Origin of the sequence: Micromonospora sp. NPDC005194 (assembly GCF_040608335.1) — a bacterium.
Classification (GTDB): domain Bacteria; phylum Actinomycetota; class Actinomycetes; order Mycobacteriales; family Micromonosporaceae; genus Micromonospora.
Genome location: NZ_JBEXIA010000005.1, coordinates 114,057 through 169,355, shown reverse-complemented (window position 1 = coordinate 169,355; position 55,299 = coordinate 114,057). Strand labels below are relative to the sequence as shown.

At 71.9% G+C, this 55,299-nt stretch carries 56 protein-coding genes, 1 tRNA gene and 1 riboswitch (1 of these 58 cut by a window edge); of the genes, 34 read left to right on the top strand and 23 right to left on the bottom strand.

Annotated features, from left to right (window positions below):
* The first annotated feature begins 78 nt into the window (after window positions 1-78).
* A complete protein-coding gene (locus tag ABZU53_RS06340; RefSeq protein ID WP_354856680.1) occupies window positions 79-168 on the top strand; it encodes an SDR family oxidoreductase in 90 nt (29 codons plus the stop codon).
* Window positions 169-187: 19 nt separating this feature from the next.
* On the opposite strand, the gene ABZU53_RS06335 is transcribed toward ABZU53_RS06340, so the two are convergent.
* Window positions 188-736 (bottom strand): hypothetical protein, encoded by a 549-nt coding sequence (locus ABZU53_RS06335; protein WP_355064250.1) that lies wholly within the window; start codon window positions 734-736, stop codon window positions 188-190.
* 47 nt (window positions 737-783) lie between these two features.
* Window positions 784-1,335 (bottom strand): DinB family protein, encoded by a 552-nt coding sequence (locus ABZU53_RS06330; protein ID WP_354856567.1) that lies wholly within the window; start codon window positions 1,333-1,335, stop codon window positions 784-786.
* A gap of 261 nt (window positions 1,336-1,596) precedes the next feature.
* On the opposite strand from ABZU53_RS06330, the gene ABZU53_RS06325 reads away from it, so the two are divergent.
* On the top strand, window positions 1,597-2,466 hold the full coding sequence (locus ABZU53_RS06325; RefSeq protein ID WP_355064248.1) for a class I SAM-dependent methyltransferase: 870 nt from the start codon (window positions 1,597-1,599) through the stop codon (window positions 2,464-2,466).
* A 157-nt stretch (window positions 2,467-2,623) separates the two neighbouring features.
* Window positions 2,624-4,069: an RICIN domain-containing protein gene (locus tag ABZU53_RS06320; protein WP_355064246.1), complete on the top strand. Its 1,446-nt coding sequence runs from the start codon at window positions 2,624-2,626 to the stop codon at window positions 4,067-4,069.
* A gap of 100 nt (window positions 4,070-4,169) precedes the next feature.
* Here ABZU53_RS06320 and ABZU53_RS06315 read toward each other — a convergent pair whose 3' ends face one another.
* Window positions 4,170-4,343: a hypothetical protein gene (locus ABZU53_RS06315; protein WP_355064244.1), complete on the bottom strand. Its 174-nt coding sequence runs from the start codon at window positions 4,341-4,343 to the stop codon at window positions 4,170-4,172.
* Complete coding sequence (locus ABZU53_RS06310; protein ID WP_355064243.1) at window positions 4,340-4,558, bottom strand: hypothetical protein; 219 nt, start codon at window positions 4,556-4,558, stop codon at window positions 4,340-4,342. The genes ABZU53_RS06315 and ABZU53_RS06310 overlap by 4 nt, the downstream gene beginning before the upstream one ends.
* 582 nt (window positions 4,559-5,140) lie before the next feature.
* Between ABZU53_RS06310 and ABZU53_RS06305 the strand changes: the two genes are divergently transcribed.
* The 5 genes from ABZU53_RS06305 (at window position 5,141) to ABZU53_RS06285 (ending at window position 9,908) form a co-directional block, all read left to right on the top strand.
* Entirely contained in the window at window positions 5,141-6,268 is a 1,128-nt protein-coding gene (locus ABZU53_RS06305) for a helix-turn-helix transcriptional regulator (protein ID WP_355064241.1), read from the top strand.
* Window positions 6,265-6,843, top strand: a complete 579-nt coding sequence (locus ABZU53_RS06300) for an HD domain-containing protein (RefSeq protein ID WP_355064239.1) — start codon at window positions 6,265-6,267, stop codon at window positions 6,841-6,843. The genes ABZU53_RS06305 and ABZU53_RS06300 overlap by 4 nt, the downstream gene beginning before the upstream one ends.
* A 445-nt stretch (window positions 6,844-7,288) precedes the next feature.
* Window positions 7,289-8,452, top strand: a complete 1,164-nt coding sequence (locus ABZU53_RS06295) for a hypothetical protein (protein WP_355064237.1) — start codon at window positions 7,289-7,291, stop codon at window positions 8,450-8,452.
* A 535-nt stretch (window positions 8,453-8,987) separates the two neighbouring features.
* Window positions 8,988-9,524, top strand: coding sequence for a hypothetical protein (locus ABZU53_RS06290; RefSeq protein WP_355064235.1), 537 nt, complete (start codon window positions 8,988-8,990; stop codon window positions 9,522-9,524).
* Between the two features lie 126 nt (window positions 9,525-9,650).
* Entirely contained in the window at window positions 9,651-9,908 is a 258-nt protein-coding gene (locus ABZU53_RS06285; RefSeq protein ID WP_355064233.1) for a hypothetical protein, read from the top strand.
* Between the two features lie 243 nt (window positions 9,909-10,151).
* Here ABZU53_RS06285 and ABZU53_RS06280 read toward each other — a convergent pair.
* From ABZU53_RS06280 to ABZU53_RS06255, 6 genes are all read right to left on the bottom strand, one after another.
* Window positions 10,152-10,223 (bottom strand) — tRNA-Val (locus ABZU53_RS06280).
* Between the two features lie 75 nt (window positions 10,224-10,298).
* The gene (locus ABZU53_RS06275; RefSeq protein WP_354856558.1) at window positions 10,299-10,766 is read right to left on the bottom strand and encodes a peroxiredoxin; all 468 of its coding nucleotides are present in this window, start codon (window positions 10,764-10,766) and stop codon (window positions 10,299-10,301) included.
* Window positions 10,767-10,854: 88 nt separating this feature from the next.
* Complete coding sequence (locus tag ABZU53_RS06270) at window positions 10,855-11,292, bottom strand: DUF3052 domain-containing protein (protein ID WP_007463483.1); 438 nt, start codon at window positions 11,290-11,292, stop codon at window positions 10,855-10,857.
* A 112-nt stretch (window positions 11,293-11,404) separates the two neighbouring features.
* Window positions 11,405-13,867 (bottom strand): thiamine pyrophosphate-dependent enzyme, encoded by a 2,463-nt coding sequence (locus tag ABZU53_RS06265; RefSeq protein WP_355064231.1) that lies wholly within the window; start codon window positions 13,865-13,867, stop codon window positions 11,405-11,407.
* Window positions 13,868-13,918: 51 nt separating this feature from the next.
* A complete protein-coding gene (locus ABZU53_RS06260) occupies window positions 13,919-14,374 on the bottom strand; it encodes a MarR family transcriptional regulator (protein WP_355064348.1) in 456 nt (151 codons plus the stop codon).
* A gap of 78 nt (window positions 14,375-14,452) precedes the next feature.
* Complete coding sequence (locus ABZU53_RS06255; protein ID WP_355064229.1) at window positions 14,453-15,409, bottom strand: EamA family transporter; 957 nt, start codon at window positions 15,407-15,409, stop codon at window positions 14,453-14,455.
* Between the two features lie 72 nt (window positions 15,410-15,481).
* On the opposite strand from ABZU53_RS06255, the gene ABZU53_RS06250 reads away from it, so the two are divergent.
* The gene (locus ABZU53_RS06250; RefSeq protein ID WP_355064227.1) at window positions 15,482-16,426 is read left to right on the top strand and encodes a LysR family transcriptional regulator; all 945 of its coding nucleotides are present in this window, start codon (window positions 15,482-15,484) and stop codon (window positions 16,424-16,426) included.
* A 24-nt stretch (window positions 16,427-16,450) separates the two neighbouring features.
* On the opposite strand, the gene ABZU53_RS06245 is transcribed toward ABZU53_RS06250, so the two are convergent.
* Window positions 16,451-16,855: a YjbQ family protein gene (locus ABZU53_RS06245; protein ID WP_355064225.1), complete on the bottom strand. Its 405-nt coding sequence runs from the start codon at window positions 16,853-16,855 to the stop codon at window positions 16,451-16,453.
* Window positions 16,856-17,041: 186 nt separating this feature from the next.
* Here ABZU53_RS06245 and aceE point away from each other — a divergent pair, with 186 nt between their 5' ends.
* Window positions 17,042-19,780 (top strand): pyruvate dehydrogenase (acetyl-transferring), homodimeric type, encoded by a 2,739-nt coding sequence (gene aceE, locus ABZU53_RS06240; RefSeq protein WP_354859492.1) that lies wholly within the window; start codon window positions 17,042-17,044, stop codon window positions 19,778-19,780.
* 188 nt (window positions 19,781-19,968) lie between these two features.
* Here aceE and ABZU53_RS06235 read toward each other — a convergent pair whose 3' ends face one another.
* Entirely contained in the window at window positions 19,969-20,418 is a 450-nt protein-coding gene (locus tag ABZU53_RS06235) for an SRPBCC family protein (protein ID WP_354859490.1), read from the bottom strand.
* Between the two features lie 188 nt (window positions 20,419-20,606).
* Between ABZU53_RS06235 and ABZU53_RS06230 the strand changes: the two genes are divergently transcribed.
* Genes ABZU53_RS06230 through gltX form a run of 3 tightly spaced genes read left to right on the top strand, consistent with a single transcriptional unit; the run spans window position 20,607 to window position 24,691 of the window.
* Window positions 20,607-21,956: a GH1 family beta-glucosidase gene (locus tag ABZU53_RS06230; RefSeq protein ID WP_355064223.1), complete on the top strand. Its 1,350-nt coding sequence runs from the start codon at window positions 20,607-20,609 to the stop codon at window positions 21,954-21,956.
* A complete protein-coding gene (locus tag ABZU53_RS06225; RefSeq protein ID WP_354859485.1) occupies window positions 21,953-23,230 on the top strand; it encodes an MFS transporter in 1,278 nt (425 codons plus the stop codon). Before ABZU53_RS06230 ends, ABZU53_RS06225 begins: the two co-directional genes overlap by 4 nt.
* 51 nt (window positions 23,231-23,281) lie before the next feature.
* Window positions 23,282-24,691, top strand: a complete 1,410-nt coding sequence (gene gltX, locus ABZU53_RS06220) for a glutamate--tRNA ligase (RefSeq protein ID WP_355064221.1) — start codon at window positions 23,282-23,284, stop codon at window positions 24,689-24,691.
* A 171-nt stretch (window positions 24,692-24,862) separates the two neighbouring features.
* On the opposite strand, the gene ABZU53_RS06215 is transcribed toward gltX, so the two are convergent.
* A complete protein-coding gene (locus tag ABZU53_RS06215) occupies window positions 24,863-25,501 on the bottom strand; it encodes a copper resistance CopC family protein (RefSeq protein WP_355064219.1) in 639 nt (212 codons plus the stop codon).
* Between the two features lie 242 nt (window positions 25,502-25,743).
* Between ABZU53_RS06215 and ABZU53_RS06210 the strand changes: the two genes are divergently transcribed.
* Window positions 25,744-26,394: a hypothetical protein gene (locus ABZU53_RS06210; RefSeq protein WP_354859478.1), complete on the top strand. Its 651-nt coding sequence runs from the start codon at window positions 25,744-25,746 to the stop codon at window positions 26,392-26,394.
* Between the two features lie 34 nt (window positions 26,395-26,428).
* Here ABZU53_RS06210 and ABZU53_RS06205 read toward each other — a convergent pair whose 3' ends face one another.
* Both ABZU53_RS06205 and ABZU53_RS06200 read right to left on the bottom strand, forming a co-directional pair.
* Window positions 26,429-26,761, bottom strand: a complete 333-nt coding sequence (locus tag ABZU53_RS06205) for a hypothetical protein (protein WP_354859476.1) — start codon at window positions 26,759-26,761, stop codon at window positions 26,429-26,431.
* Between the two features lie 105 nt (window positions 26,762-26,866).
* Window positions 26,867-27,406, bottom strand: coding sequence for a hypothetical protein (locus ABZU53_RS06200; RefSeq protein ID WP_355064217.1), 540 nt, complete (start codon window positions 27,404-27,406; stop codon window positions 26,867-26,869).
* Between the two features lie 203 nt (window positions 27,407-27,609).
* Between ABZU53_RS06200 and ABZU53_RS06195 the strand changes: the two genes are divergently transcribed.
* The 7 genes from ABZU53_RS06195 (at window position 27,610) to fabF (ending at window position 34,376) form a co-directional block, all read left to right on the top strand.
* Window positions 27,610-28,812, top strand: a complete 1,203-nt coding sequence (locus tag ABZU53_RS06195; protein ID WP_354859473.1) for a histidine kinase — start codon at window positions 27,610-27,612, stop codon at window positions 28,810-28,812.
* On the top strand, window positions 28,809-29,498 hold the full coding sequence (locus ABZU53_RS06190; protein ID WP_355064215.1) for a response regulator transcription factor: 690 nt from the start codon (window positions 28,809-28,811) through the stop codon (window positions 29,496-29,498). The genes ABZU53_RS06195 and ABZU53_RS06190 overlap by 4 nt, the downstream gene beginning before the upstream one ends.
* 46 nt (window positions 29,499-29,544) lie before the next feature.
* On the top strand, window positions 29,545-30,846 hold the full coding sequence (locus ABZU53_RS06185; RefSeq protein ID WP_354859469.1) for a helix-turn-helix domain-containing protein: 1,302 nt from the start codon (window positions 29,545-29,547) through the stop codon (window positions 30,844-30,846).
* Between the two features lie 78 nt (window positions 30,847-30,924).
* Window positions 30,925-31,881: an ACP S-malonyltransferase gene (locus ABZU53_RS06180; protein WP_354859468.1), complete on the top strand. Its 957-nt coding sequence runs from the start codon at window positions 30,925-30,927 to the stop codon at window positions 31,879-31,881.
* Window positions 31,878-32,822: a beta-ketoacyl-ACP synthase III gene (locus ABZU53_RS06175; RefSeq protein WP_354859465.1), complete on the top strand. Its 945-nt coding sequence runs from the start codon at window positions 31,878-31,880 to the stop codon at window positions 32,820-32,822. The genes ABZU53_RS06180 and ABZU53_RS06175 overlap by 4 nt, the downstream gene beginning before the upstream one ends.
* A gap of 85 nt (window positions 32,823-32,907) precedes the next feature.
* A complete protein-coding gene (locus tag ABZU53_RS06170; RefSeq protein WP_007463517.1) occupies window positions 32,908-33,147 on the top strand; it encodes an acyl carrier protein in 240 nt (79 codons plus the stop codon).
* Between the two features lie 2 nt (window positions 33,148-33,149).
* Window positions 33,150-34,376 carry a beta-ketoacyl-ACP synthase II gene (gene fabF / locus ABZU53_RS06165; protein ID WP_355064213.1) on the top strand — a complete coding sequence of 409 codons (1,227 nt, stop codon included), beginning with the start codon at window positions 33,150-33,152 and terminating at the stop codon, window positions 34,374-34,376.
* Window positions 34,377-34,451: 75 nt separating this feature from the next.
* On the opposite strand, the gene ABZU53_RS06160 is transcribed toward fabF, so the two are convergent.
* From ABZU53_RS06160 to ABZU53_RS06150, 3 genes are all read right to left on the bottom strand, one after another.
* On the bottom strand, window positions 34,452-34,670 hold the full coding sequence (locus tag ABZU53_RS06160; RefSeq protein WP_354859460.1) for a hypothetical protein: 219 nt from the start codon (window positions 34,668-34,670) through the stop codon (window positions 34,452-34,454).
* Window positions 34,671-34,738: 68 nt separating this feature from the next.
* Window positions 34,739-36,463 carry a glycoside hydrolase family 3 N-terminal domain-containing protein gene (locus tag ABZU53_RS06155; protein ID WP_354859457.1) on the bottom strand — a complete coding sequence of 575 codons (1,725 nt, stop codon included), beginning with the start codon at window positions 36,461-36,463 and terminating at the stop codon, window positions 34,739-34,741.
* A 94-nt stretch (window positions 36,464-36,557) separates the two neighbouring features.
* Complete coding sequence (locus tag ABZU53_RS06150) at window positions 36,558-37,049, bottom strand: DUF3145 domain-containing protein (protein ID WP_007463525.1); 492 nt, start codon at window positions 37,047-37,049, stop codon at window positions 36,558-36,560.
* A 307-nt stretch (window positions 37,050-37,356) separates the two neighbouring features.
* Between ABZU53_RS06150 and ABZU53_RS06145 the strand changes: the two genes are divergently transcribed.
* Window positions 37,357-37,686: a hypothetical protein gene (locus tag ABZU53_RS06145; RefSeq protein ID WP_007463527.1), complete on the top strand. Its 330-nt coding sequence runs from the start codon at window positions 37,357-37,359 to the stop codon at window positions 37,684-37,686.
* Between the two features lie 72 nt (window positions 37,687-37,758).
* On the opposite strand, the gene ABZU53_RS06140 is transcribed toward ABZU53_RS06145, so the two are convergent.
* Window positions 37,759-38,382 (bottom strand): carbonic anhydrase, encoded by a 624-nt coding sequence (locus ABZU53_RS06140; RefSeq protein WP_355064212.1) that lies wholly within the window; start codon window positions 38,380-38,382, stop codon window positions 37,759-37,761.
* Between the two features lie 147 nt (window positions 38,383-38,529).
* Here ABZU53_RS06140 and ABZU53_RS06135 point away from each other — a divergent pair, with 147 nt between their 5' ends.
* From ABZU53_RS06135 to ABZU53_RS06115, 5 genes are all read left to right on the top strand, one after another.
* On the top strand, window positions 38,530-39,474 hold the full coding sequence (locus tag ABZU53_RS06135) for an alpha/beta hydrolase (RefSeq protein WP_355064210.1): 945 nt from the start codon (window positions 38,530-38,532) through the stop codon (window positions 39,472-39,474).
* A gap of 107 nt (window positions 39,475-39,581) precedes the next feature.
* Complete coding sequence (locus tag ABZU53_RS06130) at window positions 39,582-41,699, top strand: AAA family ATPase (protein ID WP_355064208.1); 2,118 nt, start codon at window positions 39,582-39,584, stop codon at window positions 41,697-41,699.
* Window positions 41,700-41,805: 106 nt separating this feature from the next.
* On the top strand, window positions 41,806-42,723 hold the full coding sequence (locus ABZU53_RS06125; RefSeq protein WP_355064206.1) for a cation diffusion facilitator family transporter: 918 nt from the start codon (window positions 41,806-41,808) through the stop codon (window positions 42,721-42,723).
* A 141-nt stretch (window positions 42,724-42,864) separates the two neighbouring features.
* A riboswitch (cyclic di-AMP (ydaO/yuaA leader) is annotated at window positions 42,865-42,996 on the top strand.
* Between the two features lie 53 nt (window positions 42,997-43,049).
* On the top strand, window positions 43,050-44,069 hold the full coding sequence (locus ABZU53_RS06120) for a hypothetical protein (RefSeq protein ID WP_355064346.1): 1,020 nt from the start codon (window positions 43,050-43,052) through the stop codon (window positions 44,067-44,069).
* A gap of 122 nt (window positions 44,070-44,191) precedes the next feature.
* On the top strand, window positions 44,192-44,752 hold the full coding sequence (locus ABZU53_RS06115; RefSeq protein WP_355064204.1) for a hypothetical protein: 561 nt from the start codon (window positions 44,192-44,194) through the stop codon (window positions 44,750-44,752).
* A gap of 117 nt (window positions 44,753-44,869) precedes the next feature.
* Here ABZU53_RS06115 and ABZU53_RS06110 read toward each other — a convergent pair whose 3' ends face one another.
* Entirely contained in the window at window positions 44,870-45,322 is a 453-nt protein-coding gene (locus tag ABZU53_RS06110) for an SRPBCC family protein (protein WP_354859442.1), read from the bottom strand.
* 171 nt (window positions 45,323-45,493) lie between these two features.
* Between ABZU53_RS06110 and ABZU53_RS06105 the strand changes: the two genes are divergently transcribed.
* Window positions 45,494-46,471, top strand: coding sequence for a PfkB family carbohydrate kinase (locus tag ABZU53_RS06105; RefSeq protein ID WP_355064202.1), 978 nt, complete (start codon window positions 45,494-45,496; stop codon window positions 46,469-46,471).
* Entirely contained in the window at window positions 46,468-47,295 is an 828-nt protein-coding gene (locus ABZU53_RS06100) for a 5'/3'-nucleotidase SurE (RefSeq protein ID WP_355064200.1), read from the top strand. Before ABZU53_RS06105 ends, ABZU53_RS06100 begins: the two co-directional genes overlap by 4 nt.
* A 10-nt stretch (window positions 47,296-47,305) precedes the next feature.
* Here ABZU53_RS06100 and ABZU53_RS06095 read toward each other — a convergent pair whose 3' ends face one another.
* Entirely contained in the window at window positions 47,306-47,668 is a 363-nt protein-coding gene (locus tag ABZU53_RS06095; RefSeq protein WP_354859435.1) for an STAS domain-containing protein, read from the bottom strand.
* A 401-nt stretch (window positions 47,669-48,069) separates the two neighbouring features.
* On the opposite strand from ABZU53_RS06095, the gene ABZU53_RS06090 reads away from it, so the two are divergent.
* Together ABZU53_RS06090 and ABZU53_RS06085 are read left to right on the top strand one after the other, a co-directional pair.
* Window positions 48,070-48,210, top strand: a complete 141-nt coding sequence (locus tag ABZU53_RS06090) for a hypothetical protein (protein WP_234589220.1) — start codon at window positions 48,070-48,072, stop codon at window positions 48,208-48,210.
* Between the two features lie 139 nt (window positions 48,211-48,349).
* Entirely contained in the window at window positions 48,350-48,757 is a 408-nt protein-coding gene (locus tag ABZU53_RS06085) for a hypothetical protein (RefSeq protein ID WP_234589221.1), read from the top strand.
* A gap of 165 nt (window positions 48,758-48,922) precedes the next feature.
* On the opposite strand, the gene ABZU53_RS06080 is transcribed toward ABZU53_RS06085, so the two are convergent.
* A complete protein-coding gene (locus ABZU53_RS06080; protein WP_355064197.1) occupies window positions 48,923-51,673 on the bottom strand; it encodes a cellulose binding domain-containing protein in 2,751 nt (916 codons plus the stop codon).
* Between the two features lie 417 nt (window positions 51,674-52,090).
* On the opposite strand from ABZU53_RS06080, the gene ABZU53_RS06075 reads away from it, so the two are divergent.
* From ABZU53_RS06075 to ABZU53_RS06065, 3 genes are read left to right on the top strand one after another with little or no spacing between them, the layout of a single operon-like run.
* Window positions 52,091-52,777 carry a BON domain-containing protein gene (locus tag ABZU53_RS06075; protein ID WP_355064195.1) on the top strand — a complete coding sequence of 229 codons (687 nt, stop codon included), beginning with the start codon at window positions 52,091-52,093 and terminating at the stop codon, window positions 52,775-52,777.
* A 60-nt stretch (window positions 52,778-52,837) separates the two neighbouring features.
* Window positions 52,838-53,335, top strand: coding sequence for a redoxin domain-containing protein (locus ABZU53_RS06070; protein ID WP_355064193.1), 498 nt, complete (start codon window positions 52,838-52,840; stop codon window positions 53,333-53,335).
* Complete coding sequence (locus ABZU53_RS06065; protein WP_355064191.1) at window positions 53,332-53,880, top strand: thioredoxin domain-containing protein; 549 nt, start codon at window positions 53,332-53,334, stop codon at window positions 53,878-53,880. The genes ABZU53_RS06070 and ABZU53_RS06065 overlap by 4 nt, the downstream gene beginning before the upstream one ends.
* A gap of 21 nt (window positions 53,881-53,901) precedes the next feature.
* Here ABZU53_RS06065 and ABZU53_RS06060 read toward each other — a convergent pair whose 3' ends face one another.
* Window positions 53,902-55,299, bottom strand: partial view of a LuxR C-terminal-related transcriptional regulator gene (locus ABZU53_RS06060; RefSeq protein WP_355064344.1) — the end only. 1,446 nt of this gene lie beyond the right edge of the window; the window shows 1,398 of its 2,844 coding nt (coding positions 1,447-2,844); the start codon falls outside the window, past its right edge; the stop codon is at window positions 53,902-53,904.

The following is a 55,299-nucleotide window of genomic DNA, read 5'->3' as shown; positions in this document are numbered from 1 at the left end:
GCGCTGGGAACGAGTGGTCCGATGGCCGCCAGACTCGAAGACGAGCCGTCGACATGATCGTTTGCATGACCCGCCGACATCGCGGCGACCGTCGCGCACCTGGCCAGCCCCGAGGCGGGCTACGTGACCGGGGCGGTGGTCAACGTCGACGGGGGTTTCACCAGCTGAGATACCCCACCCAGCTGCGTCACTCCTCCCGGCCCAACACGGAACGCACGACGTCGACGAACGCGACGCGCCGGTTGGTCCGTACCTCGATGGCCGCGAGCCAGCGCTCCCGGTGCCGGTCGCGAAGCGGCACTGCCGCGTCGCCCGGCTCGTCGGCGAGGCGGCGCTGCTCGGCGTACTCCGTCGTGAGGCTGGCCAGCACCGACCGGCCCGCCGCCGCGACGTCCGCCGGGCCTTCCAACAACACCAGGTTGTACGCCTCGTCCACGGCGCGCATCGCCGCGTACGTCTCGTCGTAGCCGGGCGTGGCCCTGTCCACGCCCGGCTCGACCCACCGGCGGTCCAGCCGCCGGTACGCCGCGTCGCAGGCGCTGAGGAACCCGACGTACGCGTCGCGCCGCAGCTCGTCACGCCGGGTCGCCCATCGGTCGGCGCTCTCCTGCCCGGCGACGGTGAGCTGGTGGGCGAGTTGCCGGCGGGTGCTGAACGCGCCGACCAGCCCGGTCAGGGCCGCGGCGGCCAACGTGGACAGTGAGGTGATCAGCGCGACGGCGACGGTGTCCTGCACGCGCCCATTCTGGCGGTGCCCCGCGGCCCTGTCGCAGTGGGCCACGTTCAGCGGGGCGGGTCCTCGCCGGTGAGCCCGTCCACCGACTCCCGGATCAGGTCGGCGTGCCCGACGTGCCGCGCGTACTCCTCGATGAGGTCGACCAGGACCCGGCGCAGGCTCGGCACCCGACCGTCGGGCCACTCGCCCCGGGCCAACTGCTCCGGGCCGCCGTCGGCCAGCAACTCGGTGACCGTGGCCCGGGAGCGCGCCACGGCCTCCCGCCACAGCGTGTAGAGCTGCTCGGGGGTGTCCTCGGCGGCCGAGCGCCACTCCCAGCCGGGGTTGGCGTCCCAGTCGACGGTGTCCCACGGTGGCCCGGGTGAACGTCCGGCCAGCTTGAGCGAGAAGTAGAGGTCCTCGACCAGCGCCAGGTGCTTGAGCAGCCCACCCAGGGTGATCGACGACGGGCCGAGCGTCGCCCGCAGGCCGGCCGCGTCGAGCCCGCCGGTCTTCCAGGCCAGGGTGGCGCGCTGGCGGTCCAGGGAGCCCAGCAGTGTGGCGGTCTCGTCGCCCGCGACGGGCGGCTCGGGATGACCGTGCTCGTCCGCGTTGGTCATGCGTGTCGCCTCGACTCAGCGCCGGGTGCGGTTGCGGCGTACGGCCCAGACTCCACCGGCGATCGCCACCACCGTCGGCAGCAGACAACAGATGCTGAGGACCGCGAGGTGCCACGGTTTGATCGCGCCCATAGCCGCGAAGGCTATCCGGTGCGGTCAAGTGACGGTCGTGGAGACCGAGACCAACGGGCCGACCGGCTTCGCGCGACGGTAGCGTCGGCACCCAGAGCCCATGCCGCGACACGGACAGGAGCGCGAGCTATGCCGACGACGCCATCCGCGAGCCGTACGGCGGTGCTCGTCTGCCAGGGCCGCGCGGCGGCGGACGGCCTGATCGCTCCCGGCCGTTTCGCGGACCCGACGGCCATGCGCCTGCTCCGCGCCGACGAACGGGAGGCCGTCGACTGGGTACGCGCCGCTTCCGCGCCCAAGCCGTGGCGGCAACGGGTCGACTACGAGACCGTACGGGCCTGCGCCGAGATGATGGTGCCCCGCACGGTGGCGATCGACGACGCCGTACGCGACCACCACAGCACGCAGGTGGTGATCCTGGGGGCAGGGCTGGACGGTCGCGCCTGGCGGATGCCGGAACTCGCCGACAAGACGGTCTTCGAGGTCGACCAGCCGAGCAGCCAGCGGGACAAACGCGAACGCGCCGAGGGCCTGCCCGGCACTTCACCGACGTTCGTGCCGGTGGACTTCGGCCGCGACCGCCTCGCCGAGGCGTTGGCAGCCGCCGGGCATCGCCCCGGCGAGCCGACGACGTGGATCTGGGAGGGGGTCGTGCCGTACCTGACGGCTGCCGAGGTGTCCACGACGGTTGCCGCGATCGCCGCGTGCTCTGCGCCGACGAGCCGCCTCATCGTCAACTTCCAGCTCCCCGGGAAATCCCTGACGCTGGGCCGGCTCGTCGCACGGCTGCTGATGGCGTCCACCGGCCGGCGGAGTGTCTGGGCTACCGAGCCGTGGCGCTCGACCTGGACGCCCGCCGCCATGGCCGCCCTGCTCGCCCGACACGGCTTCACCGTCACCGGCGACCACGACCTGCTCGACACGGCGCGGGCACTCGCCCTGCCGATCCGCCGTGCGTCACTCGCCCACAGTCGGGTGATGGTCGCGGATCGCGCCTGACCCCGGTGGGACTCACTGGCTCCCACAACGGCACCAGCCGGCGGATGAGGTCGTCGACGACAACAGATGTACATTCATGAATGGATTGGTTCGGACGGTGGCGCCGTCGTCCGCAGTCGGCGGCGGGTCGCCGCCCGCCCACGGAAGGACGAACGTAGTGAGACGCAACAGACGGCTTGCATCCCTGATGGCGGCGCTCACCCTGGTCGGAACGGCGATCGTGGCGGTAACCACCATGGCCGCAGCCCCGGCCCAGGCCGCGCCGGTCACGATCTCCAACGGCACACAGTTCACCGACACCGCCGGCAACCTGCTGCACGCGCACGGCGGTGGGGTGCTCAAGGTCGGCGACTACTACTACTGGTTCGGTGAGAACCGCAACGCCAACAACACGTTCCGGGCCGTCTCCGTCTACCGCTCCACCAACCTGCGCGACTGGGAGTTCCGCAACAACGTGCTGACCCAGTCGTCGGCGGCGGAGCTGCAGTCGGCCAACATCGAGCGGCCGAAGGTCATCTACAACGCCAGCACCAACCGGTACGTGATGTGGATGCACAAGGAGAACGGCAGCGACTACGGCGAGGCCAGGGCCGCCGTCGCCTCCTCGGCCACCGTGGACGGCACCTACACGTACCACGGCAGCTTCCGGCCGCTGGGAAACATGTCGCGAGACATCACGCTCTACAACGACGGCGGTACCGCCTACATGGCCTCCGCCGGCGACGAGAACCGCGACCTGCTCATCTATCGCCTCACCGCCGACTATCTCTCCGTGGCCACGCTGGTCGGCAACTTCTGGAACGACGGCAACCGTGAGGCACCGGCTCTGTTCAAGCGCGGTGGCACGTACTTCCTGCTCACCTCGGGCCTGACCGGTTGGAGCCCGAACCAGGCCAGGTACGCCACGGCGTCCAGCATTTCCGGCCCGTGGACCGGCATGACCAACGTCGGGGACTCGACCACTTTCCGCTCCCAGTCGGCCTTCGTGCTCCCCATCCAGGGCACGTCGTCGACGAGCTACCTCTACCTCGGCGACCGCTGGGCCGGCGCCTGGGGCGGGCCGGCCAACGACTCCCAGTACGTGTGGTTGCCGATCGCCTTCCCTTCGGCCACGACCATGAGCCTGACCTGGTATCCCACCATCACCATCGACGCCGCCGCGGGCACCGTCACCGGGCAGGCGCCGCTCTACTACCGCATCACCAACCGCAACAGCGGCAAGGTGGTCGACGTGCTGGACCAGGCCGTCACCGACAACGCCGAAGTCAAACAGTGGTCCTGGAACGGCGGTGCGAACCAGAAGTGGGAGTTCCGCGACGCCGGTAGCGGCTACTTCCGGATCGTCAACCAGAACAGCGGCAAATGCCTCGACGTCGCCGACGCCTCCACCGCCAACAACGCCAACGTCATCCAGTACAGCTGTGGCGGGGGCACCAACCAGCAGTGGCAGTGGGTCGCCACCGGCAACTACTACCAACTGCGGGCCCGACACAGCGGCAAGTGCCTGGACGTGGTGAGCAGCGGCACCGCGGACGGCACCGACATCACCCAGTACACCTGCGGAAGCGGCACCAACCAGCAGTGGACCCGCACCCAGTCCTGACATCGCCGTCACATCAAGACGGCCTTGACGCACGTACGGACGGCTTGCTGACACGCTTCTGTGCTCGGTTCGGCTGGCCGGTTGCTGTACTTCGCTGCCGTCAGACGAGGCGCTGGATGCGGACCGTCGGGCGCTCGTTCCTGAGGTGGCCCTGCTTGTGTTGGCGGATCTGCTCATTCCAGACCTCCTCGTCGTAGTCCGGGTCCGGTGGGATCCACTTGTGCGAGCCGTCGCTGTAGTGGAACTTCTCGTCGCCAGGCCGCAGGATGCTCACCGAAGCCAGCCGAGGAAACGTCTGTGCAGCGCATCCGCCGGCACCCAGGTCAGGTCCTCGGAGGCCCGCACCAGCTGGGCACCTAGGTAGAGCGCCAGGGAGATCGGAGCGTCGTCGAACTCGGCGCGTAGCTCGCGCTGCCGTGGGCGGCAGGGCCAGGGCGCCTCGCAGCCGCCGCAGCTCCAGATCGGCAGCACCGGGCCGTGCGTGGTCATGCGCGGCCTCCGAGCAGCGCCGCCGTCATCGACCGCAGCTGCCGGCTGGTCGCCCAGTCCACCCTCCGGCATGGGTACGGCGTGAGCCGCGACCACCACGCCCGACAGCCGGTGCATAGGCTGTCTTTCCCGAACACAGGTACGACCAGGATTTGCCGCTCGGCCTCGTTGCTCACTGCTCCTCCTCGGCGGGCCAGTGCCCCCGGTTAATCGGAATGCGATGGCGGCTGCGACAGGGCAGCTCCGTCCCACAGCGGCAGATCCAGCTCCACTTCCGCCACGACCAAACCGGGCGGTGTCGCCGTGCCAGGGTCATCGCGACGGCGATCAGGTACTGGTCGTAAGTGACTCGTCGCCATGGTGGTGTCCTGTCCCGCATCACTGGGCCCCCTCCACCGAGCAGCGCTCCATGGCCGAGCCCGAAACGACGGGACCGGATTTGGAACGTTCGGTAACTGCGACGCTACGATCACGACGACGGCGGTTGGACTCACCCGCAGTACGAGTGAGCAGGCCAGATGAGCTGCTGCAGCATCGGTTTCACGGCGGAACGCCGACCACGGGTCAACGTAGGGATGACGGATGACAGGTCGCGGACGATCAGTACCACATCGTGGCCAGGTGACCGGCTACCTGTTCAAGCTGATCCGGGAGTCCATCCCGCTCACCCAGGAGCAGCTCGCCGTCGACCTGGACGTCGATCGCGTGACCGTGCAGAGCTGGGAATCCGGGCGCCGGCCATTCACCGCGGTCCCGCTCGGGCAAGCGATCGCCGTCCGACGCCGACTCGGACGGCTCGGCGCGAACACACTCCTGCTCGCAGCACTTGACGACGCCGCCGAGGCGGATCTCATCCTCGCCGCCGTCCTCAACGAGCATGTGGGTCGCTGCGACATCGCCGAACAGCCGCTGGGCTGGTCCGTACTCACCCACCGTCTGACCGACTTGATCCTCTGGGCCGTCCTCGGGCAGACACCGACCTTCGCCAGAGGGCTATCCAGCGCTCATCCCCGGCGGGGTCCAGTCGCGTCCGGGCCGACCCTGCACGTTGATGAGCAACGTACGTTCTTCGCTCACCTTCACGGACTTGCCGAACGCGCCGCTACCGGACGGCACAGGAACGTGTTGCTGCACCGGCAAGCCTGCTTCCTCGCCGGCATGGACCCCACCAAGTCAGCAGCAGGATGGCTCGCCCAGACCACCCCCCGAGCACACCGCACGACCACCTTCCGCACCTGGTCACCGCTGTGGCCCGACGCCCGCTCCGTCGTCACGTCCCTCGCCAACCAGGGCGACCCGGAACCGTTACGAGACTTCATCGCTCGCGCACACCCCGATGACGCCTGCGAGCGAGCGACCCTCAACTACTCGGCCTATTGGGTGGGCGAGATCCCGTACCGCCACCGTGACGACTCCTTCATGCCCGACGCGCTCGCTGACTGGCATGGCTCCATCCTCCTTCGGCACCTGGTCAATCGCCTCGATCCAGGGCACCCCTTCATCGACCTCAACATCCACAACATCTGGGCTCTGCTGGCCGCACGACGCGGTCTCGCTCTCGACAACCCCACCGCGACTCGCGCACTGCTCGACCGCAGTGTCCCGCTCCTGGACAGTGACCGGATCTCCGCGCAGTCACGGCAGGAACTAACCTCAATCGTCTACAGCCTGCGGGCGGACGGACACACCGGCACAGGGACGGGCAGATGACCGACGATCACGACGCCGCCGGAGCGATGACCTTCATCTTCGAAGCCGGCGTCCTCAAACGCGCCGCCCGGACCGGCTGGTGGTTCGCCGGCGTCAAGCAACCCGAGTCCATCGCAGAGCACTCCTTCCGAACGACGCTCATCGGAATGATGCTCGCCGCCATGGAGGGCGCCGACCCAGCCCGAGTGTCGATGCTCTGCACCCTGCACGACACTCAGGAAACCCGAATCACCGACATTCCACACATCGCCAAGCGCTATCTCACCGCCGTACCCAACACCGCCGTCACCGCCGACCAGGTCGCCGCCTGCCCACCGGCCGTCGCCGAAGTCATCACCGCCGCGGTCGCCGAATATGAAGCTGGCGAGACACTGGAGGCGGTCGTCGCTCGTGATGCTGACAAGCTGGAATGCCTCGTCCAAGCCGTCGAGTACCGTCACCAAGGCGTCGACAACGTGCAGCGCTGGATCGACAGTTCACGAGCCGCTTTGAAGACCGCCAGCGCCCACCGCCTTGCCGACGCCGCCCTCAGCGGACAACCCCTGGCCTGGCTCACTCCTCCGCCGCAGGAGTAAGCGTTCCAAACGTGGCGTTGTATTGATCGTGAGCCCGGGCGTTATCGCGCAAACCGGGCGAGGCCCACTGTGACCTGGGGCGAGACGCGTCATAGATGGTCGCCAGTAGTCGATGCTGGTTGACCTCTGACGGCCTGGAGACGGCCTGATCTTGATGGGTGCACGTCCACCGGCGGGGACAGCTTCCGGTCATTGGCTCCACTGCCTCCACTGCCACGCACGGTGGGAAAAGCGGCATAGCGTACGCGCACCATGCCCGCAAACATGTAGTCGAGGAGTGAAGCGTCGCGCTTCCGTGCTCGGCAGAGGGCGGTAACAAGCAGCCCTCTTGCTCATGGCTGTGCAACTTCTGCCGGTGTCGGCTGACCGACAGCCCCAAGGGCTGCAGGTAGGACCTCGTGACCCGTATTCTTGTCGACCGCGGAGCGGGTGGGAGGAAGCGTTGGTGGATCAGGCAACGAGCTTGCCGACGATGGTGGGTCGGGTCGGAATATGCATCTTGGTGATGGGTGCGAATCGCGATAGGGAAGCCAGCTATTCGAAACTGATCAAGAGCCTTGAAAAAGATGCCCGCGTGAAGTCGATCGACGCTCCGTCGCCTATGACGGCGACACTGCAGGATGCCCGCTATGTTGTACCGCCATCCAGGCCAGCCAACCCAAGGACCCGGATGCGAACCGAAGGGGCAACACACACCCACAACCACGCACTCCGCATCCGGCCGGCGATTTCGCTGCATGTCCAAGTGCCGCGCCGGCTACAAGTTGAGGGTGCCAAAGAGTCCACCGTCCCCGCGGATGAATACTGGGTTGCATGGGACGGCGTGACCGCGCTGGTCACTTGGATGTACGACGCTTCCCCGCGCCCATTCGGGATACCTGGCGGGACGGTAGTGTTGGACATCCTTGAAAAGGCGGCCGAGGATAGCGGGCTGAAGGCCAAAAAGCTATCGTGCGGATCCAATTGTGGCTACCCATTCGCGCACTCCGACTTGCTAGTACGGCCGGTTGCAGAGAGGGTTGAGCCAACGTTCTCCACCCAGGACAGACATCTTGTTGAGGTTAAGGTTACAACTGCTGATAATCCCTTGAACTTAACCCGTGCACTGCTCGCAAATATCTACTTCATTTGCCATATTTACACAAAGCTTCGGAGTCACGGACGGGTAATTTCGGTCGCCGAGAAGGACGCCCGGGCAAGCGCGGCTGATCTTCTCGCCTTGCAATATAACAGAGCCTTGTCCGGAACGCTTCCGGCGCACAAAAGAGCGCAGTCTTTATGGCGTGACAGGAAGTGGAGAAAGGAGTCGACCCGATTCATCGCCGGCGTGTGGCTTGGATTGGTTTCGATCGAAGAAAATAAAAGGGAATGGAATAATGCCCGTCTAATCTTCGACGAAAGCTCATCCAAAGGAAATGCGGGGCTGATTTTTAGTCACGAGTATCCGCAAGAGGTTAATCTGATTACATCTTTGGACGTAAGCAACATTCGCGCTTCTGTGGAGCAGACCGCGGCGCGGCTAGACACCCGCTTCACCGTCTCTACTACGACTGTAGTCGCGCTTGCCGGTGCCGTGATTGGCGCAATTGCTGCCCATTTTACTGGTTAAGAGAAGCCCTTGAGGACACGATGCTTGCCCTCCCGATGCTCCTACGGAGGTCAAGGGGTGACCGCAACCACCCACGGACCGCAAGCCGCCGACGGACCCCCGGCCATCCTGGAGCCGGAGCGCCCCGCCGGAGGCGCAGTAACCGCAACCCCGCCCACCGCCCGCGGACCCGGCGTGCGCTCTCCCCTGCCGCGCGGCCCGGCCGGCTGCCGGCCCCACCACCCCACCGGACAACGGCCTGTCGTCATTCGGCGGCTCACCGGGCTACCCGCCCTCCGCGCCAGCCGCCGGGCGTGCTGCGTGGTCGGAGTGAGTGCGTCAGCGGAGCGACCGGACGCGCGCCCAGGCGGCGGCGTGTGCGGCCCGTCTAGGCCCGCCTTGAAGACGTACAGAAATTTCAACCACTTCGCCGGCAGTGGCCTGTGTCCCGTCACGGGAGATGCTTGACAGTCGCGTCCCACCACATGCTTGACACCGCTGGCTGTGAGCATGTGAAGTCGGCCGCGGCTCGTCGGTTGCGAACCGGAGGTGACGCATGGATTCTGGCCAGCTGGTGATCTGGCGCGAGGATCTGCGAGAGGCGGTCGCCTCTGCGATGCTCGACTTCGAAGACCGTTACAGATACCCGCCTGGGGAGAATGCCGTCAGTGGTCCGGACACGACCGCTGCTGCGCGAATCGCTGCTGCCCGTCCCGCCATTCCCGCTGTCCTCGTCGACCTGTACGCGGCGGTCGGTGCCGTCGAGCTACCGGACATCGGTAACGGGTTCTTCCTGCACACGGCCTCCCACGTGACCGACGCCCACGAGGCACGGGACCTCTGCCACGTAAGCGGCCGCCACCACGCCGACGTTGTCGTATTCGCCAGCGACGGCGGCGGCACCCAGTACGCGCTAGCGACGCCTGCCGGATCGCCCGTCTACCGACTCCCACCCGACCTCGTCCTCGCCGGCATCTACTCCTCAGACGACCCGCACTTCAACGTGGCCGCCCCAGCCCTGTCCAACTTCCTCGACCGCTTGCTCCAGGCCGTGAAAACGTTCGCCGCATCGAGCACACCGCCGAGCTTGTGATCGATCCTCTAGGCCAAGTGTCAAGCACGTGTTGGGACGGATCTGTCAAGCATGTGGTGGGACTAGGCAGCCGGCAGTCGCCTGTCGTACTCCGGTTGACCCCGCGACAGTTCGACTCTCCACATGATGGGTGACATGATCAGTTGGCGTCGTCGCCTGCCGGACCCCAGTGTCTCGACCGTACAACGCGCCATGTGTCGACGCTTCGCGGTCGAGCCAGCGCCGCCGGGACAGCGAACGATGGTCGGCCTCGCACTGTCGCGCCCGCGCCACCTGGAACCGCTTAACGCCCTACGGCACCCGATCGCAGCCAACAGCAACGGCTGGTTCGTGTGGCGCGGCCCCGCGATCCCCCAGGAAGACAACAACTTCTTCGACGTCTGACCTCGGTGGGGGTGACAGGCCGACAGGTAGGTCAGCCCTAGCCGATCATATAACGGATCATCCGGCACGAATCCGTCACGCATCAAGTGGAGCCCGACATCGCCGGCAGTCGTCGGCAGTCCGGCCGCTGGCTTCACTCGGGTGGTTGCGTGGCCGCGCACGGGAGTGATCACGCCAGGGACCCACTGCTGTCACCGCCCCGGAACTGCTCTCCGCGGGACGGCTTTTACTGCTGGTTAAGGGTGGGCGCGGCAGGTTTCGAACCTGCGACCCCCCGCTTGTAAGGCGGGTGCTCTCCCACTGAGCTACGCGCCCGGATCGCCCGTGTGCGGCGGGCCGGTGGCTGGCAAGCCTACCTGCTCGCCGCCGGCCCGGCCGCACGGCGTACCCCTATCCGGCGGTCGCGTCGGCGATGGCCTTGCGCCAGCCCTGCTGGTCGCGGGCCTCGCCCGGGCCGTTCATCTCGGCGAAGCGGACCACGCCGGCCTTGTCGATGACGAAGGTGCCCCGGTTGGCGAAGCCGGCCACCTCGTTGAAGACCCCGTACGCCTGGGCGACGGCGCCGTGCGGCCAGAAGTCGGCAAGCATCGGGAACTGGTAGCCCTCCCGGTCGGCCCAGATCTTGTGGCTGTAGGCCGAGTCGACGCTGACCGTCAGCACCTGGACGTCGTCGTTCACGTACTCGTCGAGGTTGTCCCGCACCTCGGCCAGCTCGCCCTGGCAGGTGCCGGTGAACGCCAGCGGGTAGAAGACCAGCAGCACGGTGCGCCGGCCCCGGAAGTCCGACAGGCGGACCTCCTGGTTGTTCTGGTCCTTCAGCACGAAGTCCGGCGCCTCGGCGCCAACCTCGATCGGCATGAGCACTCCTCGGGGTCGAGTCGGGGGACGACGCCAGCCTGCCACACCCGGCGGTGCGGACCGCCGGGCGCGAGAAAGCGATGACGGGCTACTTCTTGGCCTTGGCCCCACGGCGCAGCACCAGGCGGGCGCCGCTCCAGTCCCGGCCGGCGTTGACGGTCGAGGTCTGCTGGAGGCCGGCGGTGGGCGCGGACTCCGCGACCTCACTCGGCTCAACGTGCCCGTCGCGCCCCGCCTTCGGGGTGAGCAGCCACACGACCCCGTTGTCGGCCAGCGGGCCGAGGGCGTCGACGAGCAGCTCGAAGAGGTCACCGTCGCCGTCGCGGTACCACACCAGCACCGCGTCGACCACCTCGTCGGTGTCCTCGTCGACCAGATCTCCACAGCGGTCGGTCAGGGCGTCGCGGAGATCCTGGTCGACGTCGTCGTCGTACCCCATCTCCATGACGACCATCCCCGGTTCGATGCCGAACCGGTCCGCCAGGCTGCGTACCCCGTCGGCGGCCTGACCAGCGGTCGCGCTCACTGTCGCGTGCCTCCTCATTTCGTCCCTGCTCGCGGCGTCGGACCGACGCCGTCAGGCAAAGTCCACACAGTTGTGCCTCTGCGCGCAAGTGGCGCACCGGGTGGAACGGAATTTACCGTGCCAGCAGCGTACGGGCACCGTCGGTAATGGCTTCCGGGGAGACCAGAACATGACGGGCTGCCGGACCCAATGGTACAAAAGAGTCAACTCCGGCCACCCGCCGCGCGGCACCCACGTATCCGGCGTCGACCAGCGCGGCGATCACCCCCTCGCCGACCCCGCCGGAGCGGCGTGTCTCGTCCACCACCAGCACCCGGCCGGTCGCCGAGGACTCCCGGATGATGTCGGCCACCGGCAGGGGCGCCAGCCAGCGCAGATCCACCACGCGGGTGCCCACCCCCTCCTCGGCGAGGACGGCGGCGGCCCGCAGTGACATCCGTACCCCGTTACCGAAGGTGATGATGGTCAGGTCATCGGCCGAGCCGACCCGGTAGACCCGGGCCCGGCCGACCGGCACATGCCCGGCCACCCACGAGCCGGGCTCCGGATAGCCGGCCAGCCACTCCCCGTCACCCTCGGCGTACAGGTCGCGGGTGTGGTAGAGCGCGATGGGCTCCAGGAACACGCAGACGCTGCCGTCCACCGCCGCGCTCGCCAGGCAGGTCCGCAGCATGGGCGCGGCGTCGTCCGGCCGCGCCGGCACCGCGATCACCAGACCCGGCACATCCCGGAGTACGGCCACCGAGTTGTCGTTGTGGAAGTGCCCGCCGAACCCCTCCTGGTACGCCAGCCCGGCCACCCGCACGACCATCGGGTTGCGGAAGGCGCCCCGCGAGAAGAACTGCATGGTCGCGGCCTCGCCGCGCAGCTGGTCCTCGGCATTGTGCAGGTACGCCAGGTACTGGATCTCCGGCACCGGCAGCATCCCGGCCAGCCCGGCGCCGAGGCCCAGCCCGAGCACCGACGTCTCGTCGAGCAGGGTGTCGAAGACCCGGGCCGCGCCGAACCGGTCCCGCAGGCCCTTCGTCACGCCGTACACGCCACCCTTGGCGGCCACGTCCTCGCCGAAGACGGCCATCTGGGGGTGGTCGAGCAGCCCGTCGGCGAGCGCCGCGTTGATGCTCTGCGCCAGGGTGAGCGGGCCGGCCAGCTCCGGCGGTTTGCCCCCGAACGCCTCCTCCCGCGCCGCCGAGCCCGGCCCGCTGGCCCGTGCCGCCGCGTCGGCCACCGCCCGCGCCACCCGCACCGGGCGGCGGGGCGCCAGCGCCGACACCACGTCGGCGGCGGAGGCCAGCTTCGGCTCGCCCAGCACCTCCTCGGCCAGCCGGCGGACCTGCCAGCCGGTCTCGTCGTACCGGGCCAGCAGTTCGTCGGCGGTCGCCACACCGGCGTCGACGAGCAGCCGGGCGGTGGCGGCCACCGGATCCCGCTGAAGGTCCTCGGCCAGCTCGGCCGGGCTGCGGTACGCCGACTCCGCGTCCGCCCCGGCGTGGCCCATCAGCCGGACGGTGCGCAGGTGCAGTACGGCGGGCCGCCGGTGCCGGCGTACCCAGGCCGCGGCCTCCTGCGCCGCCTCGTACGCCCGTACCGGGTCGGCCCCGTCGGCGCTGAAGTAGTGGATGCCCGGTTTGGCGCGCAGCGTCGCCTCCACCCAGCCCTCCGGCGAGCGGACGCTGATGCCCAGCCCGTTGTCCTCGCAGACGAAGAGCACCGGGATGCGCAGTCCGGCGTGGTCGTACCAGCCGGCGGTGTTGAAGGCGGCGGTGGCGCTGGCGTGGTTGACCGACGCGTCGCCGAACGAGCAGACCACGATGGCGTCCGGCGGCCAGGGGGCGTGCGCCGCGCCGGCCCCGCTGCCGACCCGTACCCCGGCCCCGGCACGCCGCCCGACGGTGTCCAGCCGGCGCAGCCGCTCCACGGCCAGCCCCATCCCGACCGCGCGGGGCAGGTGCGAGGCGATGGTGGAGGTGGTCGGCACGATCGCCAGGTCGGCGCGGCCGAACACCTTGTGCCGGCCACCGGCGATCGGCTCCTCGCTGGAGGCGACCATTCCGCGCAGCACGTCCCGGGCCGCCTCGGCGTACGCCGCGAACCCGCCGACGCTCGGCGCGGACCCGGCCGGCTCGGGCTCCGCGGCTGACTCCTGGTCGGTTGCCCGCTTCGGGTCGGCGGCCGGCTCCCGGTCGGTGGCTGGTTCGGCGTCGGCGGTGTCGGTCGGCGTCGTGGCGTCGGCGACCTGGGCCGCCCGCACGCAGTAGAACGCCCCGGAGCGGTAGTGCAGCAACGCCGGGTCGGTGGGGCGCAGCGCGGCGGCGACCGCCGCGTTGCCCTCGTGCCCGGCCGAGCCGATGGTGTAGAAACCCTCCCCGAAACTGCGCAGCCAACGACCGGCGAGGTCGAGCTGGCGGCTGGTCACCTGCGCGTCGAACAGGTCCAGCAGCTGCGCGCCGGTCAGCGGGGCGTCGGCGGTGACCGAGTCGGCGGGGTCACGCCTCCGCTGCGCGGCGGGCAGCGCCGCCAGCGTCTCCCGGAACCGGTCGTCGAGATCTTGCGGGGTGGTCACGTCCGACAGCATTACCGACGCAGGCCATGCTCGCCCAGTGGGACACGGCCGGCGCGGGTCGACTCACGCCGGGTCGCACGGCTCCGGACAGCCGCCGTCGGACACCTTCCACACCAGGTCACGCAGGGTGGACAGCTCCTGGTCACTCAGCCCGGCCAGGAGTCGGGAGTCGGACATCACCTCGGTCACCCGGTCCCGCACGCCCCGGCCGTCCTCGGTCACCACGAGCGTCTTCTGCCGGCGGTCGGTCGGGTCGGTACGACGCTCGACCAGGCCGGCCTGCTCCAGCCGGTCGACAAGCGCCGTCACGTTGGACCGGTCGCAGCCCAGCCGATCGGCGAGATCCCGGGCGGGCAGTGGACGGTCCGGGTCCAGCTCGTGCAACGCCCGGGCCGTGGCCGGGGTGAGCCCCAACTCGGCGAACGCGGTGCCCTGCCGGTGTCGCAGCGAGGCGGTCAGGTGTGCCATCCGGCGCACCACGTCGGCCGCGAGGCCGGCCCGGTCCACCGGCCCCGCCATCGGGGAAAAGGCCTCCTGTGCCACAGCCGTATCGTACGCACCCGCGCCGGCCGCCTTCGCGCCAAGATCCGCGCGACGTCAGCGCTGTTGCTGCTTGAACGCGCGTCGAGGCAGCGGTTTCTCCGACGTTGTGCGGATCATGGTGCTGGCTGGTCGCGCCTGGTCGGCCGGCTCAGCCGACGGGCGTGAGCCGCTGACCACGAGCGCGAGCCCGACCAGCACGATCAGGGCCGCCAGCACCTCGCCGCCGGTCATCCGCTCGTGCAGGAGGAGCCACGACGCGGTGAGCCCGAAGACGGGCACGAGCAGGCTGAACGGCGCGACCCGGGCGACCGAGTAGCGGCCGATGAGATGGTTCCAGAGGCCGAACCCGACCAGGGTCGAGACGTAGGCGACGTACCCGACCGCCGCCAGGGCGCGCCAGGAGAGGCCGAGCAGCGAGTCGAGCACCACCTGCGGGCCGTTGACGACGGCGGCCAGCCCGAACAGCGGCAGCGGCGGCACCAGACTGGACCAGACGAGCAGGGAGATCGGCCGGGTTTCGCCGCTGGCGCGCACCACGACGTTCGCGACGGCCCAACTCCCGGCGGCGAAGAGGGTGAACGCGAAGCCGATCGCAGTGGTGTGCCCACCGCCGGAGACCGCGAGCACGCCGATGCCGACCGAGCCGACCAGCACACCGGCGATCTGCCGCCGGGCAGGGCGCTCCCGCAGCAGCAGCGCGGCGAGCACCACCGACGCCAGGGCCTGCGCTTGCAGCACCAGGGAGGCGAGGCCGGCGCCCATGCCCAGGGCCATCGCGCTGAACAGCACCCCGAACTTCAGCACCCCGAGGATCAGGCCGTAGGCGACGACGTAGATCGCCCGGGCGGTCGGCCGCGGCACGAGGAAGACCAGCGGTACGGCGACGACGACGAACCGCAGCGCGGTAAGCACCAGCGGCGGCAGATCCCGCAGGCCGATGTCGATGACCACGAAGTTGACGCCCCAGATGGCGGCGACCAGGACCGCCTGGAGTCGGTGCGACATTCTCATGAGATCGACTCTGCGAGACGTTACCTATTAGCACAATTTCCTAGTTCTTCAGCGATTCTGTAGCCTTGCTTAATGGACCTCGACGTTCGACGGCTCCGCGTGCTGTACGAGGTGGCCCTGCGCGGCGGGGTCACCGCAGCGGCCGCAGCCCTGCACGTGACCCCCTCCGCGGTCTCCCAGCAGCTCGGTCAGCTCGCCCGCGAGGCCGGCTGCGAGCTGGTCGAACGTTCCGGCCGAGGGGTCGTGCTCACCCCGGCCGGCTACGTGCTCGCCGACCATGCGAAGCAGATCATCAGCGCGGTCGAGCAGGCCGGGGCGGGGCTCGCGGCGCTGCGGCGCGACGTCAGCGGGGCCGTACGGGTGGGAGCCTTCCCCTCGGCGGCCGGAGCCCTGGTCGCGCCGGCCGCCGCACGGGCGATCGCCCGACATCCGGACCTGGACGTGCGCGTCTTCGAGGCTGAGGACCAGCAGAGCCAACTCGACCTCCGCTCGGGCAAGCTCGATGTGATCGTGCTCCAGGAGTACGACCACGTCCCGACGCCGCTCCCACCCGACCTGGATCGACACCCGATCGCCAGTGACCCGATGCACCTGATCACGCCGGCCGGCTGGGGCAGCCGGTCGGGCCGGCTCGACGACCTGCGCGAGGCGCGATGGGTGGCCAGCGCCGAGGGCACTCCTTGCCTGCACTCCACGCTGCACGCCTGTCGGCTGGCCGGATTCGAGCCGGACATCCGCCACCGGGCCATCGACTTCGCACTGACGCTCGACCTCGTCGGCGCGGGTCTCGGCGCGGCACTCGTACCGGAGATGGCGCTGCGCGGGGTGCCGCCAGCCGTGCACGTCGAGCCGCTTACCGACCCGGTGACCGAGCGGCGGATCTTCGCGGTGACCCGGGGCCGGGGCACGGGACCGCTGCGCCCGGCCATGGAGGCGTTCCTCGCCGAACTCACCGCGTCCGCCTCGGCACCGGCCCGCGTGGCCGTCGACGACGCCCCCGCCGGTAGGCCCGGCTGAGCCCGACCCGCGGGCGGGAGCGGGTCAGGCGGGGAGGAAGGAGAAGCGCACCTGGCGGGTCGGGTTGTCGCTGTTGGTGTCGACCAGGCAGATGGACTGCCAGGTGCCCAGGGCGAGGCGTCCGTCGAGCACCGGCAGCGTCGCGTACGGCGGGACGAAGGCCGGCAGCACGTGGTCCCGGCCGTGGCCGGGCGAGCCGTGCCGGTGCCGCCAGCGGTTGTCGGTGGGCAGCAGCGCGTCGAGGGCGGTGAGCAGGTCGTCGTCGGAGCCCGATCCGGTCTCGATGATCGCCAGCCCGGCGGTGGCGTGCGGCACGAAGACGTGCAGCAGGCCGTCTCCCTCGCCGGAGACGAAGCTCTGGGCCTCGGCGGTGATGTCCCGGACGGCCGGCCGGGTCCCGGTCTGGACGGTGATCACGTCACTGCGCATACGTCGCATTCTGCCGCAGCGGGCCGGGAGCCCCGGTGCATGGGGAAAGGAAGGGTCGTCGCGCTAAGTTACCGACGGGTACCTGTGTTCAGCATCGCGTCGGGGGCACCTAGACGTGACGACGGGTGCCACCAGGGGGCAGGATGGCGCTAGAGACCTATCCCACACACAACCGAGGGAACGCCTGTGGCTACGGAACGCAAGCGCCCGGTGATCAGCGACGGCCTACCGAGCCAGCTTCCGGACATCGACCCTGAAGAGACCAGCGAATGGGTCGAGTCGCTTGACGGTGTCATCGACGAGCGCGGCGCCAAACGCGCCCGCTACGTCATGCTGCGCCTGCTGGAGCGGGCCCGTGAGCGCCAGGTCGGGGTTCCGCCCCTGACCACCACCGACTACATCAACACCATCCCGCCGGAGCAGGAACCCTGGTTCCCGGGTGACGAGCACGTCGAGCGGCGCATCCGGGCGTACGTGCGGTGGAACGCCGCCATGCTGGTGCACCGGGCGCAGCGCCCGGAGATCGGCGTCGGCGGGCACATCTCCACCTTCGCCAGCTCGGCGTCGCTCTACGAGGTGGGCTTCAACCACTTCTTCCGGGGCAAGAACCACCCGGGCGGCGGCGACCAGATCTACTACCAGGGTCACGCCTCCCCCGGCATGTACGCGCGGGCGTTCCTGGAGGGGCGGCTCAGCGAGCACCAGCTCGACGGGTTCCGCCAAGAGCTGTCGCATCCGGGCGGCGGGCTGCCGTCGTACCCGCACCCGCGGCTGATGCCGGACTTCTGGGAGTTCCCCACCGTCTCGATGGGCCTCGGCGGCCTGAACGCGATCTACCAGGCCCGGTTCAACCGGTACCTGCAGCACCGCGGCATCAAGGACACCTCGCAGCAGCACGTGTGGGCGTTCCTCGGCGACGGCGAGATGGACGAGCCGGAGACGTTGGGCGCGATCGGTGTGGCCGCCCGCGAGGAGCTGGACAACCTCACCTTCGTGATCAACTGCAACCTCCAGCGGCTGGACGGCCCGGTCCGGGGCAACGGCAAGGTCATGCAGGAGCTGGAGTCGTTCTTCCGGGGCGCCGGCTGGAACGTGATCAAGGTGGTCTGGGGCCGTGAGTGGGACCCGCTGCTCGCCGCCGACACCGACGGCGCGTTGGTCAACCTCATGAACACCACGACCGACGGCGACTACCAGACCTACAAGGCCGAGTCCGGCGCGTACGTGCGGGAGCACTTCTTCGGCCGGGACGCACGGACCCGCAAGATGGTCGAGCCGCTGAGCGACGACGAGATCTGGAACCTCAAGCGGGGTGGGCACGACTACCGCAAGCTCTACGCGGCCTACAAGGCGGCCACGGAGCACACCGGTCAGCCGACGGTCATCCTGGCGAAGACGATCAAGGGCTGGACGCTCGGTTCGCACTTCGAGGGCCGCAACGCGACCCACCAGATGAAGAAGCTGACGCTGGAGGACTTGAAGACCTTCCGCGACCGGCTCTACCTGGACATCCCGGACAAGGCGCTGGAGGACAACCCCTACCTGCCGCCGTACTTCCACCCCGGTGAGAAGTCCGAGGAGCTGGCCTACCTGAAGGAGCGCCGCGAGCAGCTCGGCGGCTACCTGCCGTCGCGGCGCACCAGCACCAAGCGGCTGACCATCCCCGGTCCGGAGCGGTTCGCCGACGTCAAGCGCGGCTCGGGCAAGCAGAAGGTGGCCACCACGATGGCCTTCGTCCGCCTGCTCAAGGACATCATGAAGGACAAGGAGTTCGGCAAGCGCTGGGTGCCGATCATCCCGGACGAGGCCCGCACCTTCGGCCTCGACTCGATCTTCCCGACCGCGAAGATCTACTCGCCGCACGGGCAGCGCTACACCTCGGTCGACCGGGAGCTGTTCCTGTCGTACAAGGAGTCGACGACCGGGCAGATCCTGCACGAGGGCATCAACGAGGCCGGTTCGGTCGCCTCGTTCACCGCCGCGGGCTCGGCGTACGCCACCCACGACGAGCCGATGATCCCGATGTACATCTTCTACTCGATGTTCGGGTTCCAGCGGACCGCCGACGGACTGTGGGCGGCGGCCGACCAGATGGCGCGGGGCTTCCTGCTCGGCGCGACCGCGGGGCGGACGACGCTCAACGGTGAGGGCCTGCAGCACGAGGACGGCCACTCGCTGCTGATCGCCGCCACCAACCCGGCGGTGGTCGCGTACGACCCGGCGTTCTCCTTCGAGATCGCGCACATCATGGAAGCCGGCCTGCACCGGATGTACGGGGACGCGCAGGAAAACGTCTTCTACTACCTGACGGTCTACAACGAGCCGATCCTCCAGCCGGCCGAGCCGGCCGGGGTGGACGTGGAGGGCCTGCTCAAGGGCATCTACCGCTACTCCCCGGCACCGCAGGTCGACGGCCCGAAGGCCAACGTCCTCGCCTCCGGCACCGGCATGCAGTGGGCGCTCAAGGCCCAGCAGCTGCTCGCCCAGGACTGGGGGGTGGCCGCCGACGTCTGGTCGGTGACCTCCTGGACCGAGCTGCGTCGCGACGCGGTGGAGACCGAGGAGTACAACCTGCTCAACCCGGGCGCCGAGGCCAAGGTGCCGTACGTCGCGCAGAAGCTGGCCGACGCGGACGGGCCGAAGGTCGCGGTCAGCGACTGGATGCGCGCCGTACCGGACCTGATCGCCCGCTGGGTACCCGGTGACTACACGTCGCTGGGCACCGACGGCTTCGGGATGTCGGACACCCGGCACGCGCTGCGCCGGCACTTCCACGTCGACGCCGAGTCGATCGTGGTCGCCACGCTGCGGCAGCTCGCCCGCAGCGGCGCGGTGCCGGCCACCGTGCCGGCCGAGGCCGCCAAGAAGTACGCGATCGACGACGTCAACGCCGCCCCGGTCGGCGAGACCGGCGGCGACAGCTGATCCAGCACGATCGAGAAAGGGCCCGGCGCACCCGCGCCGGGCCCTTCTTGGTGCACCCGCACCCTCGCTCCGGCCCCGACCGACCGGGCGGACGGCGGGTGAGTGGGGAGCGGCGGCGGTCCAGGGGCCCCTGGCGGGGGCCCGGGGCCACCGCCAGGGGCGGGTGACGCCGGGAGCAGACGCGCCCGTCAGCCGACGGCGGCCAGGTCGGTGAGCCGGGCGAGCGAGTCCTCCAGGTCGGCGCCGACCCGGCGCAGGCCCAGGCGCAGCAGGGCCGCCTTGACCGGGCCGGCCGGCCAGCGGACGACGATGAGTCGCACGATCGTCCCGCCCTCCTCCTCCTCGTCCTCGGTGAGCTGGACGTAGATCTCGGTGCGCGCCTCCGCACGAGCACCGGCACCCTTGGCCCGTTCCCGCCAGCCGATCAGCGTCGGCTCCTGATAGGCGATCACCTCGGCCTCATGCGCCGAACCGCGCCCCGCCTGGACCAGCTGCCGCCGCCCGAAGCCCTCTCCAGAGAGCACTTCGGCCGCGCGGACCCCCGCCAGCCAGGCCGGTAACTGCTCGGCCCGCTGTACGACGTCCCAGACCACTTCCACCGGCGCCGCCACGTGCGCACTGCGTTCCACGAGGATCATTTCCGTCTTTCCTCCAGTGAGGACATCCCACGATATCGGCACTCTATGCGCTAAATCGGACTTACATGGACGGGTTAGGAAAAAGACACGCCGATCAACCATTGCGGATTGCGCCAACCCGGCCTATGGCGCATTCATCGACAGCGCCCTAGAGTCCCGAACACGTTTCACGTTGACCGGGAGGGCGCATGCCGACCGCACCGATGCCCAAGTTCCCCGCCGGCTTCCGCTGGGGCGTCTCCACGTCCGCCCACCAGATCGAGGGCGCCACCACGGCCGGCGGACGCGGAGCGTCCATCTGGGACACCTTCGCGCGCTCCCCCGGCCGGATCAGCGACGGCAGCAGCGGCGAGATCGCCTGCGATCACTACCACCGGTACGCCGAGGACGTGGCGCTGCTGGCCGGTCTGGGCGTCTCCGCGTACCGGTTCTCGATCGCCTGGCCCCGGGTGCAGCCCAGCGGCAGCGGCGCGGCCAACGCCGCCGGCCTGGACTTCTACGACCGCCTGGTCGACGAGTTGCTGGCCGCCGGCGTCGACCCGGTGGCCACCCTGTACCACTGGGACCTGCCCCAACCCCTGCAGGACGCCGGTGGCTGGCTCAACCGCGACACCGCCGCCCGCTTCGCCGACTACGCCGAGCGGACCGCCGCCCGTCTCGGTGACCGCGTCCGGCTCTGGATCACCCTCAACGAGCCGTTCATCCACATGAGCCTCGGCTACGGCATGGGCGTGCACGCCCCCGGCGAGATGCTGCTCTTCGACGCCTTCCCCGTCGCCCACCACCAACTGCTCGGGCACGGGCTCGCGGTCGCCGCGCTGCGCGCCAGCAGCGCCAGCCCGGTGGCGATCGCCAACAACTACTCCCCGGTGCGGGTGCTCGGCGACCGCGACGCCGACCGGGCCGCCGGGGCCGCGTACGAGGCGCTGCACAACCGGCTCTTCACCGACCCGCTGCTCGGCCGCGGCTACCCGGACCTGCCCGGCTTCGACCCGGGCGTCGTCCGCCCCGGCGACCTGGACACCATCGCCGCGCCCATCGACGTGCTGGGGGTCAACTACTACAACCCCACCGGCGTACGGGCCGCCGAGGAGGGCTCGCCGCTGCCGTTCGACCTGGTGCCGCTGGACGGCTACCCGCGTACCGCCTTCGACTGGCCGGTCGCCCCCGACGGGCTGCGCGAGCTGCTCGGCTGGCTGCGTGACACGTACGGCGACGCGCTGCCACCCATCGAGATCACCGAGAGCGGCTGCGCGTACGACGACGCACCCGACGCGGACGGGCAGGTGGCGGACCCGGAGCGCATCGCGTACCTCGACGGGCACCTGCGGGCGGTCCGGGCCGCCATCGACGACGGGGTGGACGTACGCGGGTACTTCGTCTGGTCGCTGCTGGACAACTGGGAGTGGGCCGAGGGGTTCACCAAGCGCTTCGGGCTGGTGCACGTCGACTACGCCGACCAGAGGCGTACACCGAAGTCGTCGTACGCCTGGTTGCGGGACGTGATCGCGGCCTCCCGGGACGGTTCGGCGCGGTGACCACCCTCGACCCCGCGCCGGCGGCGCTGCCGGCGGCGCTCGCCGAACCGACCGTGCCGGTGCGACGCGGCTGGATCGGTCTGGTCTTCGCGGCCAACCTCGGCGTGTGGATGGCGTTCTTCACCCCGATCCAGGTGCTGCTGCCGCAGCAGATCGAGCGGATCGCACCCGCCGACAAGGAGACCATGCTGGCCGTGGTCACCGGCCTGGGCGCGTTGGCCGCGGTGCTGGCCAACCCCCTGGCGGGCGCGCTGTCCGACCGGACCTGCCTGCGGATCCTCGGCCGGGAGTTCGGTCGTCGGCACGTCTGGACCGCCGGCGGCGCGGTGCTCGGCGCGGCGGCGCTGGTGCTGCTGGCCCAGCAGCGGACCATCCTCGGGGTCGCCGTCGGTTGGGTCGCCGCCCAGGTCTGCTTCAACGCGATGCTGGCCAGCCTCACGGCCGCCATCCCGGACCGGGTTCCGGTGGCGCAGCGCGGCGCGGTCTCCGGCTGGGTGGGTATCCCGCAGGCGCTCGGGTTGGTGCTCGGCGCGGTGCTGGTCACCGCAGTCGTCACCGGCAACGCCGCCGGCTACCTGGCCATCGCGGTGGCCATCCTGGTGCTGTCGCTGCCGTTTGCGCTGCTCACTCCCGACGACCGGCTGCCCCGCGCGCACCGCCCGGCGCTGCGGGCCCGGGCGCTGTTCGCGTCGATGTGGATCAGCCCGCGCCGGCACCCGGACTTCGCCTGGGCGTGGATCACCCGGTTCCTGGTCCAGCTCGGCAACGCGCTGGGCACCCTCTACCTGCTGTACTTCCTCACCGACGGGGTGCGTTACCCCGACCCCGAGGGCGGTCTGTTGGTGCTGATCCTGCTCTACACGCTCGGCATGATGCTGACCGCGGTGGTCGCCGGCCGGCTGTCGGACCGCTCCGGGCGGCGCAAGGTCTACGTGATCGTCTCCGGCCTGATCATGGCGGTCGCGGCGCTGCTGCTCGCCATCGCGCCGGTCTGGCCGATGGCGATCGTCGCCGCCCTGCTGCTCGGCGCCGGCTACGGCGTCTACCTCTCGGTGGACGCCGCCCTGATCACCCAGGTGCTGCCCCGGGCCACCGACCGCGCCAAGGACCTGGGCGTGATCAACATTGCCAACTCCGCGCCGCAGGTGCTCGGCCCGGCGCTCTCCGCCCCGCTCGTCGTCCACCTGGGCGGGTACCCGACGCTCTACGCGGTCACCGCCGCGGTCACCCTGGTGGGCAGCGCCCTGGTCGTCAAGATCCGCTCAGTCCCCTGAGTCGGGGGGCCGTGGCCAAAAGCGGTCGCCGGCCGCCGTAGGCTGGAGGACGTGACGGTACGTGTGCGCTTCGCCCCCTCCCCGACCGGTATGTTCCACGTCGGCGGCGCCCGCTCGGCGCTGCAGAACTGGATCTACGCCAAGCAGCAGGGCGGGGTGTTCGTGCTGCGCATCGAGGACACCGACGCGGCCCGCAACAAGCCCGAGTGGACCGAGGGCATCCTCTCCGCGCTGGACTGGATCGGCATCTCCCGGGGCAGCTACGAGGGGCCCTACTTCCAGTCGGCGAACGCCGGCGAGCACCGGGCCGCCGCCACCCGGCTCTACGAGTCGGGTCGGGCCTACTACTGCGACTGCACCCGCGAGGACGTGCAGGCCCGTACCGGCTCGCAGTACCAGGGCTACGACGGCTACCACCGCGACCTCGGCCTCGGCCCGGGGCCTGGGCACGCGCTGCGCTTCCGTACGCCGGACGAGGGCACGACAGTGGTCGTCGACCTGATCCGTGGTGAGCCCACCTTCGAGAACAAGCTCATCGAGGACTTCGTCATCGCCCGCGGCGACGGCTCGCCGGTCTTCCTGCTCGCCAACGTCGTCGACGACATGACCATGGGGATCACCCACGTGATCCGGGCCGAGGAGCACCTGCCCAACACCCCCAAGCAGCAGCTGCTCTGGGACGCCCTCGGGGTCAAGCCGCCGGTCTGGGCGCACGTGCCGGTGGTGGTCAACGAGAAGCGGCAGAAGCTCTCCAAGCGCCGCGACAAGGTCGCCCTGGAGGCGTACCGCGACGAGGGCTACCTCGCCGGCGCGATGCGCAACTACCTGATGCTGCTCGGCTGGGCGCCCTCGGGCGACCGGGAGATCGTGCCCTGGTCGGTCATCGAGAACGAGTTCCGGCTGGAGGAGGTCAACCCCTCCCCCGCGTTCTTCGACGAGAAGAAGCTGCGCGCCTTCAACGGCGAGTACATTCGCGCGCTGCCGGTGCCCGAGTTCATCGACGCCTGCCAGCCGTGGCTGACCGGCACCGGGACCATCGCGCCGCCGCCGTGGCAGCCGGAGGAGTTCGACGCCGACGCCTTCGCCGCCGTCGCACCACTGGCACAGACCCGGCTCGCGGTGCTCAGCGAGATCGTGCCGAACGTCGACTTCCTCTTCCTGGCCTCGCCGCTGATCGACGAGGCGGCCTGGACCAAGACCATGAAGGACGGCTCGGGTGACCTGCTGGACGCCGCCGTCGCGGCCTTCGAGGCGCTGGAGTCCTGGGACGCCGAGTCGCTGAAGTCGACGCTGGAGGCGGTCGGCGCCGAGCGCGGCCTCAAGCTCGGCAAGACGCAGGCGCCCGTCCGGGTCGCGGTCACCGGCCGCACGGTCGGCCTGCCGCTGTTCGAGTCGCTGGAGGTGCTCGGTCGCGAGCGCACCCTGACCCGGATGCGCGCCGCCCGGCTCCGCCTGCCCTGACAGTCCGACCGGCAGCGGGCCGGCGTCGTACCTACGCGTCGCCCCCTTTGCTCTGCTTCAACCCACGCAACACCCGGTGTCCGAATATCGGACGCGAAGTGTTGCCTCCGCTGAAGCAGAGCAAAGGGGGACGCGGACACCCCGTTCACCAGGCCTGCGGCGATCGTGTGATCAGTGCGCCCGGTTCCTGCGACGGAACACCAGGCCGGCGGCGAGAGCAGCGAGCAGCACCAGGCCGCCGAGCGCCCAGAGCCACCAGCGGCCACCAGAGTCGGACCGCTCCGAGGCCGCTGGCACAGCGGACGCCGTTGAGCTGCCCGCCGGCGCCGATGGCGGCCCGCCCGAGGACGGGTTGACTCCCGAGGGCCCGGCCGAGGGCGAGCCGGTCGGCGCTGCCGCCGGGCCGGTGCCGGCGGCCGAGGGGCTGGCGGACGGGTCGGCGGCCGTGCCGGTGGTGAGGGTGAACCGCACCTCGCCCTTGATCGGGTGGCCGTCGCTGGACGCGAGCTGGTACCCGACGATGTAGAGCCCCGCCGCGCCCGGCGTGAACGGCACGCGTACGCGACTGCCGTCGAAGGTCGGCTGCCCGCCGGCGACCACATTGTCCGGTCCGGTTATTGTGATCTTCGTCGTAGCGGGGGCCGGCTTGGCCAGGAACCGAAGCTCGACCCGGGCGGGCGCGGTGGCCACCCGGGCGCCGTCGCGCGGATCGCTGCCGGTCAGCGAGTTGTGCGCGGCGGCCGGTGTCGCCGGGGCCAGCAACGACACACCGAACGCCACGCCGAACACCACTGGCACGACCCGCGCCATTCGTGTAACCCTGCCCCCCATGAACCCCTCCGTAAGGGTACGATCCGCCCGCTGATCAAAACAGCTCCTCATTAGTCGAGCAGAGATCGCAGATAGTTCCAATTACTGTTCCACAAGCTGCAATTCATCGACGTTCTGCGGAGTCTGTGAGAGTGGGCCCGACCGCTCGGTCGGTGTTGTCACCGGCCGACCGACCCGGACGTCATGACGAAGCCATCCATCGAACGGGGCGAGGAGGCGGGATGGTCCGACAGATGAGGCGCTGGGTCGCCGTGCTGGCGGGCACGCTGGCGGCGGCACTGCTGGCGCTCGGCACCGCCGGCCCGGCCAGCGCGGCGCCCAAGCCGGCACCCGCCGGTGTGGACATCACCGGCGAAGGGCTCACCGAGCCGCTGCGGCTCCGGTCGGACACCCAGCCCACGCACGTGGTGGCGGTCATCGACCAGGTCAACTTCTTCGGTCGTACCGGCATGCCGACCGGGCCGAAGGCAGCCAACCTCGGTCCGAAGTACACGGTCGTGGTGCTCGCCGGTGAGACGCCGAAGCAGACGTTCGACCTCTACCCCAAGGCGGCCGGCGGCCCGCGCGTGTACCGACCGGCCAAGCAGCCGGACGGCCGCAAGACCAGCGCCGGCTGGTTCCTCGGCCGGCTCAGCATGTCCGAGACGCTGCGCACCGCCGGGGTGCCGCTGGAGCGGCAGTTCGACACGGTCAGCGGCGGCGTGGGCGGCGGCGAGCGGGTCCTCCCGGAGGACACGATGGACCCGGCGCGGGACATCGACGAAGCGCTCGGCGAGTTGCAGCGACTGCTGCTGCTCAACGTCGCGGTGATGCTGACCATCACGGTCGGTCTCGCCGGAATCGCCCTGCTGATCCGCCGCCGGACCCGCTGACCTCGGGCGGCGGGTCAGACCAGCCGTCGCGCGGTCAGCACCAGCGGCGCGGCGGGCGCTCCCGTCGGGTGGCCCGCTGACGCGGCCGGACCGGGCCGTGCCGGTGCGCCCCCGCCCACCCGGGCAGTTCGCTGCGGCAGCCGGTGACGTCGTCCGGCTCGGCCGGCACCGGCTCGGTGGCCCGCTGGCGTGGCACGGCCACGTCGTCGTCGGCCCGCTCGGACGGACGGCCACCGGTCGACTCCGCCGGGTGCGCCGACGCCCCGCCGACCGGCCGGCGCGGCTTGCCGGCCGCCTGCGGGTCGTGGTGCCCCAGCCGGCAGGGCTCGCCCTGGGCGCAGCCGTGCTCGGCCTCCCCGTGCGCCATGCCCGGTCTCCTCACGCTCGCACTCACGCGCGGGGGCGCTCCCCCCGACGTGCCCTGTCACCGTACTGGCCGGGACCGACGGCCTGTGCACGGCGTACCCCGGGGTCAGCGCTTCGGGCGGCGAGGGAACAGGGTCTCCCAGACCGGGAAGGCGACCAGCCAGATCAGGATCACGACGGTGAGGCTGCGGATCCAGTTGCCCAGTTCACGGGTTCGTTCCGCGTCGTTGACCCAGAGGATCGCCGCACCGAGCAGGGCGCACGCGACAGCCCAGCCGAGGAACGCCTTGGCCCACTCCCGCCACTCGTGGCGGGTGCGGGCCCAGCCGTGGCGGGGAGGCCGCACCGGCGGCGGACCACCGGCGAACCGGTGGGCGAAGCGCTGGTCCGCCCAGCGCACCATCGAGTGCCCGAAGGCCACCGAGAAGCCGAGGTAGGCGGCGGCGAGACCGTGACTGACGCCTGCGGTCGCGCCGCGGCGCAGGTCGATCACCGACGCGGCGAGCAGTGCCAGATCGACCAGCGGTACGCAGACCAGCAGCGCCGCGCCGAGTCGTGGCCGGCGCAGCGGATAGCGGGCCACCAGCCCGGCGCCGAGCAGGACCCAGAACGCGATCTCACAACCGATGATCACCGCGACCACCATGGCGACCTCCCCCCGTCGTCGGCACCCAGCGTCGCCGATCGGCGGGGCCCGGGCCTCGACGCCGGAGACGAGATCGGGGTCCTCCCTTCGACGGACCAACCGTCCGGGACGCGCTCGACGTACCCCTTTCGGCGCATGTCGGAGCCGGCGGGCTCCTTCCCTGGTCGGAGTCGGAGGGTCGACGGTTGTGGTGGGATCGGGGCATGCGACCGCCACCGTGGCTCGGCTCCGGCACGGCCGGCCGGGATCTCACGCTGGCCGGCGCGTCGCTGATCGGTGGCCTGGTGCTGTACGGCCTGGGCATGCAGCCGCAGATCGTCCCGCACCCGGACGTGCCGCCCGAGCTGTTCCTGGCGCCGCTGCTGGCGGTGTGCGTGGCCGTCGGTCTGCGTCGGGTCGCGCCACGCGCCAGCCTGGCGGTGGGGACCGGGGCGCTCGTGGTGGACACGGCGCTGGGCAACTCGCTGGGCACCGTCGTGATCTACACGCAGGTGCTCTACGACGCCTGCGTGTACGGCCCGCCCCGGCTGTGGCGGTGGCTGCTGGGGATCACCGCGACGTTGAGCGCGATCGCGGTGGTGGCCGGCGTGCTCGGCTTCGGGCAGTGGCGCGGGGCCGCCGTCGGGGTGCCGGTGGTGCTCGCCGGGCTGCTGCCGGTGCTGACCGGGATCAGCGTGCGGCAGTACCGGGACCAGGCCGCCGCCGAGCGGGCCCGGGCCGAGCAGACCGCCCGGCTGGTCGAGCTGGACCGCCGGCAGGCGGTCAGCGCCGAACGGGCGCGGATGGCCCGGGAACTGCACGACGTGGTCGCCAACCACCTGAGCGCGGTGGCCATCCACGCCACCGCCGTGCTGTCCGTACCGGGGCTGGAGCGGGGCCAGGTGGAGTCGGCGTTGCGGGTGATCCGGGAGAGCAGCGTGCAGGGCCTGGCCGAGATGCGGCAGATGATCGAGCTGCTGCGCGAGCCGGACGCGGGTGAGCGGGGCACGGCGGGCGTGGTCGGCGCGGTGCCGGAGGCGGTCACGGCGCGGCTCGCCGAGGCGGACGGGTTGGTCGAGCGGATCCGGGCGGCCGGCCTCGCGGTACGGGTGCACACCGACGGCACCCCGGGCCCGCTGCCGGTGGGGGTCGACCTCGCCGCGTACCGGATCGTGCAGGAGTCGCTGACCAACGCGCTCAAGCACGGCACGGGCGAGGCGGAGCTGACCATCACGTACCGGCCGGCGGAGGTGGTGCTGACGGTGGAGAATCCGGTGCGCCCGGACGGGTCGGGGCTGCCGGGCGCCGGGGCCGGGCTGATCGGGATGCGGGAGCGGGCCGCGCTGCTGGCCGGCCGGTTCACCGCCGGGCCGCACGACGGCCGCTGGCAGGTCCGGGCCGCCCTGCCCACCGGGGAGGGCGGGTGACCGCGCCGCGCTCGGGCGACGCCGGCGCCGCGCCGGTACGGGTGGTGCTCGCGGACGACCAGCCGGCGGTACGGGCGGGTCTGGCCCTGATCCTGGGCGGCTCGCCGGGTATCGAGGTGGTTGGCGAGGCGGCCGACGGCGACGAGGCGGTCCGGCTGTGCCGGCAGGTGCGCCCCGACGTGGCGGTGCTGGACGTGCGGATGCCACGCCTCGACGGGATCGCCGCGACCAGGGTGATCGTCGCCGACCGGCTCGCCGACGTGCTGGTGCTGACGACCTTCGACCTGGACGAGTACGTCTTCGGCGCGCTGCGCGCCGGGGCGTCCGGGTTCCTGCTCAAGGACACCGACGCGGCGGGACTGGTCGCGGCGGTGCACACCGTGGCGCGCGGTGAGGGGTTCATCGCCCCCACGGTGACCCGTCGTCTGATCGCCGCCTTCGCGGCCACCGCGCCCGGCGCGTCGGCGGCCGCCCGGGCCGCGCTGGACACCCTGACCCCGCGCGAACGCGACGTGCTGGCCTGCCTCGGCCTGGGCCTGTCCAACCAGCAGATCGCCGACCGGCTGGCGCTGGCGGAGAGCACCACCAAGACACACGTCAGCCGGATTCTGGCGAAGCTGGACCTGCGCAGCCGGGTGCAGGCCGCGATCCTGGCCCAGGAGCTGGGCCTGCTCGCGCCACCGTGACCCTGCGCCGGGACCGGCCGACCCGGGCCCGCTGACCGGTGCCGGCGTGGATGGCCTGCTCACGACGTGTCAGGCTAGGGCGGTGAGTACGCCCGACGGTGGGGAGTTGGCGGCCACGCTGCGCCGGATCGAGCGATCGGCGGGAGCGCTGGCCACCGCCAGCGTGGCCCGGATGGACGAGACGCTGCCGTGGTTCCGCGCCCTGCCGGCCGACCAGCGCTCCTGGGTGATGCTGGTGGCCCAGGCGGGCGCCCGGTCGCTGGTGCAGTGGCTGCGCGACGGCGGCGGCACGGCGGACAGCACCCAGGAGGTCTCCGACGAGGTGTTCGCCGCGGCACCGCAGGCGCTGGCCCGGTCGATCACCCTCCAGCAGACGGTGGCACTGATCAAGGTGACCATCGACGTCGTCGAGGAGCAGGTGTCGCAGCTGGCCGCCGAGGGCGAGGAGCAGCTGCTGCGCGAGGCGGTGCTGCGCTTCTCCCGGGAGATCGCGTTCGCCGCCGCCCGGGTGTACGCGCGGGCCGCCGAGTCGCGCGGCGCGTGGGACGCCCGGTTGCAGGCCCTGCTGGTCGACGCGCTGCTGCGCGGTGACTCGCCGGACGTCCTGGCGAGCCGGGCCGCCGCGCTGGGCTGGGCGGACGCGCCGCCGGTCGCGGTGGCGGTCGGCCGCTCCCCCGGCGGCGAGGTCTCCGCCGTGCTGCACGTGGTGTACCGGCAGGCGCGGCGGATCGGCGTCGAGGTGATCGGCGGAGTGCACGGCGACCGGTTGGTGATCGTCCTGGGCGGCGCGGCGGATCCGCTGAGCGCCACCGGCAAGCTGCTGGACGCGTTCGGTGACGGCCCGGTGGTGGTCGGTCCGGCCGTACCCAGTCTGGATGAGGCAACGGAGTCGGCGCGGGCCGCGCTGTCCGGTTTCCGGGCGGCGCCGGCATGGCCGACCGCCCCCCGGCCGGTGCCGGCCGCGGACCTGTTGCCGGAGCGGGCCCTCGCCGGCGACGCGGAGGCGCGTCGCCGGTTGCGCCACGACGTGTACGCGACGCTGGTGCGCGCCGGTGGCGAGCTGCTGGAGACCCTGGACGCCTTCCTGGCCGCCGGTGGCACGCTGGAGAGCGCGGCGCGGGCGCTGTTCGTGCACCCGAACACGGTGCGCTACCGGTTGCGCCGCATCGCCGAGGTGACCGGCTTCTCGCCGCTGTCGCCCCGGGACGCGTTCGCCCTCCAGGTGGCGTTGACCGTCGGTCGACTGGATCCGGTGGTCCCGGTGGTCACGGCGGTCCCGACCCAGACATTGACCCCGGCCGCCCGGAAATCCGCCCAAAGCAGTGATGATCCTCGCCGATCTTTGTGAGAAACCTCCAAAGGTTCTAGTGCGGTTTGGTGGGCCCCGGCACAGCGCTACCCACGCGTATCCGGGAGAGTCATAGGCGTGCTCGCCGTACTTAGTCCCGGCCAGGGTTCCCAGAAACCCGGCTTCCTGACCCCCTGGCTCGACCTGACCGGCACCGAGGCGCGACTGCGCTGGTGGTCGGCGCTGGCCGGGGTGGACCTGGTGCATCTGGGCACCGCCGCGGACGCCGACGAGATCAAGGACACCGCCCGCACCCAGCCGCTGCTCGTCGCGGCGGCGCTGCTCGCCGCCGAGCACCTGCCGCTGGACGGCGTGACGCTCACCGCCGGCCACAGCGTCGGCGAGCTGGGCGCCGCGGCGGTGGCCGGGGTGCTCTCGGCCGAAGCCGCGCTCACCCTCGCCGGGATCCGGGGCCGGGAGATGGCGGCCGCGTGCGCGCTGGAGCCGACCGGAATGGCGGCCGTGCTCGGTGGCGACCCGGACGAGGTGCTCGCCGCGATCGCCGCGCACGGGCTGCACCCGGCCAACCGCAACGGCGCCGGCCAGATCGTCGCCGCCGGCGCGCTGGACGGGCTGGACAAGTTCGCCGCCGACCCGCCGGCGAAGACCCGCGTCATCCGACTCCAGGTGGCCGGCGCGTTCCACACCCCGTACATGGCCCCGGCCGAGACCGCGCTGGCCGCGGTCGCCGCCGGGATCGCCCCCGCCGACCCGGCCCGGATCCTGTTGTCGAACCTCGACGGCACCGCCGTCACCGACGGCCAGGAGCTGGTGCGCCGGCTGGTCCGCCAGGTCACCGCCCCGGTGCGCTGGGACCTGTGCATGCGCACGCTGGCCGAGCGCGGGGTGACCGGCGTGATCGAGCTGCCCCCGGCCGGCACCCTCGCCGGTCTGGTCAAGCGGGAGCTCAAGGGCGCGGGCGCCCCGGAGATCGTCACCCTGAACACCCCGGACGACCTGCCGGCCGCACGGGACCTGATCGCCCGCCACGGCACGCCGGGCCAACCGCTCGCCCCCATCGGAGGACACTCATGACCGGCAGTCGCATCGTCTCGATGGGGCACTACCAGCCCTCCCGGGTGGTGACCAACGACGACATCGCCCAGCTCGTGGACACCAACGACGAGTGGATCCGCGACCGGGTGGGCATCGTCACCCGGCGGATCGCCGACGGTGAGACGGTGGCCGACATGGCCGCCGCCGCCGCCGGCAAGGCGCTGGCCAACTCGGGGCTCACCGCCGCCGACATCGACCTGGTCGTGGTCGCCACCTGCTCCTCGATCGACCGCAGCCCCAACGTGGCCTGCCGGGTCGCCGCCAAGCTGGGCATCGCCGCGCCGGGCGCGTTCGACGTCAACACCGCCTGCTCGGGCTTCGCGTACGCCCTGGGCACCGTGGATCACGCCATCCGGGCCGGGGCGTCGCGCAACGCGATAGTCATCGGCGCCGAGAAGCTGTCCGACTTCACCGACTGGACCGACCGCTCCACCTGCATCATCTTCGGTGACGGCGCGGGGGCCGCGGTGGTCACCGCCACGGCCGAGGACGAGCCGGCCGGCATCGGCCCGGTCGTCTGGGGATCCGTGCCGGAGAAGAGCGACGCGGTACGCATCGAGGGCTGGCGCCCGTACATCCAGCAGGAGGGGCAGGCGGTGTTCCGCTGGGCCACCACCGCGCTCGCGCCGCTGGCCCTGCAGGCGTGCGAGCGGGCCGGGGTCGACCCGTCGGAGCTGGCCGCCTTCGTGCCGCACCAGGCCAACGCCCGGATCATCGACGGCATCGCCAAGCGACTCAACATCCCCAACGCGATCATCGCGAAGGACATCGTCGAGTCCGGCAACACCTCGGCGGCGAGCGTGCCGCTGGCTCTGTCGAAGCTGGTCGAGCGCCGGGAGGTGCCGTCGGGCGCCCCGGTGCTGCTGTTCGGCTTCGGCGGCGGCCTGACCTACGCCGGTCAGGTCGTCCGTTGCCCCTGAAACCCCCTCGGGCGCGTACGCGTCGAGGAGCGGCGGTCGGCGACGCCGGCCGCCGGAGACCCCCCTATGAGAGGAACCAACCGCAATGACCCGTGACGAGATCACCACCGGCCTCGCCGAGATCCTCGAAGAGGTTGCCGGGGTGAACCCGGACGACGTGGCCGAGGGGAAGTCCTTCACCGACGACCTCGATGTCGACTCGCTCTCCATGGTGGAGGTCGTGGTGGCCGCCGAGGAGAAGTTCGGCGTCAAGATCCCGGACAACGAGGTGCAGAACCTCAAGACCGTCGGGGACGCCGTCAGCTTCATCGAGGCGCAGTCCTGATCATGAGTGGTCCTGACGTCGTCGTCACCGGGCTCGGCGCGACGACCCCGCTTGGCGGGGACGTCGCGTCGACCTGGGACGCCATGCTCGCCGGCCGCTCCGGGGTGAGTGCCCTCACCCAGGAGTGGGCCGCGCAACTGCCGGTCCGGATCGCCGCCCAGCTGGCCGTGGAGCCGTCCGAGGTGCTGGACCGGGTCCGACTGCGCCGGCTCGACCGCTCCGAGGCGATCGCGATCATCGCGGCGCAGCAGGCCTGGGCGGACGCCGGCCTCGCCGACTCCGGCCTCGACGGGGAGCGGCTGGCCGTCAGCGTCGGCTCCGGCATCGGCGGTGCCACCACCCTGCTCGCCCAGGACGACATCCTGGAGGCGTCCGGGCCGCGGCGGGTTTCCCCGCACACGATCCCGATGCTGATGCCGAACGGTCCGGCCGCCTGGGTCGGGTTGGAGCTGGGCGCCAAGGCCGGCGTGCACACCGTGGCCAGCGCCTGCGCCACCGGCGCGGAGGCGATCGCGCTCGGTCTGGACATCATTCGCGCCGGCCGGGCCGACGTGGTGGTGGCCGGCGGCACCGAGGCGGTCATCCACCCGCTGCCGATCGCCGGCTTCAGCTCGATGCGGGCCATGTCGACCCGCAACGACGACCCGGAGCGGGCCTCCCGCCCGTGGGACACCGGCCGCGACGGCTTCGTCCTCGGTGAGGGCGCGGGCATCGTGGTGCTGGAGCGCGCCGACCACGCCGCAGCCCGCGGCGCTCGGGTGTACGCGCGCCTCGCCGGCGCCGGCATCACCTCCGACGCGTACGACATCGTGCAGCCGCACGCCGAGGGTGAGGGCGCCATCCGGGCCATCGCTCGGGCGATCGCGGACGCGGACATCGCCAAGCAGGACATCGTGCACGTCAACGCGCACGCCACGTCGACCCCGGTCGGCGACATGCTGGAGATCGGCGCGCTGCACAAGGCGCTCGGCGACCACCCGGTGCTGGCCGCGACGAAGTCGATGACCGGTCACCTGCTCGGTGCGGCCGGAGCGCTGGAGTCGATCGCCACGATCCTGGCCATCCGCGACGGCGTCGTCCCGCCGACGATCAACCTCGACGACCCGGAGCCGGGCCTCAGCCTGGAGGTCGCCGCGCACAAGGCACGCCACATGGAGATCCCCGCCGCGCTGAACAACGCGTTCGGCTTCGGCGGCCACAACGTGGCGCTGGTCTTCGCACGACCGTGAGACAGCGGCCGTGAGACGGCCGATCTGCGGGTTTACCGAAGGGGCCCCCTCAGCAAAGGGGGCCCTTCGGCACGTTCAGCCCCGGTTGCGGGGATGCTGCTTGGCGGTGCGTTCGTTGCCGTGGCGGTAGTTGCCGGTCCAGCGGGCCATCACCAGTTGTGGGTCGTCGTCGACCTCGGCGAGGAACTCCGCCGCCCGGGCGCCGCGCAGCGTGCCCGCCACCCGGCCGTGATGCGTGATCACCACCGTGCCGTCGGCGCGCTGGTCGTAGCGGAAGCCCTGTGCGGTTGCCATGACAGCGAGGCTGCCAGGTCGACGCCCTCGCCGGCGACGCGATTTCCGACCTGCGGGCCCCGGCGGAATCAGGCGCCGCAGGTGGTGGCGGGCAGGCCGGGCACAGCCACCGGGGACCGACCACCCGGGCGGGCCTTGCCGGCCAGCACGGCGGCCAGGGCGGTCATCGACGACCGACTGGAGGAGTACGTCGCCAGCAGCGTCGGCGACGTGGCCTTGGCCAGCACGTACGGGGTGTCCATGGCGACGGTGACCGCCGCGTCGGCGCGCAGGTCGCTGTCGCCGTCGCCGTAGCCGACCAGGTGCACCACGGTCCCGCCGCTCGGCTTCACGGTCACGCCGGCCTTGGTCAACGCGGCGGTGAGCGCCGCCCGGGTGCCGTCACGGCCGTCGGAGGAGGTGACGGTGACGGGGCCCTGCACCGCTTTGCCGCAGGCGCCCCGCAGCACGGTGACCGCACCGGCGGCCAGCGCGTCCGCCGCCGCCCGGTGCGCCGGGGTGTTGAGCGTGGACATCGGCTCGGTGGGGGCCGTCGCCAGCCGGAACTTCATGGTCAGCACCCGGGTGACCGCGTCGACCAGCCGGGCCCGGGGCAGCGAGCCTCCGCGCAGGGCGGCGAGCAGCCCGTCGTACGCCTGGCCGACGTTCGGGGTCATGAGGATCAGGTCGTTGCCGGCGTTCAGCGCCCGGACGGCGGCCTCGCCGGGCGCCCAGCGCTTCGCCGGCGGCATGTTCATCCCGTCGGTGATCACCACGCCCTGGAAGCCGAGCTGGCCGCGCAGTACGTCGGTGAGCAGCTTGTGGGAGAAGGTCGCCGGGGTGCCCGGGTCGATGGCCTGCGCGTCCAGGTGGCCGGACATCACGGCCATCGCGCCGGCCTCGAACCCGGCGGTGAACGGCGGCCACGCGCCGCTCTGCAGCTCCGCCGCGGACTGGGTGAGCACCGGCAGGTCCTTGTGCGAGTCGTCAGCGCTGTGGCCGTGCCCCGGGAAGTGCTTCAGGGTGGCCGCGACGCCGCTGGCCTGCAGGCCCCGGACCGCGCCGCCGACCTGCGCGGCGGCGAGCTTCGGGTCGGCGCCGAACGACCGCGAGCCGATCACCGTGCTGCGGGTGGCCAGCACGTCGGCCACCGGGGCGAAGTCGACGTTGATGCCCAGCGCGGCGAGTTCGGCGCCGGCGGCCCGCCAGGCGGCCTCGGTCAGCTTCGGGTCGCCGGCCGCACCGGCGGCGAGCGCGGTGGGCAGGATGGTGACCCCGTCGGTGATCCGGGTGACGACGCCGTACTCCTGGTCGGTGCCGATCAGAAAGGGCGCCGGGCCGGCGGCCAGCCGTCCGGCGGCGCCCCGCAGCCCGGTGGTCAGCTCGTGGACCTGCTTGGGGTTGTCGACGTTGGTGGTCTCCTGGTTGCCCTTGGTCGGGTCGTCGGCGCTGAAGCCGACCAGGATCAGCCCGCCGAGCCGGTACTTGGCGATCATCTCGGCGGGGGTGTCGACGCCGGCGAGGGCCTGGTTGCCGGCCACGGAGCCGGTCGAGACCTTCGTGGCCGAGTCGCCGTACGCGTACGGCATCAGCACCTGCCCGACCAGGTCCTCGTCGGAGAGCGTCGCGACGAGGGCGGCGGCCCGCGCGGCCGGATCGTCGGCCGGGGTCGCTGCGGGAGCGCTCGGGGCCGCCGAGACGCCGGTCGGACCGGGCGTCGGGTCGGGCCGGTCCGGGGCGCCGGAGCAGCCGGAGACGAGCAGGGCGGTCAGGGCGGCGACGGCGACACCGGCGTGTCGCGGGCGAATCGGCACCCGCCCATCCCACCAGGTTCCCCCTTATCGGGGCAACTTGACCTTACCGGTCGCAGCGCCCGGGAGCGTCTGGCCAGCGGGGCGGTGGCGGAGGTCAGCCGACCCGGGTGAGCAACGTCACCGGTGCCCCGTCACCGGCGTACCGGTAGGGCTCCAGGTCAGCGTCCCACGCGGTGCCGAGCGCCTTGTCGAGGGCGTGCGACAGCGCCTCGGGGGCCCGGGCGGAGGCCATCAGCGCCCGCAGCCGGTCCTCGCCGAGTTGGATGTCGCCGGCCGCCCCGACCGTGGCCCGGAAGAGGCCACGGGCGGGCACGTACATGAAGCGCTCACCGTCGGCGCCGGGACTCGGCTCCTCGGTGACCTCGAAACGGATCATGGGCCACTGCCGGAGGGCAGCAGCCAGCTCGGCGCCCGTCCCCGGACGGCCGGTCCACCCGCACTCGGCCCGGCGGGCGCCGGGATCGACGGGCTGAGCCGTCCACTGCAGGTTGACCGGCGCGGCTAGGACGCGCGCGATCGCCCACTCGACGTGCGAGCACACGGCGAGCGGGGTCGAGTGGACGTATACGACGCCACGCGTTGGCACGGTGACCTCCCGGAGAGCGAGGTGCGTCTTCCCCTACGACCTCGTCCACCGGAGTGGTTGCTGCAACACATGATGACTCCTGTGACGGATGGTGCGCCAGGGAATCGGAAAAAACGCCTGCCGGAATAGCCGGACGGGTGGTCTCCGTTGCCTCTCAGGACACCGCGACGACCAGCCTGATGTCGTGGTCCTGTACAGTTCCATCGGCGGCTTCTGCCGCGTTACACCTTCGCGGGCCGACTCAGTGTCACCCGCATACAGCCCCCGGACGTCCAGTCCTCCCGTACGTCTTGCAAGGAGTACCTCCGTGGCGAGCAACACCTCTAAGACCGCGCGCGCGTCCGTCCGGGCCGGCCAGGCTGGCCAGGGTGGCGCCCTCAGCGTGCTGGGCGAGTTCAAGTACCTCATCCCGCTCAACGGCGGCAAGCACGCCTACGTGCGCAACCTGACCAACGGCAAGACCGCGCACCTGCGCACCGACTCCGACGCCTTCGTCGAGGAGATCCGGGTGCTGGCCGCCGCCGGCCACGCCGCCAAGATCCGGGCGGAGATCAACAACCTGGCTGCCGTTCACCCGAACGACGGCTGGGAGGCCACCGAGAAGCGCCTGGTCGCGGCCGGTGTCTTCGAGGGCTGAGCCCTCCCCCACCGCAGCACCAGCAGACCGCCCGCCGGGAGTTCCCGGCGGGCGGTTTCGCGTCCGGCGTGTTCAGGTCGGGTCGAGCAGGGCGACCTCGCCGGTGCTCAGGTCGTAGAGGCCGCCCACCACCGCCACCCGACCAGCCGCGACCGGCCCGGCCAGCAGGTCGTCCGCGCGCAGCGCGTGGACCGTACGCCGGACGTGCCGGCGGATCGCCTGGGGATGCACCGCCGGGTCGTCGAGCCCGGCCTCGGTGACCGCCGGGGCGATCTCGTCGACCAGGTAAGCGAGCGAGCCGCCCGGCCGCTCCCCCGATCGCAGCGCGTCCACCGTCGCTCCCACCGCCCCGCACCGCTCGTGTCCGAGCACCAGCACCAGCGGCACGCCGAGCTGACCGACCACGTACTCGATGGAGCCGCACACGGCGCGGTCGAGCACGTGCCCACCGGTACGGATCACGCAGATCGCACCGAAGGTCTGGTCGAAGATCGCCTCCAGCGGCACCCGCGAGTCGATGCAGCCGAGCACCACCGCGTACGGCTGCTGGTCCCCGGAGGCGGCCGCCGCCGCGGCGGTGACGTCGTGGCCGTGCACGGGTTGGCCGCTGACGAACCGCCGGTTGCCGGCGAGCAGCTCGGCGAGCGCGGCGCGGGGCGTACCCCCGGCCTGCCGCCCCTGTCCCGCCACCTCCATGCCGTTCAGCTTGGCTCGCCGCCGACGGTCACGGGCGGGGTCGGGAATGTTCGCCCGGCGCGATTGGCGTGGCGTCCCGGCGGGTAGCCGGTGTTACCGCCGGGTATCCCGGTGCTGATGAGGCCGGGGCGGCCCGGGGAGGTGGCGATGCCGGAGCGGTTCGAGGTCGGTATGCCCGACGGCGTACGGCTGCACGTGGAGGTCACGGGGCCTGCGGACGCCCCGGTCACGGCCATCCTGCTGCACGGCTGGACGCTGGACGGGCGCAGCTGGCACCGGCAGGTGGACGCGCTGGCCGCCTCGGCCGGCGACGCGGTGCGGGTGGTCACCTACGACGCGCGCGGCCACGGTCGGTCCAGCTGCATGGCGTTGCCCACGGCCACCCTGGCCCAGCTCGGCGACGATCTGGCCGCCGTCCTCGACGCGGTCGCGCCGACCGGTCGGGTGGTCCTGGTCGGGCACTCGATGGGCGGAATGACGATCATGGAGTACGCGCACCGCCACCCCGGCCACTTCGCCGCCCGTACGGCCGGCCTGGTCTTCGTCTCGACCACCGCCGAGGGGCACACGCACACCGTCTACGGGCTCTCGCCGCGCATCGCCCGGCTGATCCGGCTCGCCGAGACGACGGGCGCCGGTGTCCTGGCCCGGTGCGGTTCGTGGCGCGCGCCCCGGGCGCTGCTGAACGCGTTGCAACCGAGCATCCGGTGGATGCTCTTCGGCGACCGCTGTGATCCCTCCGACATTCGGCTGGTGACCTCGGCGGTGGCCCGCGCCTCGCTGCGCTCGATCGGCGGCTTCCGCGCCTCGATCGGCGCCCAGCGCCGGCTGGACACCCTCACCGCGCTGGCCCACCTGCCGGCCGCCGCCCTGGTCGGTGACCGGGACCGGCTGACCCCACCGCCGTGCGCCGAGTCGATCGCCGCCGCCCTGCCGGCCACCGAGCTGACCGTCTGTCCGGGTGCCGGACACATGCTGATGATGGAGCGCCCGGACGAGGTGAACGCCGCGCTGACCGGCGTACTGCGTCGGGTGCTCGCCGCGCCGGCGCGCGACGGGCACGACGCGAGCGCGACCGGGACGGGTCGCTGAGCACGTTCCCGCACCTCGGGCGCGAAGCCCCGGGCCCGGGGCCGTACCCTTCTGCGGTTGGCCCGCGCGGTTCGCGCCGTCTGCCGGCGACATCGAAGGAGCGTGCGTTGACCGACCAGACCGCCCTGGAGCAGGAGATCGCCGTCGAGCAACGGCACCTCGACCGGGTGTACGCCCGACTGGCCGAGCTGCGCCAGTCCGCGGTTCGGGCCGAACGGGACGGCTACCGGATGGCCCGGGTCGGCACGTTCGGCGCGCTGGTCGAGCGCGACGCGATGGTCTTCCACGCCGCGCAGCGACGGCACACCCTCGACGCCGAGCACGAGGGGCTGGTCTTCGGCCGTCTGGACCTGCGCGACCGGCAGGTGCTGCACGTCGGGCGGCTCGGCATCCGCGACGAGGACGCCACCACGCTTGTCGTCGACTGGCGCGCGCCGGCCGCCTCCGCGTTCTACCAGGCCACCCCGGCGCAGCCGCTGGGCGTGGTGCGTCGCCGCACCATCTCCTCGCGCGCCGAGCGGGTCACCCGGATCGAGGACGACCTGCTGGACCCGACCGCCGCGCCGGAGGGGATGACTGTGGTCGGTGACGGCGCGTTGCTGGCCACCCTGTCCCGCGCCACCGGTCGGGGCATGCGCGACATCGTGGCGACGATCCAGCGGGAGCAGGACGAGGCCATCCGGTCGCCCGGTTCCGGGGTGACGATCGTGGCGGGCGGTCCGGGCACCGGCAAGACGGCGGTCGCCCTGCACCGGGCGGCCTTCCTGCTCTACTCCGACCGCAGCCGGTACGCCGGCGGGGGCATCCTGGTGGTCGGGCCGTCCACCGTCTTCGTCGAGTACATCGCCTCGGTGCTGCCCTCGCTCGGTGAAGACACGGCGACCCTGCACTCGCTGGGCAGCCTCTTTCCGGGAATGACCGCCACCCGCGCCGACCCGCCCGAGGTGGCGGCGGTGAAGGGCTCGCTGCGGATGCGCCGGGTGCTGGAGCGCGCAGCCCGCGACGCGGTGCCGGGCGGCCCGGGTGAGCTGCGGCTGCTCTACCGGGGCACGCTGCTGCGGCTGGACCGGGCCGAGCTGGACCGGATCCGGGACCGCGCGCTGCACCGTGGCGCCCGGCGCAACGAGGCACGCCGGGCCGGCTTCGACGGGGTGTTCGCCGCGCTCTGGGCGCAGGCCCGGGCGGTGGGCATCACCCGGCTGCCCGAGCACCGGGCCTTCGAGGGCGAGATCGCCGAGCGGCCGGAGTTCCGGGAGTTCCTCAAGGCGTGGTGGCCGCGCCTGCACCCCCGACACGTGCTCGGCTGGCTGGCTCGCCCGGATCGGCTGCGTCGGTACGCCGGCGGCATCCTCTCCGGCGCGGAGATCAGGCTGCTCACCGCCGCGTACCAGAATCTGGACACCGCGGGCCTGACCATCGCGGACGTGGCGTTATTGGACGAGTTGGACGCGCTGCTCGGCAAGCCCATGCAGCCGGCGCGGGCCCGCCGTGACCCGTTCCAACTCGCCGGCGGCGTGCGCGAGCTGAGCACCGCCAGCGACCGGCAGCGGGCCGCCCGCGCGGCGGCCCGGGAGCGTCCGGAGGACTACCGGGAGTACGCGCATGTGGTGGTGGACGAGGCGCAGGACGTCTCGCCGATGCAGTGGCGGATGGTCGGGCGGCGCGGCCGCCTGGCCTCCTGGACCGTCGTGGGCGACCCGGCGCAGACCGCGTGGATCGGTGATCCCCAGGAGCTGACCCACGCCCGGGACCAGGCGCTGGGCCGTCGCAAGCGGCACGATTTCACGCTCACCACCAACTACCGCAACTCGGCGGAGATCTTCGCGGTGGCGGCGGCGGAGATCCGCCGGCTCTACCCCGACCTGCCGCTGCCGACCGCCGTACGCTCCACCGGTATCGACCCCGTCGAGCTGGTGGTGCCGCCGGCCGGGTTGGAGACCGCGGTCGTGGAGGCGGCCACCGGCCTGCTGGCCGAGGTGGACGGCACGGTCGGGGTGATCACGCCGGTCACCCGCCGCGACGAGGTCGCCGGTTGGCTCGGCTCACTCGGCGCGGCGCGGCTGCAGGTGGTGACCAGCCTGGAGGCGAAGGGCATGGAGTACGACGGGGTGGTGCTGGTCGCCCCGAGCGAGATCCGGGCCGATCCGGGCTCCGGCGTACGAACGCTCTACGTGGCGCTCTCCCGGGCCACCCAGCGGCTCACCACCATCGACCCGACCGGCTGACCTGCGGGTTGCCGTGTCGAAGGGTGGGCCGGTCCGTACACTTGCATACATAGCGATGTGAGCATACATTTGACCGGGTCCCGGGTGGCGACGGAGGGTGGATTTCGTGGGAGCAGGTCATGACCACCACCACGGGTCGGTCACCAACGCCGCCCACCAGCACCGGGGCCGACTCTGGACCGCGTTCGGGCTGCTCGCGACGCTGATGGTGGTCGAGGGTGTGGCCGCCTTCCACACCGGCTCGCTCGCCCTGCTCTCCGACGCCGGGCACATGTTCACCGACGTGCTGGGCATCGGGATGGCGCTCGCCGCGATCACCGCCACCCGGCGGGCCACCGGCGACCCGCAGCGCACCTTCGGGCTCTACCGCCTCGAGGTGCTCGCCGCCCTGGCCAACGCCGTCCTGCTCTCCGGCGTGGCGGTCTACGTGGTGATCGAGGCGATCGGCCGGTTCGGCGACCCGCACGAGGTGCTGACCGGCCCGATGCTCGCGGTGGCCGTCCTCGGCCTGCTCGCGAACGTGATCGCGTTCGCGCTGCTGCGCGCCGGCGCCCGGGAGAGCATCAACCTCCAGGGCGCCTACCTGGAGGTGCTCGGCGACCTGCTCGGCTCGCTCGGCGTGATCGGCGCGGCGCTGCTCATCGCGGTCACCGAGTGGTGGTGGGCCGACCCGTTGGTAGCGGTCGCCATCGGCGTGTTCATCCTGCCGCGCACCTGGCGGCTGGGGCGCGCGGCCGTCCGCATCCTGGTGCAGGCCGCCCCGGAACACCTCCAGGTCACCGCCGTGCACGACCGACTGGCCGCGGTGCCCGGCGTGGTGGAGGTGCACGACCTGCACGTCTGGACGCTCACCTCGGGCATGGAGGTGGCCTCCGCACACCTGATCATGGCACCCGGCGGGGAGGTCGGCACGGTGCTCACCGCGGCGCGTACCGCCCTGCGGGAGGACTTCCGCATCGAGCACGCCACGCTGCAGATCGAGCCCGGGTCCGCCACGGGCGCCTGCGGTTCGATCGAGTGGTGAGCACCTATCTGACGAAAAGACCGTTTTGCCGTCATCTTCGGTGGCGGCGCAGACACCTTCCGTCACATCGACTGCACACGTCCCACCTGCCCCGGTAGGCTCGTCCCCGGCCACCACCCGGCGGCGCCCTCCCGGCGCCGGTGGCGGCCGCCGCCTAATCACCCGAGAGGGCGAACCGGGGAACCACGTTCCTGGGGTGCATCCGCGTCAGCGGTAGGGATCTTCCGTCCCGAACCCGTCAGCTAACCCGGTCGGCGGCTGACGGAAGGACATGCGTAGTGGCACCAGCACGACCACCCGCCGCCCGACTCGCGGCACTGATCGTCATGATGGTCACCCTCGGCGTCGCCCTACCGGTGGGCGCCGCCACCGCCGCTCCCCCCGGCGGCCTGCGGGCCGCCGCGGCGCCCGACGGCGACGAGGAGGGCGGCACCCCCGCGCTGCGGGCCCAACTGGAGGCCGCCAGCAAGGGCTACCTGGACGCGAAGCGCGCCCTGGACACCTCCGTCCAGCGCCAGCAGCAACTCGCGGCCAAGCTGAAGACCACCGAGGCCGAGATGACCGTGCGCAACGGCAAGGTCGGCGAGATCGCCGGCGTGGCGTACCGCACCGGCCGGCTCAGCACCGTCTCGGCGTTGCTCAACACCAACACCCCCGAGGGCTTCATGGACCGGGCGGCCGCGCTGGACGTGGTGGCCGCCAACGAGGACCGGGTGCTGCGCGACCTGCACGCCACCCGGGACGAGGCCAACCGCACCCGCACCGCCCTGGACGGCGAGATCCGCGAGCAGCGCAAGCAGGTCGAGGTGATGGCCAAGCGCAAGGAACAGGCCGAACGGGCCCTGGCGGTCGCCACCAGCAAGCCGCGCACCACCGCTGCCGACACCAGTTCCAACCGGGGCACCTCCACCGCCAACGCCCAGCCCGCGCCGCGCAACTCCGACGGCTCCTGGCCCTCCGAGTCGTGCAGCATCAACGACCCCACCCCGGCCAGCGGCTGCATCACCCCCCGCACCCTGCACGCCCTCAACCAGGCGAAGGCCGCCGGCTTCACCCGGTACGTCTCCTGCCACCGCTCGGGCGGCTCCGGCGAACACCCGAAGGGTCGGGCCTGCGACTTCGCCGCCCAGAAGGGCGGCTTCGGCGGGGACGCCACCGGCGGCGACAAGACGTACGGCAACAACCTGGCCGCGTACTTCATCCGCAACTCCGACCGGCTCGCCGTGCTCTACGTGATCTGGTACAGGCAGATCTGGCTGCCCAGCAGCGGGTGGAAGTCGTACAGCGGGGGGAACGGCGACCCCTCCAGCGAACACACCAACCACGTACACCTGTCGGTGTACTGACCCCACCGGTGGCCGGCGCACCGTCGAGCGGGTGCGCCGGCCCCGGGTACGTCAGCGGACGTACCCCGGACGCCGCCGGTGATCGGACGACCCGGCCGGGCCGGGCCGGCAGCATGTCGGGTATGCCGCGAATCCCACCCGCCACCCGCAAGGCGCTGCTCACCCTGCACCTCATCACCTCGCTCGGTTGGCTCGGGGCCGACCTGGTGCTGCTCACCCTCGGCATCGCGGCACAGCGCGGCGCCGACCCGGCCGTGGTCTATCCGGTCGCCGGGCTCGTCGGCACGGTGCTGTTCGCGCCGCTGAGCGTGCTCGTCTGGCTCGTCGGCGTCGCCAGCGCGCTGCTCACCCCCTGGGGCCTGGTGCGCCACCGGTGGGTGCTGGTCAAGCTCGTGATCACCACGGCGATGGTCGGGCTGGTGCTGTTCCTGCTCACCCCGAACCTGCGGCACGCGAGCGCGCTGGGCGCCGCCCTCCCCGCCCGGGATCGCGCCGACCTGGTGATCGCGCCCGCGGTGTCGACCAGCCTCATGATCATCGCGACCGTGCTCTCCACGTACAAGCCCTGGGGCCGCCGACCCGCCCGACCCACCGGCGCACGCCATACCTCCGCCGCCGCGAGCCCGGCACGCAACGCGCCACAAGATCGCGCAACAACACGGAAGTCAACAGTGTTGCGTTAGGGCTCCGGCCGGCCAACCCGTGCTGGATGGCCCGGCGATCATGGAGTTGTGGTGCCTGCCTTGGCGTTGTATGGGCGTTTTGTGGCCCACCACAACTCCATGATCGGCGAGGCACGATCATGACGCGGGGCGGTCGAGGGCCGCACCGAGGCGGGTGGCCAGGGCGAGGTGGGCGGCGCGGGCCTGTTGGAAGGCGTACCGGAACAGGGGCGTCGGCGCGCGCAGGGTGATGTCGACGTCGATCCGGACCAGGCCGTCCGGCTCGGCGCGCAACCGGGTGTGGTTGCGGACGGTGGTGGCCGGCCACTGGCGGGCCACCGTGACGATCTCGTCAGGTTCGCTGATCAGCACGTCCGCCTGGTAGGTGGTGCGGAAGCGCAACGGCCCCACCGCCAGCCTGTCGTTGATCGTGTAGCTGGCTCGGGCGCCCGGACGGGGCGGCACCCGGCGGACCCGGACGATCAGGGGGTGCAGTTCGCCCTGGCGGGTCAGGTCGCTCAACAACGCCGCCGCCTCGGCGAGTGAGCAGCGGGCCTGGACGGTGTAGCTGAAGCTGTCGCTGCTGAGCACACAGTCTCCCGAGGTCGCTGGTCGCACGATCGTCCCGTACGCGGCTCAGGCTGGCAACGCCCGGACGGACACCGTCCGTTGTCCCGGTATTCGCCCAGCATTCCCACTACGGTCGGCTGATGGGAAATCACCGGTTGTGACGGAGGGTGGACACATGTTCGGTGACGACCGGTGAGCGGGCACGTGATGGTCTTCGCGCCCACCCCGCAACTGACGGTGACCGTGGATCAGCCGAACGACCAGCCCGAACTGCACCTGCACCCCGGCGGCCAGGGCGTCTGGCAGGCCCGCATGGTGCTGTCGCTCGGGGTCGACGTGGTGCTCTGCGCCGCGCTCGGTGGCGAGGTCGGTCAGGTGCTGGAGCCGCTGCTGGTCAGCGAGGGGGTGGACCTGAAGGTGGTGATGCGCGACTCCGGCAGCGGCGGGTACGTGCACGACCGGCGGGGCGGGTCCCGACAGGAGGTCGTGGACGTGCCCGGGGACCGACTGAGCCGCCACGAGCTGGACGAGTTGTACAACCTGGCGCTCGGCGAGGGACTTCGCGCCGACGTGAGCGTCCTCAGTGGCCCGAATGCGCCGTGGCTCGTCCCGGCCGACCTGTACCGCCGCTTCGCCGCCGACCTCGGCGCCAACGGCAGCCGGGTGGTGGCTGATCTGTCCGGTGACCACCTGGGCGCCGTACTGGACGGCGGTGTGTTCTTCCTGAAGGTGAGTCACGAGGAGCTGATCCGGGACGGTCGGGCCCGCAGTGGGGACGGCGCCGAGCTGACCCGGGCGATGTACGACCTGCACGCCTCCGGCGCCGAGACGGTGGTGGTGAGCCGAGCCGACCAGCCGGCGCTGGCTCTCATCGACGGGGAGCTCTTCGAGGTGGAGATGCCCCGGCTGGAGGCCGCCGATCCGCGCGGCGCGGGCGACTCGATGACCGCCGGCGTGGCGGCCGTGATCGCCCGTGGTGGCGACATCCGGACGGCCATCCGCACCGGCGCCGCGGCCGGCGCGCTGAACGTGACCCGGCACGGGCTGGGCACCGGACGGTTGGACTCGATCACCGGGCTGGTGGAGCGGGTCCGGCTCGTCCCGGCGGACAGTCGGCAACAGGAGCGGACCACCCCCGACGAGTTGGCCGACCGGGCGGTCGAGCGATGACGCTGCGGGTGCTCGTGACCAACGACGACGGGATCGCCGCGCCGGGCATCCAGGCGTTGGCCCTGGCCGCCGCCCAGCGGGGCCTGGACGTGGTGGTCGCGGCGCCGATGGAGGAGGCCAGCGGCACCAGCGCCGCGATGAGCGCGGTGGAACGGGACGGGCGGGTGGTGGTGCACGACCATCCGCTGCCCGACCTGGCGGGCGTGCCGGCGTACCGGGTCGCCGGCTCGCCCGGTTTCATCACGCTGATCGCGCTGCACGGCGCGTTCGGCCCGCCGCCGTCGGTGGTGCTGTCGGGGATCAACCGGGGTGCCAACGCCGGCCGCGCCGTGCTGCACTCCGGCACGGTGGGCGCCGCCTTCACCGCAGCCTCGAACGGGTGCCGGGCCATGGCCGTCTCACTGGACGTGCTCTCCGCGGGCGAGGCGACGGCCGGCAGCGGCGGGGCAGCGGTGGACGCCGCAGCCCGCGTACGCGACGCCGAACGGCACTGGGTCACCGCCGCGCGGGTCGCCCTGGACCTGCTCCCCCGGCTGACCGCCGCGCCGCCGGAGAGCGTGCTCAACGTCAACGCCCCCGACCTGCCGCACGGACGGCTGCGCGGGGTACGTCGCGGCTCCCTGGCCAGCTTCGGTCAGGTGCAGATGACGGTGGCCGAGTCGGGGCACGGCTTCGTGCGTACCGCGCTGGAGGAGCCCGGCCAGGCCGCGCAGCCCGGCACGGACCTGGCGTTGCTGGCCGCCGGGTACGCGTCGGTGACGGCCATCCGAGCGGTCACCGAGGTGACCGACGTGGACCTGACCGGTCTGGACGAGCAGCCTTGACGGAGGGCGCTCAGGCGCCCGGAAGCACCTCGGGGGTGGCGGCCCCGGCGAAGTAGGGCTCCGGTGCGCCGAAGAGACCGAGCAGACCGGTCACCCAGAGCTGACGGTGCACGAACCGGCTCGGCTCGGTGACCACCAGCTTGACGCCGCTGACCTCGGCGGTCTGGAAACCGGCGACCATGGCGCTGATGCCGACGGAGTCGATGAAGGTGACCAGCCTCATGTTCAGCTCGATGCGGACCGGACGGCTCTTGGCCAGCACCTCCGCAATCGCCTCACGCACCTCGTACGCTGTGTCGACGTCGATCTCGCCCCGGGGGGCGATCTCCACGACACCACCGGACAGGACCGACTTCACGATCGACAGGCTCACGCGAGCACCTCCACCCGCCCGTCCCCCGGGCGTCTCATCAGTACGCGGGCCGCGACCGAGAGTATTCCTCCGACGGCCTCGGTCGCCACCCCTCGGGATGAGCAATTCACGGATCCGGGCGAACAAAGTCGCCCATATCCCCACTTTTCGGTATCTGATCAACCAATACTTTTCGTTATCTGACCACTCCACGATCGGTCGGAACCGACGCGTCGCCGGACCAGGGTAACGGGCGTGACCCGACACGCCCGACAACCAACCCATCCCGTACGCCGGCCCCGCCTGGGACCGGCGTGTCGCGCCACGATCGCCCGAACGCGTCCGGTCCGATCCGGTCGGGCGGTTGCCGACGCCACCTAGCATCAGCCCCGGGACACCCACCGCGGCGGAGAGGACCTTCGATGATCAAGCGACTGGCCGGGCTGGCCGGAGTCGGCGTACTGCTCGCCCTCGTACTGGCCTGCGGTTTCGGCGGCGGGGACGACGATGACGACGACGATGACGACTTCGCCCGCGGTGCGGCCGTGGTGGCGGTGCGCTGAGGGAGCCGGTGAGCCCCGGCCGACCGGGTTTGCGGCCGACCGGCCCGGGGCACTGCGGAATCAGCGAAACCGTGCCGCGCTGGACAGACGCCGAAGTCCGAAGTGGCCGGCGGCTTCGGCACCCGAGGAGGTAACCACGATGTTCGGAACCAACCTGCTGGACCGGCGCAGCAAGCCGGAGCGGATCGCGGACCAGGCGTGGGAGCACCTGCTCTCCGCCGTCAGCTCCGCAGGCGACAGTGTCCGGGACACCGCCCGTTCGGCCCGTCGCAGCAGCGGCGATCTCGCCGACGGGGCGGGTGACCTGGTCGGCTCCGCGGCGGAGGAGGCCCGCCGTCGGGCCTCGCGCGCCTTTGACGCGCTCGCCGGGCGCCAGCCGGCGCTGCCGTGGACGCTCCTGATCGGGGCCGCGCTGGTCGGCGCGGCGGTCGGCTGGGCCGTCGGCTCCGCTGCCCGTGCCGCCGGCAGCCGGGACGACCGCGCGGTGGACGACGTCGAGTTCGTCGACGTCGACCGCCCCAACTCCCCCGTCGGCCTGGACGACTAGCCCCGAGCGGGCCCCGCCGACCAACTGGTCGACGGGGCCCGTTCGCATTGCTCGGTGGGTGGCTCGACGATCGGGATGGGGCCGGTCCGCCGGGGTGCCGGACCCCTCAGGCAGCCCCGGCGGACCGGTGTTCTCGGGCGGCCCGGACGACGCCGGGCCACCGGGTCAGCGACTCGTGCAGCTCACGGTGGCCGGCGGCGCGTTGCTGCCGGTCCAGGAAGCGAGGAAGCCGATCGTGGTGCTGGCACCGGCACCGAGCGCGCCGTTCCAGCCGCTGTCCACGACCGAGACGACCGCCCCGGTCTGGGTGTGGGTGCCGCCCCAGAGCTGACTGATCCGCTGGCCGTTGGGGAAGGTCCAGCCCAGCGTCCAACCGGCGATGGGCCGGGTGCCCGGGTTGCTGACCACCACTTCGGCCTGGAAGCCGCCCGACCAGGACCCGGTCACCCGGTAGGTCGCCGCACACCCACCAGCCGGAGGCGGCGTCGTCGGGGGCGGGGTGGTCGGAGGCGGCGTGGTCGGAGGCGGTGTCGTCGGGGGTGGCGTCGTCGGAGGAGGCGTCGTCGGGGGTGGCGTGGTCGGCGGTGGCGTGGTGGGAGGAGGCGTGGTCGGTGTGCCGCCGGTGCGGTCGGCGACCAGGATGCCGCGACCGTTGGTGCCGAGGTAGACGCGTCCGTAGACACGCGGGTCGCCGGTCAGCGCCTCGGTCGGGTTGCCGTACTGGTGGCGGTCGTCGTTGATGCGTACCCAGGTCGTTCCGCCGTCGTCGGAGCGGTGTACGCCGGGCTGACCGTTCACCGTGCCGTAGAGGAAGACGGCGGGGTTGGTCCGGCCGGGCGCCGCCTTGCCGAAGCCGACGTTGCCGGAGGCGCTGACGCCGCCCAGTTTGGTGAAGCTGGCACCGGAGTCGGTGGAGCGCCACAGCCCGCCCGGCCCGGCCAGCCACAGCTCACCCGACTGACCGGGCAGCGCCTTGAACCGGACGTCGGAGGTGGGCAGGCCGGTCGCCGCCGTGGCGGTGAAGGTCGCGCCGCCGTTGGTGCTCAGGTAGACCCGCCCGGCGCTGAAGCCGTAGAACCGGTTGGGGTCGACCCGGTCGGACTCGATGATCGCGTTGGCCGGGATGCCGGCGGACGGCGCCCACGAGTTGCCGAAGCCGACTGAGTAGACGACGCGTTGGCCGGCGTCGCCGGGCGCCCAGACGAACCGGCTGCCGTCGGCTGCGGCGGCGACCGTGCCGCCGGTGTTGACCCCGGACGGCTCGGTGCCCTGGAACCAGTTCGTGCCGCCGTCGGTGGAGAAGGCGACGTGGCTGTCGTTGGGCCGGTCGGCGTCGGTGAAGTTGCCCGCCCGCACCAGCACGGCGGGCTTGCTCTCGGCGTAGTCCAGGCTGGTGGTGCTCGTGAAGATCGGCTGGGTGAAGAGCATCGACGGAATGGTGTCGAGGTCGGTGTGTCGGAAGCCGCCGACGTCGCCGAGCGCGCTGATCAGTGGTGCCCCGCTGGGCGGGCTGACCAGGTCGAGGACGGCGGTCTCCTCCAGGCCACGGACCATCGGCCGGAGGGTGAGCTGACCGCCGGTGTCCCACTTGGTGAGGTCGGTGGTGCCGTAGATGGTGGCGCCGGTGCCGTACATCATCCGGTTGGAGTCGTGCGGGTCGATCTCGACCGACTCGTTCATCCAGCCGAGCTTGGGCGCGGACTCCGGAGGCGCCGGGTTGACGCCGAACGTCAGCCAGGGCACCGAGCTGATGTCCATGGTGTAGCGGCGGGACCGCTCGGGATAGCTGGTGAAGTCCCAGATCCGGGTCCAGGTCGCTCCGCCGTCCGTGCTGCGGAAGAAGATCGCGTCCGGCCACCAGGAGACCTGGGTGGCCACCATCAGCGTGTTCGGGTGCTGCCGGTCGATGGTCAGACCGCTGTAGCCGAAGTAGTCGTCGGCGCTGCTGGAGGGCACCGGGCTGATCCGCGTCCAGGCCCCGGTCGAGCGGGTGAACTTCCAGACGTCGCCCTTGCCGCCGTCGTACGGGCCGCCGGTGTCGCTGGTGGCGATGTAGAGGTGACCGCCGACCGGGTCGACGACACCCTTGTGCGCCAGGTAGCCGGTGGGCTGCCCGGGGATGCGCGTCCAGGTGACACCGCCGTCGGTGCTGCGGTAGACCGGATTCTCCTTGTCCGCCACGCCGACGTAGATCGTCTGGGTGGTGGAGCCGGCGGTGCCGGTGCTCTTGTCGAAGCTGACCCAGGTGAGGCCCTGGTTCTGCCCGTTGTAGCCGTTCGGGTCACTGGGGTCGGCCCGGTAGTTGCCGGCGTTGGGGAAGGCCGTGACCCGGGCCCAGGTCGCCCCGTAGTCGGTGCTGCGCCACAGCCCGTTGCCGCCCTCGGCGCCGTAGTAGACGATGTTGTTCCGGTTGGGGTCGACGGCCAGCCGCTCACCCATGCCCCGGCCCGGCATGTTGCCACCGTTCTTGAACGGCAACTCGGTGACCTGCCAGGTGGCGCCCTTGTCGGACGAGCGCAGGATCGCGCCGTTGTTCGGGTCCCAGCCGTTGGTGTACATGCCGACCGCCGCGTACACCCGGTTGGTCTGCACCGGGTCGGTGGCGATGCTGACCACGCCGTTGTAGCCCCAGCGGTCCGCGCCGACCCAGTCGAGCAGCGGCGTCCACGACTGGCTGGACTGCTCCCAGCGGTAGGCCCCGCCGATGTCCGTCCGCGCGTAGATCAGGTTTTTCTCGGTGGGGTTGAAGACGATGCCGGGCACGAAGCCGCCGCCGCCGACCGGCACGTTGCGCCAGGTGTACGCCTCGGCGGCGGCCGGGGCCGGCGCCGAGCCAGCGGCGGTGATGGGGACCGCCACGACGGCCGTTGCGACGGCCAACGCCGACACGAGAGCGCCGGCCAGTGATCTGGGCATCTGTGGTTCCTCTCGGGGGTGTAGACCCGGGAGACGGGATCGACCAGGGTGGCGTCGCGGCCCGGGGGACGGGCGACGACGCGGGGAAGGATCGACCGAAGGTGGTGCGCCGTGGCCCGGGGGACGGACGACGACGCGGGGAACGGATCGGAGCTTGCCCTGGCTCCAACCACCCGACGCGAGGCTCCCGCGATCGAGGAACGCACTCACCCTAACCGATTCGACGCCGCCATGGAAGCGCTCCCACCATCGACGGCGGGACCGGTCGACGCGCGGCGCGGGCAGGTCCGGTGGGTCCGTCGTCCGGATCGGGTGAGGTCCGCTCACCCCGGTGGCCGACACCATCGGAGCCGGCGGGCCAGCCGGCCACTCGCGTCAACCGGTCCGCCAGCCAGCGCACGCAGCGAGGGAGGGCCGATGGCCATCGCGACGATCACGCGCACCGACCAGGACATCCAGTCCGCCGTACTCGACGAGTTGACCTGGGAACCCCGGGTGCAGCCGCACGAGATCGGCGTGACCGTCGCCGAGGGCGTCGTCACGTTGACCGGGCGGGTGGACAGCTACGCGAAGAAGTGGGCCGCAGAACGGGCCGCGCACCGGGTCGTCGGAGTCCGCGCGGTCGCCAACGATCTGACCGTGCAGCTGCCCGGCAGCCACGAGCGCGCCGACCCGGACGTGGCCGCCGCGGCGGGCCACGCTCTGGAGTGGGACGCGTTCGTGCCCATCGAGAAGCTCCAGGTCACCGTCTCGGCCGGCTGGGTGACGCTGCACGGCGAGGTCGAGTGGGAGTACCAGCGCCGGGCCGCCGAACGGGCGGTCTCCCGGCTGACCGGCGTGCGGGGCGTCAGCAACGGCGTCACCGTGCGGCCGAGCGCGCCGCCGGACAGCGCGAACGTGGCCGACCGGATCGTGGACGCGCTGGCCCGGGCCGGCGCCACCGAGGCCGAACGGATCACTGTCCGGGTGCACGGCGACACGGCGGTGCTCGCCGGACTGGTGAACTCCATGCCCGAACGCGCCGAGGTGGAGCAGGTGGCCTGGTCCGCACCGGGCATCCGGGAGGTCCAGAACCACATCGCGGTCGCACCGGTCCTGCGCTGAGCGCGCAACCACCCGGGGCGGGTGAGCCGGCCTCACCCGCCCCGGAGGCAGGCTCGGCGCATGAGTGATCCGAACGGGCTGATCCAACCCGGGCGCCCCGCGCCCGGCTTCACCCTGGCGAGCACTCCGGACGGGCGCCAGGTCGGCCCCGAGCAGTTCCGGGGTCGCCCGGTCGTGCTCGTCTTCTACCCCGCCGACTGGAGCCCGGTCTGTGGGGACCAGATGTCGCTCTACCAGGCGGCGGCACCGGTGTTCGACCAGTACCAGGCGATGGTGCTCGGCATCTCGGTGGACAGCATCTGGTCGCACCGGGCGTTCGCCGAGAGCCGGGGCATCACCTTCCCGCTGCTGTCCGACTTCGAGCCCAAGGGCGAGGTGGCCCGCCAGTACGGCGCGTACACCCCGCAGGGCGAGGCGGCCCGCGCGCTGGTGGTGCTCGACCAGGCCGGGACGGTGGCGTGGAGCTACCTGTCGGCCCCCGACGTCAACCCGGGCGCGGACGGGATCTTCGACGCGCTGGACAACCTCGCCCGCGATCGGAAGGTGATGGCCCGATGACCACCCCACTTCAGGTCACCGCCCGGCTCCGGGAGCCGGTGACCATCGAGGACCACGCCCGCGGGCCGTCCAACGCCCCGGTGACCGTGATCGAGTACGGCGACTTCCAGTGCCGGTTCTGCGGTGCCGCGTACGCCAACCTGCACGAGTTGCTGCGCCAGCGCGCCGACACGGTACGGCTGGTCTACCGGTACTTCCCGATCGCCAACGTCCACCCGTACGCCGAACGGGCCGCGGAGACGGCGGAGGCCGCCGCGGCGCGGGGCAAGTTCTGGGAGATGCACGACTGGCTGTACGAGCACCAGGACCAGCTGGACCCCGTGCACCTCTCGCTCGGCGTCGAGCAGCTCGGGCTGCCGCCGGACGAGCTGAACGGCGAGGTGGAGCGCGGAAAGTTCGCCGACCGGGTACGCCGGGACTTCGTCGGCGGGATCCGCAGCGGGGTCAACGGCACGCCGACGCTCTTCGTCAACGACGTCCGGCACGACGGCGGGTACGACCTGCCCGACCTGCTGGCCGCCGTGGACGCGGCGGCGAACGACTGACCGGGGCGGCTGCCCGGCCGCTCAGATCAGCCGCAGCTCGCGCGCCCGCCGGACCGCCTCGCGCCGGCGGGTCGCGCCGAGCTTGCGGTAGATGTTGCGCACGTGGGTCTTCACCGTGTTGATCGACAACGACAGCTCGGCGGCGATCTCCACGTTGGACAGGATGCTCTGCAGGTAACGCAGGATGGTCAGCTCCCGCTCGGTCAGCGGCTCGTCGAGCAGGCCACCCGGCTCGACCGCCGGCCGGGGCGCGCTCTCCTCGACGCCCCGGACCAGATCGCTGACCAGCGAGAAGTGCGCGGTGCCCGCATCCAGGTGGGCGGCCAGCAGGTCCCGCACCGACGGTTGGGCCCGGGTGAACGCCCGGCGGCAGCCCTGCGGGCCGGCCAGGTCCAGCACCTGCTCCAGGACGCGCCCGGCCCGGCGTACGTCCCCGGCCCGCTCGGCGAGCACCGCCTCCAGCAGGCCGGCGTCCAGGCGTACCGGAAGGGGCCAGGCGGCGGCCGGCGGCGCCTGCCAGTCCGGCAGCGCCCGCCCGGCGGCGCCGAGGTCGCCGGCCCGCAGCTCCACCCGGGCCAGGGCCACGTCGAGCGCCGGGGTGGCCGCGTCGCCGGTCACACCGGCCAGCAGGTCGCGGGCGCTGTCCAGGTCACCCCGCTCGGCCCGGGTCTCGATTTCGCCCGCCCGGAGCAGGCCCGACAGTTCGGCAGCGGCCGGCTCGTCGGGCAGAGCCTCCCGGGCGCGGGCGAGCAGCCGCTGGGCGGCCGCCGGGTCGCCGGCGTCCCGGTCCAGCCCCGCACGACACCACGCGAGGACCGCCGCCGCCACCGGCTCCGCGCTCGACCCCGACCCGTCGGCGGGACCCGCCTCCGCGAGGCCGACCCCACCGCCCGGACCCGCCGAGCCCACCGCGCCAACCGAGCCCACCGCGCCAACCGCACCGGCCGGGCCGACCGCGAAGGCCGCGCCGGTTGCCGGGGCGGCGAGCGCGAGGTTCGCGGCAGCCTCCTCGGGTTGGTCGCGGTGCAGGGCCACCACTGCCAACGCCAGGTACGCGTAGCCGCAGTCGAGCCGGGAGGACCAGCCCCGGCAGGGCGACATGCCCAGCGCGTCGCGGGCCGCCGCCTCGGCCGCGCGCAGGTCACCGCGGACGGCGAGCAGGAGCGCGGAACGGCTGGCGGCGACCAGCTCGGTGCGCGGCCGACCCGCCTCCCGGGCCGCCGCCCGGGCACGGACGAACCGCGCGTCGGGCAGCGCGCCGGCCGACAGCTCGACGAGACCCAGCGCGGTGCCCGTGAAGGCCCGCAGGTCGGCGTCGTCGGCGTCCGACGGGCGGGTCGACGTGGGCTCGGGCACCCGAGCCGCCTGGTCATCCGGCGACCCGGCTGCGCGGCGATCCGGCACCCCGGCGGGTGGGCC

Coding starts and splice junctions, on each gene's coding strand:
- ABZU53_RS06330 (WP_354856567.1), bottom strand. CDS start 1,335: ATGACCAACGCGGACGAGCACGGTCATCCCGAGCCGCCCGTCGCGGGC.
- ABZU53_RS06325 (WP_355064248.1), top strand. CDS start 1,597: ATGCCGACGACGCCATCCGCGAGCCGTACGGCGGTGCTCGTCTGCCAG.
- ABZU53_RS06310 (WP_355064243.1), bottom strand. CDS start 4,558: ATGACCACGCACGGCCCGGTGCTGCCGATCTGGAGCTGCGGCGGCTGC.
- ABZU53_RS06305 (WP_355064241.1), top strand. CDS start 5,141: ATGACAGGTCGCGGACGATCAGTACCACATCGTGGCCAGGTGACCGGC.
- ABZU53_RS06300 (WP_355064239.1), top strand. CDS start 6,265: ATGACCGACGATCACGACGCCGCCGGAGCGATGACCTTCATCTTCGAA.
- ABZU53_RS06290 (WP_355064235.1), top strand. CDS start 8,988: ATGGATTCTGGCCAGCTGGTGATCTGGCGCGAGGATCTGCGAGAGGCG.
- ABZU53_RS06285 (WP_355064233.1), top strand. CDS start 9,651: ATGGGTGACATGATCAGTTGGCGTCGTCGCCTGCCGGACCCCAGTGTC.
- ABZU53_RS06275 (WP_354856558.1), bottom strand. CDS start 10,766: ATGCCGATCGAGGTTGGCGCCGAGGCGCCGGACTTCGTGCTGAAGGAC.
- ABZU53_RS06265 (WP_355064231.1), bottom strand. CDS start 13,867: ATGCTGTCGGACGTGACCACCCCGCAAGATCTCGACGACCGGTTCCGG.
- ABZU53_RS06260 (WP_355064348.1), bottom strand. CDS start 14,374: ATGGCGGGGCCGGTGGACCGGGCCGGCCTCGCGGCCGACGTGGTGCGC.
- ABZU53_RS06255 (WP_355064229.1), bottom strand. CDS start 15,409: ATGAGAATGTCGCACCGACTCCAGGCGGTCCTGGTCGCCGCCATCTGG.
- ABZU53_RS06250 (WP_355064227.1), top strand. CDS start 15,482: ATGGACCTCGACGTTCGACGGCTCCGCGTGCTGTACGAGGTGGCCCTG.
- ABZU53_RS06245 (WP_355064225.1), bottom strand. CDS start 16,855: ATGCGCAGTGACGTGATCACCGTCCAGACCGGGACCCGGCCGGCCGTC.
- ABZU53_RS06235 (WP_354859490.1), bottom strand. CDS start 20,418: ATGATCCTCGTGGAACGCAGTGCGCACGTGGCGGCGCCGGTGGAAGTG.
- ABZU53_RS06230 (WP_355064223.1), top strand. CDS start 20,607: ATGCCGACCGCACCGATGCCCAAGTTCCCCGCCGGCTTCCGCTGGGGC.
- ABZU53_RS06215 (WP_355064219.1), bottom strand. CDS start 25,501: ATGGCGCGGGTCGTGCCAGTGGTGTTCGGCGTGGCGTTCGGTGTGTCG.
- ABZU53_RS06210 (WP_354859478.1), top strand. CDS start 25,744: ATGGTCCGACAGATGAGGCGCTGGGTCGCCGTGCTGGCGGGCACGCTG.
- ABZU53_RS06205 (WP_354859476.1), bottom strand. CDS start 26,761: ATGGCGCACGGGGAGGCCGAGCACGGCTGCGCCCAGGGCGAGCCCTGC.
- ABZU53_RS06200 (WP_355064217.1), bottom strand. CDS start 27,406: ATGGTGGTCGCGGTGATCATCGGTTGTGAGATCGCGTTCTGGGTCCTG.
- ABZU53_RS06195 (WP_354859473.1), top strand. CDS start 27,610: ATGCGACCGCCACCGTGGCTCGGCTCCGGCACGGCCGGCCGGGATCTC.
- ABZU53_RS06175 (WP_354859465.1), top strand. CDS start 31,878: ATGACCGGCAGTCGCATCGTCTCGATGGGGCACTACCAGCCCTCCCGG.
- ABZU53_RS06170 (WP_007463517.1), top strand. CDS start 32,908: ATGACCCGTGACGAGATCACCACCGGCCTCGCCGAGATCCTCGAAGAG.
- fabF (WP_355064213.1), top strand. CDS start 33,150: ATGAGTGGTCCTGACGTCGTCGTCACCGGGCTCGGCGCGACGACCCCG.
- ABZU53_RS06160 (WP_354859460.1), bottom strand. CDS start 34,670: ATGGCAACCGCACAGGGCTTCCGCTACGACCAGCGCGCCGACGGCACG.
- ABZU53_RS06140 (WP_355064212.1), bottom strand. CDS start 38,382: ATGGAGGTGGCGGGACAGGGGCGGCAGGCCGGGGGTACGCCCCGCGCC.
- ABZU53_RS06135 (WP_355064210.1), top strand. CDS start 38,530: ATGCCGGAGCGGTTCGAGGTCGGTATGCCCGACGGCGTACGGCTGCAC.
- ABZU53_RS06120 (WP_355064346.1), top strand. CDS start 43,050: ATGATGGTCACCCTCGGCGTCGCCCTACCGGTGGGCGCCGCCACCGCC.
- ABZU53_RS06115 (WP_355064204.1), top strand. CDS start 44,192: ATGCCGCGAATCCCACCCGCCACCCGCAAGGCGCTGCTCACCCTGCAC.
- ABZU53_RS06100 (WP_355064200.1), top strand. CDS start 46,468: ATGACGCTGCGGGTGCTCGTGACCAACGACGACGGGATCGCCGCGCCG.
- ABZU53_RS06090 (WP_234589220.1), top strand. CDS start 48,070: ATGATCAAGCGACTGGCCGGGCTGGCCGGAGTCGGCGTACTGCTCGCC.
- ABZU53_RS06085 (WP_234589221.1), top strand. CDS start 48,350: ATGTTCGGAACCAACCTGCTGGACCGGCGCAGCAAGCCGGAGCGGATC.
- ABZU53_RS06080 (WP_355064197.1), bottom strand. CDS start 51,673: ATGCCCAGATCACTGGCCGGCGCTCTCGTGTCGGCGTTGGCCGTCGCA.
- ABZU53_RS06075 (WP_355064195.1), top strand. CDS start 52,091: ATGGCCATCGCGACGATCACGCGCACCGACCAGGACATCCAGTCCGCC.
- ABZU53_RS06070 (WP_355064193.1), top strand. CDS start 52,838: ATGAGTGATCCGAACGGGCTGATCCAACCCGGGCGCCCCGCGCCCGGC.
- ABZU53_RS06065 (WP_355064191.1), top strand. CDS start 53,332: ATGACCACCCCACTTCAGGTCACCGCCCGGCTCCGGGAGCCGGTGACC.